The following is a 57355-nucleotide window of genomic DNA, read 5'->3' on the forward strand; positions in this document are numbered from 1 at the left end:
CGATCTTGTCGGGGTGACCCTCGGTCACGGACTCCGAGGTGAACAGACGACGGGACACAACGCTCCCTGGGTTTGCAGCGGCTGCTGGCTGATCATTTGCGGACCGGCAGGGGGCTGCGCCCCGCGTCGTTCCGAGGACAGTTTATCGGGCGCTCTCGGCCGTTGGACCAGGTGTCTCGCACGTTGGGAGCCGGATCGGCCACATCTGCCGTATCGGCGGTAGGACGATCGGCTCTCACCGCAGACCGGAACGCCGGTTTTCTTGGGGTTTCATCCACCCAACGGGCGACATGAGAGATTCATCCAGATTTATCCGAGTCGGTGGTGTCCGAGGCCCGGAGCCGGGGCGCGACGAGATCCCACACGGTCTCCGCGAGGGCCTCCTTGGGCCCGTACGGTACGGGGGTTTCCGCGCCGTCGGCGGCCAGCACCACGGCCTCGTTCTCCTCCGAGCCGAAGGTCTTGCGCTCCCCCACCTCGTTCACCACGAGCAGGTCACACCCCTTGCGGCGGAGCTTGTCCCGACCATTGGCCAAAACATCATCGGTCTCGGCGGCGAAGCCGACGATCACCTGCTCCGGACGGGCGCGTTCGGCGGAGATCTCGGCCAGGACGTCCGGGTTGCGGACCAGCACGATGGGCGCCGGCTCCTGGCCGTCCTTCTTCTTGATCTTTCCTTCGGCGTACGTGGCGGGGCGGAAGTCCGCGACGGCCGCGGCCATCACCACGGCGTCCGCGTCGGCCGCCGCCTTGAGCACCGCCTCGCGCAGCTGGACGGCGGTGCCCACGTGGACCACGTCGACGCCCGCCGGGTCCGGCATGCCGGTGTTGGCCTCGATCAGCGTCACCCGGGCACCCCGGGCGGCGGCGGTCCTGGCCAGGGCGTACCCCTGCTTGCCGGAGGAACGGTTCCCCAGGTACCGCACCGGGTCCAGCGGCTCGCGCGTACCGCCCGCGCTGACCACGACGTGGCGGCCCGCGAGGTCGGGCTCGGCGGCGGTGCCGCGCGCGAGGACCCGGCGGCAGATCTCGAATATCTCGTCCGGGTCGGGCAGCCGGCCCTTGCCGGTGTCGACGCCGGTGAGGCGGCCGATCGCCGGCTCGATCACCACGGCGCCCCGGCGCCGCAGCGTGGCGACGTTCTCCTGGGTGGCGGGGTGCTCCCACATCTCGGTATGCATCGCGGGTGCGAAGACGACCGGGCATCGGGCGGTCAGGAGCGTGTTGGTGAGCAGGTCGTCGGCGAGGCCGTGGGCGGCTTTGGCGAGCATGTCGGCGGTGGCGGGGGCGACGACCACGAGGTCGGCGTGCTGCCCGATGCGTACGTGCGGGACCTCGTGGACGTCCGACCAGACCTCGGTCGAGACCGGGTTCCCGGAAAGCGCGGACCAGGTGGCGGCGCCCACGAAGTGCAGGGCGGCGTCGGTCGGGACGACCCGTACGTCATGGCCGGACTCGGTCAGCCGTCGCAGCAGCTCGCACGCCTTGTAGGCGGCGATGCCACCGCTGACCCCGAGGACCACCTTCGGCTTGTCCACTCAACGCCTCCCGGCTCCGGCTCGCTGCTCTCGTTACTACGGTCTCCATGACACACCACAGGCCCGGCGGAGTGTCCACCGGGCCTGTCATGACTCGTGCAGTGGGGCGCCTACTGGGCCGGGCCCTCGATGGCCTCGGAGGTCAGCAGACCCGCGTTGATCTCACGCAGGGCGATCGAGAGCGGCTTCTCGTGGACGTGGGTGTCCACCAGCGGACCGACGTACTCCAGCAGGCCCTCACCGAGCTGCGAGTAGTACGCGTTGATCTGACGCGCACGCTTGGCCGCGTAGATCACGAGGCTGTACTTCGAGTCAGTGGCCTCGAGCAGCTCGTCGATCGGCGGGTTGATGATGCCCTCGGGCGCGGTGATGGAAGAGGACACGCTCTACCTTCCGAAAAACTTCTGGAAAATGGGACAAAGATCAAACAACTTGCATCAAGGCTAGCAGCTCACGGGCTACGTCCTCGACGGAGGTGTTGACGAGGGTGGTGTCGAACTCGGATTCCGCCGCGAGTTCGATCTTGGCTGTTTCGAGGCGCCGCTCGATGACCTCCGGCGGCTCCGTGCCGCGGCCGGTCAGCCGGCGGACCAGCTCGTCCCAGCTGGGCGGGGCCAGGAAGACCAGCTGGGCCTCCGGCATCGACTCGCGGACCAGCCGCGCGCCCTGGAGGTCGATCTCCAGCAGCACGGGCTCGCCCGTCTCGAGCCGCTCCAGCACCGCACGGCGCGGGGTGCCGTAGCGGTTGCCGGCGAACTCGGCCCACTCCAGCAGCTCGCCGTTGGCGATCAGCTTGTCGAACTCGTCGTCGCCGACGAAGTAGTACTGCACACCGTCCCGCTCGCCGGGTCGCGGCTTGCGGGTCGTGGCGGACACCGACAGCCAGACCTCGGGGTGGACCTTGCGCATATGAGCGACGACCGTGCTCTTGCCGACCCCGGAGGGGCCGGAGAGCACGGTCAGTCGCGGACGTACGTCCGGGGGCTCGGGGGCGGTCCCCCGGGATGTTGCAGCCATGGGGCGATTATTCCAGGTTTACTCCCGTGCCCCGGACGTCAGGCCCCGGTGCTGCCGAACTCGCGCTCCAGGGACGCGATCTGGTTGGAGCCGAGACCCCGCACACGACGGCTCTCGGAGATGCCGAGCCGCTCCATGATCTGCTTGGCGCGGACCTTGCCCACGCCGGGCAGGGACTCCAGGAGGGCGGAGACCTTCATCTTGCCGATGACCTCGTTCTCCTGGCCCTGCTTGATGACCTCTTGGAGCGAGGCGCCGGAGTGCTTGAGTCGATTCTTGACCTCGGCCCGCTCCCGGCGAGCCGCGGCGGCCTTTTCGAGCGCGGCTGCGCGCTGTTCAGGGGTAAGGGGCGGAAGAGCCACGCCTACGTCACCTCGGATGTCGAACTGTCGGATACGGACCGGTGAGGAACCTAGTCGGCCCACACCAGGGGAGCAACGAGCAACGCAGTGCACGTTGGCTCTGCGACGGAGACTAGCGGCCATGGCCGCCAGAGTCAGCGAGAACGAAGGAAAAGTCCTGGTCAGCATCGACCTACCCAGACATTTAAGACATAACGACTCCGTTTTGCGCGCAGATTCCGACGGCGGCGAGCACAGGCCGGTCGAACGTGAGCCGCATCACACCTCGAAGCCGCCCCGAACGCGGGAACCCACGGTCACGTCGCGGTGACCGTGGGCTCCGACCGTACGGGTGGCGTGCGGCGTCAGGCGCCGACCGCCGCCCGCACCTCGTCCGCGTACCGCTGCGCCGCCTCGCGCAGCGTCGCCGCGTCCGGACCGTGGCGCAGTACGCCCCGGCTGACGCTGGGCACGACATTGCGCACGGCCGCGCCGAAGACGCCCGGCAGATCGGCCGGGGTCGCGCCCTGGGCGCCGATGCCGGGGGCGAGCAGCGGGCCGTTGATGTCCAGGTCGTACGAGGAGAGGTCGCCGAGCGTGGCGCCGACGACCGCGCCGAAGGAGCCCAGGGGCGTCTCCCCCGCGTTGTCCTCGGCGAGGTGGGCGAGCATGGTCGCGGCGATGGTGCGCCCGGCCGGGTCCTCGGTGCGGACCGCGCGCTGCACCTCGGCGCCCTCCGGGTTGGAGGTGAGGGCGAGGACGAAGAGGCCGCATCCGCTTTCGCGGGCCAGGTCGACGGCCGGCTTGAGCGAGCCGTAACCGAGGTACGGGGAGACCGTCAGCGCGTCGGAGAAGAGCGGGGAGTCCTTGCGCAGGTACGTCTCGGCGTAGGCGGCCATGGTGGAGCCGATGTCGCCGCGCTTGGCGTCCATCACGACCAGCGCGCCCGCGTCCCGCAGGTCGGCGACGGCCTTCTCCAGCACCGCGATGCCGCGCGAGCCGAACCGCTCGAAGAAGGCGCTCTGCGGCTTGAAGACGGCGACCCGGTCGGCCAGCGCGTCCACGACCGTGCGGGTGAAGCGCTCCAGGCCCGCCACGTCGTCGTTCAGCCCCCAGGCGGACAGCAGGGAGCCGTGCGGGTCGATACCGACGCACAGCGGGCCACGGGCGTCCATGGCGTGCCTCAGACGGGCGCCGAAGGGTTCGAGCGGGCTCATACGGCGGCCTTTCGGGTGTCGGCGCCGACGGCCTCGGCGAGGGTGGCGTACGGGGAGGCGTTCAGCCGGGCGGCGAGGCCCTTGTGGATGGCGCGGGCGTAGAAGGGACCCTCGTAGATGAAGGCGCTGTAGCCCTGGACCAGGGTGGCGCCGGCGAGGATGCGCTGCCAGGCGTCCTCGGCGTTCTCGATGCCGCCGACGCCGACGAGCGTGATGCGGTCGCCCACGCGCGCGTAGAGGCGGCGCAGCACCTCCAGGGAGCGCTCCTTGAGCGGCGCCCCGGACAGGCCGCCGGTCTCGGCCACGAGAGCGGGGGCGGACTTCAGGCCCTCGCGGGCGATGGTGGTGTTGGTGGCGATGATGCCGTCCAGGCCCAGCTCGACGGCCAGATCGGCGACCGCGTCGACGTCCTCGTCGGCCAGGTCGGGCGCGATCTTGACGAGGAGCGGGACGCGGCGGTCGGTGACCGTGCGGTCGGCGGCCTCGCGTACGGCCGTCAGGAGGGGCCTGAGGGACTCGGTGGCCTGGAGGTTGCGCAGCCCCGGGGTGTTCGGCGAGGAGACGTTGACGACCAGGTAGTCGGCGTGACGGGCGAGCCGCTCGGTCGACTTCACGTAGTCGGCGGCGGCCTCGGCCTCCGGGACGACCTTCGTCTTGCCGATGTTGACGCCGACGACCGTCCTGAAGACCGGCACGCGCGCGTGGAGGCGGGCGGCGACGGCGGCCGAGCCGTCGTTGTTGAAGCCCATGCGGTTGATCAGGGCGCGGTCCGCGACGAGGCGGAAGAGGCGCTTCTTGGGGTTGCCGGGCTGCGGCTCGCCCGTGACCGTACCGATCTCGACGTGGTCGAAGCCGAGCATGGCCATGCCGTCGATGGCGACGGCGTTCTTGTCGAAGCCGGCGGCGAGCCCGAAGGGGCCGTGCATGCGCAGGCCGAACGCCTCGGTGCGCAGCTCCTTGTGGCGGGGCGCCAGGACGGCGGCGACGAAGGTGCGAAGGACGGGGATGCGGGCGGCGAGCCGGATCCAGCGGAAGGCCAGGTAGTGGGCCTGCTCCGGGTCCATGCGGGTGAAGAGCAGCCGGAAGAAGAGCTTGTACATGGTGGTGGTGTCCTCATGAGGAGGGGGACACCGTTTCCGGTGTCCCCCTCGTGGGCTGCTAGTCGCGGGCCGCGGTCAGGTGTTCCGCGTGTTCCTGGAGGGAACGTACGCCCACGCCGCCGTGGTTGAGCGCGTCGATGCCCTGGACGGCCGCGGCGAGCGCCTGGACCGTCGTCAGGCACGGGACGCCGCGGGAGACCGCCGCGGTGCGGATCTCGTAGCCGTCGAGGCGGCCGCCGGTGCCGTACGGGGTGTTGACGATGAGGTCGACCTCGCCGTCGTGGATGAGCCGGACGATGGTCTTCTCGCCGCCCGGGCCCTCGCCCTCGGACTGCTTGCGCACCACGGTGGCGTTGATGCCGTTGCGCTTGAGGACCTCGGCGGTGCCGGAGGTGGCCAGCAGCTCGAAGCCGTGGGCGACCAGCTCGCGCGCCGGGAAGATCATCGAGCGCTTGTCGCGGTTGGCGACCGAGATGAACGCGCGGCCCTTGGTGGGCAGCGGGCCGTAGGCGCCGGCCTGCGACTTGGCGTACGCCGTGCCGAAGACCGCGTCGATGCCCATGACCTCGCCGGTGGAGCGCATCTCCGGGCCGAGGACGGTGTCCACGCCACGGCCGTGCACGTCGCGGAAGCGCGACCACGGCATGACGGCCTCCTTGACGGAGATCGGCGCGTCCAGCGGCAGGGTGCCGCCGTCGCCGTTCTTCGGCAGCAGGCCCTCCTCGCGCAGCTCGGCGATGGTGGCGCCCAGCGAGATGCGGGCGGCGGCCTTCGCCAGCGGCACGGCGGTCGCCTTGGAGGTGAAGGGGACCGTACGGGAGGCGCGCGGGTTGGCTTCCAGGACGTACAGGATGTCGCCGGCCATCGCGAACTGGATGTTGATCAGGCCGCGGACGCCCACGCCGCGCGCGATCGCCTCGGTCGAGGCGCGCAGCCGCTTGATGTCGAAGCCGCCGAGGGTGATCGGGGGCAGGGCGCACGCCGAGTCGCCGGAGTGGATACCGGCCTCCTCGATGTGCTCCATGACGCCGCCGAGGTACAGCTCGGTGCCGTCGTACAGGGCGTCGACGTCGATCTCGATGGCGTCGTCGAGGAACCGGTCGACGAGGACCGGGCGGGTCGGGGAGATCTCGGTGGACTCGGCGATGTACGCCTCCAGGCGCGCCTCGTCGTACACGATCTCCATGCCCCGGCCGCCGAGCACGTACGACGGGCGTACGAGGACGGGGTAGCCGATCTCGTCGGCGATGGCCTTGGCGCCGGCGAAGGTGGTCGCGGTGCCGTGCTTGGGGGCGGGCAGCCCGGCCTCGGCGAGGACCTGGCCGAAGGCGCCGCGGTCCTCGGCGGCGCGGATGGCCTCCGGCGGAGTGCCGACGACCGTCACGCCGTTGTCCTTGAGCGCCTGGGCGAGGCCCAGCGGGGTCTGGCCGCCGAGCTGGACGACGACGCCCGCGATGGGGCCGGCGAGGGACTCGGCGTGGACGATCTCCAGCACGTCCTCGAGCGTCAGCGGCTCGAAGTACAGGCGGTCGGAGGTGTCGTAGTCGGTCGAGACGGTCTCGGGGTTGCAATTGACCATCACGGTCTCGTAGCCGGCCTCGCTGAGCGCGAAGGAGGCGTGGACGCACGAGTAGTCGAACTCGATGCCCTGGCCGATGCGGTTCGGACCGGACCCCAGGATGATCACGGCGGGCTTCTCGCGCGGCGCGACCTCGCTCTCCTCGTCGTACGAGGAGTAGAAGTACGGGGTCTTCGCGGCGAACTCGGCGGCGCAGGTGTCGACCGTCTTGTAGACCGGGCGGACACCGAGGGCGTGCCGGACCTCGCGGACGACGTCCTCGCGCAGGCCGCGGATCTCGGCGATCTGGACGTCGGAGAAGCCGTGGCGCTTGGCCTCGGCGAGCAGCTCGGGCTCGAGCTTCTCGGCGGCGGCCAGCTCGTCGGCGATCTCCTTGATCAGGAAGAGCTGGTCGACGAACCAGGGGTCGATCTTCGTCGCGTCGAAGACCTCCTGGGGCGTCGCGCCGGCGCGGATGGCCTGCATGACGGTGTTGATGCGGCCGTCGGTGGGGCGCACGGCCTCGCGCAGCAGCTCGTCCTTGTCGCCGGGCTCGCCGGTGAAGGTGAACTGGCTGCCCTTCTTCTCCAGGGAGCGCAGCGCCTTCTGGAGGGCCTCGGTGAAGTTCCGGCCGATGGCCATCGCCTCGCCGACCGACTTCATGGTGGTGGTCAGCGTGGAGTCGGCGGACGGGAACTTCTCGAAGGCGAAGCGCGGCGCCTTGACGACGACGTAGTCGAGGGTCGGCTCGAAGGACGCCGGGGTCTTCTCGGTGATGTCGTTGGGGATCTCGTCGAGCGTGTAGCCGACGGCGAGGCGGGCCGCGATCTTCGCGATCGGGAAGCCGGTGGCCTTGGACGCCAGCGCGGACGAGCGGGAGACGCGGGGGTTCATCTCGATGACGATGACCCGGCCGTCCTCGGGGTTGACCGCGAACTGGATGTTGCAGCCGCCGGTGTCGACGCCGACCTCGCGGATGATCGCGATGCCGACATCACGGAGGGTCTGGTACTCACGGTCGGTGAGCGTCATCGCCGGGGCGACGGTGATCGAGTCACCGGTGTGCACACCCATCGGGTCGAAGTTCTCGATGGAGCAGACGACCACGACGTTGTCGTGCTTGTCGCGCATCAGCTCCAGCTCGTACTCCTTCCAGCCGAGGATGGACTCCTCCAGGAGCACCTCGGTGGTGGGAGACAGCGTCAGGCCCTGGCCGGCGATGCGGCGCAGCTCCTCCTCGTCGTGGGCGAAGCCGGAGCCGGCGCCGCCCATGGTGAAGGAGGGGCGCACGACGACGGGGTAGCCGCCGAGCGTCTCGACGCCCTTGAGGACGTCGTCCATGGAGTGGCAGATCACCGAACGGGCGGACTCGCCGTGCCCGATCTTCTTGCGGACCTCCTCCACAACACCCTTGAACAGGTCGCGGTCCTCGCCCTTGTGGATGGCCTCGACGTTGGCGCCGATCAGCTCCACGCCGTACTTCTCCAGCACACCCTGCTCGTGCATGGAGATGGCGGTGTTGAGCGCGGTCTGGCCGCCGAGGGTGGGCAGGAGCGCGTCGGGGCGCTCCTTGGCGATGATCTTCTCGACGAACTCGGGGGTGATCGGCTCGACGTACGTGGCGTCGGCGATCTCCGGGTCGGTCATGATCGTCGCCGGGTTGGAGTTCACCAGGATGACGCGCAGGCCCTCGGACTTGAGGACGCGGCACGCCTGGGTTCCGGAGTAGTCGAACTCGGCGGCCTGGCCGATGACGATCGGGCCGGAGCCGATGACCAGGACGGACTGGATATCGGTGCGCTTAGGCACGCTCGGCCTCCATCAGGGATACGAAGCGGTCGAAGAGGTAGGCGGCGTCGTGCGGGCCGGCGGCCGCTTCGGGGTGGTACTGGACGCTGAAGGCCGGCTGGTCGAGCAGCTGGAGGCCCTCCACCACGTTGTCGTTGAGGCAGACGTGGGAGACCTCGGCGCGGCCGTAGGGGGTGTCGGACACCTTGTCGAGGGGGGCGTCCACGGCGAAGCCGTGGTTGTGCGCGGTGACCTCGACCTTGCCGGTCGTACGGTCCTGCACGGGCTGGTTGATGCCGCGGTGGCCGTACTTCAGCTTGTAGGTGCCGAAGCCCAGCGCGCGGCCCAGGATCTGGTTGCCGAAGCAGATGCCGAACAGGGGCGTCCTGCGCTCCAGGACGGCCCGCATGACGGAGACGGGGCCGTCGGCGGTGGCGGGGTCGCCGGGGCCGTTGGAGAAGAACACACCGTCGGGGTTGACGGCGTACACGTCCTCGGCGGTGGCCGTGGCGGGCAGCACGTGCACCTCGATGCCGCGCTCGGCCATCCGGTGCGGGGTCATGCCTTTGATGCCGAGGTCGACGGCGGCGACGGTGAACTTCTTCTCACCGATCGCGGGGACGACGTACGGCTCGGTGGTGGCGACCTCGGCGGCGAGGTTCGCGCCCTTCATCTGCGGGGCGGCCTGCACCTTGGCGAGCATCTCCGCGTCGCCGGCGACCGCGGCGCCGGAGAAGATGCCGACGCGCATGGCGCCGCGCTCGCGGAGGTGGCGGGTGAGGGCGCGGGTGTCGATGCCGCTGATGCCGACGACGCCCTGGGCGGCCAGCTCGTCGTCGAGGGTGCGGCGGGAGCGCCAGTTGGACGGGATGCGGGCGGGGTCGCGGACCACGTACCCGGAGACCCAGATCTTCTTGGACTCGGGGTCCTCGTCGTTGACACCGGTGTTGCCGACGTGCGGCGCGGTCATCACGACGACCTGGCGGTGGTACGACGGGTCGGTCAGGGTCTCCTGGTAGCCGGTCATGCCGGTGGAGAACACGGCCTCGCCGAAGGTCTCCCCCACGGCCCCGTAGGCACGGCCGCGGAAGGTGCGGCCGTCCTCCAGGACGAGTACGGCGGGAGTCTTGGCGGCTCCCCTGGTGGAGGTCGTCATCGTGCGGCGCCTTCCGTCGTAGTGATCATGGTGTTCAGATTGTCGACCCAGGCGGGGTGCTCCGCCGCCCGGTCGGAGCGGAAGCCGGAGTCGATCAGGGTGTCGCCGTGCTCCCAGGTGACGACCAGCAGGCCGCCCTCGGTGAGGACCTTGCCCGCGATGCCCTTGTCGAGCCGGGCGCCGCGCAGCTGCCCGGCCGGGACGAAGAAGTCGGTGGCCCCGGGGCGTACGACTTCCAGGCCCGCGTCGGTGAGCGTCAGCTCGGCGCGGCTGCGGGTGCCCAGGCCGTGGGCGACGATCCGGTCGAGCCACTGCCCGGCGGTGGTGGAGCCGTGGTAGCGGCCGGCCATCGTCAGTTTCGCCGTGCCGGGGGTTTCCGGCATTCCCGGCAGCTCGGGCAGGTCCGACTGGAGGCTGCCGCGCCACTTCCATCCCTGGCGCATCAGCCAGTAGACGAGCGCGACGAAGAGCAGCAGCCCGGCGACCCAGCCGAGCCGGGCGGCCCAGTCGGTCACCTCCGCCGACTTCTGTTCCGCGGCCAGTTCGAAGAGTGTCACGCCAGCTTCCCGTCCATGAGCGTCGCCCGGCCCCGCAGGAAGGTGTGGGTGACGCGCCCCGGCAGCTCACGGCCCTCGTAGGGGGTGTTGCGGCTGCGGGAGGCGAAGCCCGCGGGGTCCACGGAACCACGGTATGCCGGATCGACCAGGGTGAGGTTGGCGGGCTCACCAGCCGAGACGGGGCGGCCGTGGCCGGTGGCGCGGCCGATCTGCGCGGGCTTGAACGACATGCGGTCGGCGACGCCCGCCCAGTCCAGCAGCCCGGTCTCGACCATCGTGTGCTGGACGACGGACAGCGCCGTCTCCAGGCCCACCATGCCCATGGCGGCCGCGGCCCACTCGCAGTCCTTGTCCTCGTGCGGGTGCGGGGCGTGGTCGGTGGCGACGATGTCGATCGTGCCGTCCGCCAGGGCCTCGCGCAGCGCCATCACGTCGCGCTCGGTGCGCAGCGGCGGGTTGACCTTGTAGACCGGGTTGTACGAGCGGACCAGCTCGTCCGTCAGGAGAAGGTGGTGCGGGGTGACCTCGGCGGTGACGTCGATGCCGCGCGACTTGGCCCAGCGGACGATCTCGACGGACCCGGCGGTCGACAGGTGGCAGATGTGGACGCGGGAGCCGACGTGCTCGGCGAGCAGCACGTCGCGGGCGATGATCGACTCCTCGGCGACGGCCGGCCAGCCGCCCAGGCCCAGCTCGGCCGAGACGACGCCCTCGTTCATCTGGGCGCCCTCGGTGAGGCGGGGCTCCTGGGCGTGCTGGGCGACGACGCCGCCGAAGGCCTTCACGTACTCCAGGGCGCGGCGCATCATCACGGCGTCGTCGACGCACTTGCCGTCGTCGGAGAAGACGGTGACGCCGGCGGCGGACTCGTGCATGGCGCCCAGCTCGGCGAGCTTCTTGCCCTCCAGGCCGACGGTGACGGCGCCGATGGGCTGGACGTCGCAGTAGCCGTGCTCCTGGCCGAGCCGGTAGACCTGCTCGACGACACCGGCGGTGTCGGCGACCGGGAAGGTGTTGGCCATGGCGAACACGGACGTGTAGCCGCCGGAGGCGGCCGCGCGGGTGCCGGTGAGGACCGTCTCGGAGTCCTCACGGCCCGGCTCGCGCAGGTGGGTGTGCAGGTCGACCAGGCCGGGCAGCAGGATCTGCCCCTCGGCCTCGACGACGGTCGCGCCGTCGGCGCTCAGGCCGGTGCCGACGGCCTCGATGGTCTCGCCGTCGATCAGGACGTCCTGGGCCTCGCCGCCGAGTACCTTCGCACCACGGATCAGGATCTTGCTCATGCTTACTTGCTCTCCTCGGTACGGGTCTGGCTGACGGCGGATTCGTTGCCGCCCAGGAGCAGGTACAGGACGGCCATGCGGATGGAGACACCGTTGGCGACCTGCTCGACGACCGTGCAGCGGCCGGAGTCGGCGACCTCGGCGGTGATCTCCATGCCACGCACCATCGGGCCGGGGTGCATCACAATGGCGTGCTCGGGCATCTTCGCCATGCGCTCGCCGTCCAGGCCGTAGCGGCGCGAGTACTCCCGCTCGGTCGGGAAGAACGCGGCGTTCATGCGCTCGCGCTGGACGCGCAGCATCATCACGGCGTCGGACTTCGGCAGGGTGCTGTCGAGGTCGTACGACACCTCGCAGGGCCAGGTCTCGACGCCGACGGGGACGAGGGTGGGCGGGGCGACGAGGGTGACCTCGGCGCCGAGGGTGTGCAGCAGGTCGACGTTGGAGCGGGCGACCCGGCTGTGCAGGACGTCCCCGACGATCGTGATGCGCTTGCCGGCGAGGTCCTGGCCGAGGCCGGCGTCCCGGCCGACCAGGCGGCGGCGCATGGTGAAGGCGTCCAGCAGCGCCTGCGTGGGGTGCTGGTGGGTGCCGTCACCGGCGTTGATGACGGCCGCGTCGATCCACCCGGAGGTGGCCAGGCGGTACGGGGCGCCCGAGGCGCCGTGCCGGATGACGACGGCGTCGACGCCCATCGCCTCCAGGGTCTGCGCGGTGTCCTTGAGCGACTCGCCTTTGGAGACCGAGGAGCCCTTGGCACTGAAGTTGATGACGTCGGCGGAGAGGCGCTTCTCGGCGGCCTCGAAGGAGATGCGGGTACGGGTCGAGTCCTCGAAGAAGAGGTTGACGACGGTGCGGCCGCGGAGGGTGGGCAGCTTCTTGATCGGCCGGTCGGCGACCCTGGCCATCTCCTCGGCGGTGTCGAGGATGAGGACGGCGTCGTCGCGGGTGAGGTCGGCGGCCGAGATGAGGTGGCGCATCATCGGGGGGTGTTTCTCCGGTTTTGTGGAGGTGAGGGCCGGGAGGTGACCTGTTCGCGGACAGGCCCAGCGGGCGTGGGGGCGTGCGGCGGCGGCACTCCGTACGAAGGGGTCGTACGGAGGTGCTACTGCCCGCCCGCCGGGGCGGTGGGGGCGGTCTCCCGGACACCGAGCAGCACGGTGTCGCGACCGTCCTCCTCGGCGAGCTGGACCTTGACCGTCTCCCGCAGCGACGTGGGGAGGTTCTTGCCGACGTAGTCGGCGCGGATGGGGAGTTCGCGGTGGCCGCGGTCGACGAGGACCGCGAGCTGGACGGCGCGCGGGCGGCCGATGTCGCCGAGCGCGTCGAGGGCGGCGCGGATGGTGCGGCCGGAGAAGAGCACGTCGTCGACGAGGACGACGAGCCGGCCGTCGATGCCGTCGCCGGGGATCTCGGTGCGGGCGAGCGCGCGGGCGGGCCGCATCCGGAGATCGTCGCGGTACATGGTGATGTCGAGCGAGCCGACCGGCATCTTGCGGCCGGTGATCTGCTCGAGCTTGTCGGCGAGGCGGCGGGCGAGGAACACGCCACGCGTGGGAATGCCGAGGAGGACCACGTCGTCGGCGCCCTTGGCACGCTCGACGATCTCATGGGCGATACGGGTCAGAACCCGTGCGATGTCGGGGCCCTCGAGGACGGGGCGCGCGGCATCGGACTGCTGAATGGCGTCCATACGAAACGGACCTCCTTCTCCGCCTCACGGGACGGACCTTAAAGGACGTCGGAATTGCGCCACCCACGGTACCAGGACCCGGCGGCTGCTCCGGCCCCGGAGGTGGAAGACCGTCGGTACGGACCATTCGGCTTGACGCAGCCAAGTAACGCTGCGTAACCTCACAGTGAGTTACCAGCCTTCGTCCCGGGAGCTATATGTCCAGCGAATACGCAAAACAGCTCGGGGCCAAGCTCCGTGCCATCCGCACCCAGCAGGGCCTCTCCCTCCACGGTGTGGAGGAGAAGTCCCAGGGCCGCTGGAAGGCCGTGGTGGTCGGTTCGTACGAGCGCGGCGACCGTGCCGTGACCGTACAGCGCCTCGCCGAGCTGGCCGACTTCTACGGCGTCCCGGTGCAGGAGCTGCTGCCGGGCACCACGCCGGGCGGGGCCGCCGAGCCGCCGCCGAAGCTCGTCCTGGACCTGGAGCGCCTGGCTCACGTCCCCGCGGAGAAGGCGGGCCCGCTGCAGCGGTACGCCGCGACGATCCAGTCGCAGCGCGGCGACTACAACGGCAAGGTGCTGTCGATCCGACAGGACGACCTGCGCACACTGGCGGTCATCTACGACCAGTCCCCCTCGGTGCTGACCGAGCAGCTGATCAGCTGGGGCGTGCTGGACGCGGACGCGCGCCGCGCGGTGGCGCACGAAGAGGCCTGATCTCCGGGCCTGCCACAGCAGAAACGTTGCCGCCGCCGGGTGCGGGGGCGCCCCCGGGCGCCCCACCGCACCCGGCGGTTTGCGTACCGGGCGGTTCGCCTACCGCGAGGCTGCCTGCCCAGGCGGGCCTCGCCTCCCCGGGGCGGGTTCCGCAGCCGGGGGCGGGCTTGCCTGCCGGGCGGGTCCCGCAGCCGGACAGGCCTCCCTACCGGGCGGGTTCCGCAGTCCGGGGCGGGCTTGCCTGCCCGGCTGGGCTTGCTTCCCGGGCGGGACATGCAGCCCGGCGGGGCTTTGCTACCGGGGCTGGACTGCCTCGCCTTCGGCTTCGCTACCCGGGCGGGACATTCCTGCCCCGCGGGCTTGCCTGCCCCCGCGGGGCATACAGCCCGTCCGGCTCGGCTTCCCCGGGCGGGACACGCCCGCCCGGCGGGTTCGCATGCCGGGTCGGGCATTACCGCCCCGGGGGCTTGCAGCCCGTTCGGGCTCTGACGCTCCCGGTGAGGGCTCCGCGGCCGGTCGGCTCGGCTCGGCTCCGTTCGGGAGCATGCCGAAGGGCCCGCCGCGCGGGTGCGCTGCGGGCCCTTCGTACAGGCTCGGGTCAGTCCCGGTCAGTCGCGGCGGAGCTTCGGCTTGAGGTCCTTGAAGCGGGCCAGCATGCCGTTCACGAACGACGGGGACTCGTCGGTGGAGAACTCCTTGGCGAGCTGTACCGCCTCGTCGATCGCCACCGCGTCCGGGGTGCCGTCCACCCACACCAGCTCGTACGTACCCAGGCGCAGGATGTTCCGGTCGACGACCGGCATCCGGTCCAGCGCCCAGCCCTCCGCGTAGGTGGCGAGGAGCTCGTCGATCCGGCCGGCGTACTGCGCGTACCCCTCGACGAGCTCCATCGTGTACTCGCTGACCGGCGGCTGCCGGTCGTCGGACCGGGCGTGCCGGACCCAGTCCGCGAGGACCTCCTGCACGGACGCACCGCGCTGGTCGGCCTCGAAGAGGATCTGGAAGGCGCGCTTACGGGCCTTGTTCCGGGCAGCCACGGTTAGCTGTTCACCCGGCCGAGGTAGTCGCTCGTACGGGTGTCGACCTTGATCTTCTCACCGGTGGTGATGAAGAGCGGGACCTGGATCTGGTGGCCGGTCTCCAGGATGGCCGGCTTGGTGCCGCCGGTGGAGCGGTCGCCCTGGACGCCCGGCTCGGTCTCCTGGATGGTCAGCTCGACGGCGGCCGGGAGCTCGACGTAGAGCACCTCGCCCTGGTGCGTGGCGACGGTGGCGATGAAGCCCTCGACCAGGAAGTTCGCGGCGTCGCCGACGGCGGCGCGCGAGACGTGCAGCTGGTCGTAGGTCTTCGTGTCCATGAAGACGAAGTACTCGCCGTCCATGTACGAGAACTGCATGTCGCGGCGGTCGACGGTGGCCGTCTCGACCTTCACACCGGCGTTGAACGTCTTGTCGACGATCTTGCCGGAGAGCACGTTCTTGAGCTTGGTGCGCACGAAGGCCGGGCCCTTGCCGGGCTTGACGTGCTGGAACTCGACCACGGACCAGAGCTGGTCGTTGTCGAGCTTGAGCACCATGCCGTTCTTGAGGTCGTTCGTGGAAGCCACGGTTGCGGAATCTCCTGGACTGACGCTGGTGGACGACCGAGGCGTGGTGCGTCACGCGCTACAGCGCGAGCAGCTCCTTGGTCGTGATGGTGAGTAGCTCGGGTCCGCCGTCCGCCTCCTGGCGTACGACGAGCGTGTCATCGATCCGGACGCCGCCCCGGCCCGGGAGGTGGACCCCCGGTTCGACGGTGACCGGCACACAAGCGTCCAGTTTACCCATGGCGCCGGGTGCCAACTGCGGGTCCTCCTCGATTTCGAGCCCGACGCCGTGTCCGAGGAAGGGCGCGACGCACTCGCCGTACCCCGCCGCGTCGAGGATCTGGCGCGCCGCGCGGTCCACGTCGCGGTACGCGGTGCCGGGGGCCAAGGACTCGCGGGCGGCACGCTGAGCGGCGAAGACGAGGTCGTACAGCTCGATCTGCCAGTCGGCGGGCGAGGTGCCGATGACGAAGGTGCGGCCGATCTCGCAACGGTAGCCGCGGTAGTTGGCGCCCAGGCAGACGGAGAGGAAATCGCCCTCCTCCACCCGGCGGTCGGACGGCCGGTGGCCGCCGCGGCCCGCGTTCGGGCCGGTGGCGACGGAGGTGGTGAACGCCGGGCCGTCGGCGCCGTGGTCGACCAGGCGGCGTTCCAGTTCGAGGGCGAGGTGGCGTTCGGTACGGCCGACGAGGATCGATTCGAGGAGCTCGCCGAGCGCCTGGTCGGTGATCTCCGCCGCGATCCGGAGGCAGGTGATCTCGTCCTCGTCCTTGACGATCCGCTCCTGCTCGATGGCGGTGCCCAGGTCCGCCAGGCGTACGTGTGGGGCGACCGAGCCCATGGCGCGGTGGCGGGTGACGGTGAGGTGGTGCTCCTCCACCGCGAGGGTGTCCGCCCCCGCCTTGCCCGCGATGTCGACGGCCGCGACCGCCGGGTCGCCGCCCGACGCGGGCAGGACCACTTGGCGCAGCTGCTCGTCGAGGCGGCCCTCGACCGGGTCGCCGGAGGGCGGACGGGGGCAGAGCAGGACGTCGTCGCCCGCGCCCAGCAGCAGGACGGAGCCCGGGGGCGCGCCGCCCGCGAGATAGCGGACGTTGGCGGGGCGGGAGACCAGGGCCGCCGCAGAGCCGGACGCCGCGCACCGGTCGCGCAGCCGCCCTCGGCGGTCCGCAAACACCTCTGACATGCCCCGAGCCTACGAGCGTGCGCCCGCCTCGGCAGGTCGGGCAGGTCCGGACGGGGCCCGCTCGGACCGCCCTCGACCTGCTCGGCGCGCTCACCGCCACCGGCGGCCTCGGCCTCGTCGCGTACGCGCTCGTCGGGCGCAGTCCCGTAGCGGGCCCAACCTCTGCGGGGACGACCCTGCACGGCCCCACCCCGGCCGTACGCCGACTGCGGCTAGAACGCCGGGGGGCTCGCGATGGCGCGGGCCAGGACGTCGTCCAGGGCGCGGGCGGTGGTTTCCACGTCGTACGTCGAGTTGTCGATGATCGGCAGGCCGGAGCCGTACCAGCCGGCCATCCGGCCGTGGATGCCGGCGACCTCCTCGTCGGAGAGGCGGCGGTTGCCGGAGCGTTCGGCGTTGCGCTCCAGGACGATCTCGAGTCCGGGGAGCAGCACGACGGGGAGGAGGCCGGGGCCTACGTGGCGTTTCCAGCCGCCGAGGCCGACGACGGGGCGGTCGGGGAAGACGGCGTCGTCGAGGATGCAGGAGATGCCGTTGGCGAGGAAGTTCCGCGCGGCGAAGCCGCAGGTGCGGCGGGCCAGGCGGTACTGCGCCTCGGACTGGTCGTTCCAGCCGGACTGGGGGTCGGCGAAGCCGGCGCAGACCCATTCGCGTACGTCGTCGAGGCTGATGTGCGCGGTGGGTACACGGCGGTTCTGGGCCCAGTGCCGGGCGACCGTGGTCTTGCCGGCGCCCGCCGGGCCGATGAGGAGGACGGCGAGCGTCGCGGTCCCGGTGCCCTGTTCGGCGGGCGGCGGCGGGGCCGGGGCGGCGACCGGGCCGCCGGGCGGGAGGTGGATGTGGCCGGTGGTGTCGCGTGGGGGCGGGGCGGCGGACGGGTGGTGCGGACCGGGCGCGGCCCAGCCGGGCGCGGGCGGGGGGCCCTGCGGCGGCGGGCCCGGGTGGTGGGCGGCCTGGTTCATCCATCCGGTGGCTGCGTGCCCCGGCTGGTGGGGCGGCGGCAGCGGAGCCCCCACTGCGTGCTGCATCCGGTGCCACTCCGTCTCGTGCGACTGTCACTGGTCGGGCGCCCGTTCGGGTCGCCCGTTACCGAACCGTACCCTCCCCGGCCGGCTGTATGGGAACGGCCGGGGACGGTACGGAGTGCCCGTCAGCCGAGTTCGTCGGCGAGGGCGCGCAGGGCGAGCCGGTAGGAGCCGATGCCGAAGCCCGCGATGGTGCCGCTGGCGACCGCCGCGACGACGGAGGTGTGGCGGAACTCCTCACGCGTGTACGGGTTCGAGATGTGCACCTCGATGAGCGGTGCGGTGCGCTGGGCGGCGGCGTCGCGCATCCCGTACGAGTAGTGGGTGAACGCGCCCGGGTTGAGGACGACCGGCAGCTGTCCGTCGGCTGCCTCGTGGAGCCAGCGGATCATCTCGCCCTCGTCGTTCGTCTCGCGTACGTCGACGTCGAAGCCGAGCTCCTTGCCGAGGGACTGGCAGGCGGAGACGAGTCCGGCGTAGGAGGTCGCGCCGTAGACGTCCGGTTCGCGCGAGCCGAGGCGGCCGAGGTTGGGGCCGTTGAGGACCAGGACCTTGCGGGTCACGCGGAGACCTCCCCGTACGCGGCGACGAGGACGGCCGGGTCGGGGCCCTCGAGGACGGTCGGCTTGGCGAGGCCGTCGAGGACGATGAAGCGCAGCAGGTCGCCGCGGGACTTCTTGTCGACCTTCATGGTCTCCAGCAGCTTGGGCCACTGGTCGCCGCGGTAGGTCAGGGGCAGGCCGACGGACTCCAGGACGGTGCGGTGCCGGTCCGCGGTGGCGTCGTCCAGGCGGCCCGCGAGGCGGCCGAGTTCGGCCGCGAAGACCATGCCGACCGAGACGGCGGCGCCGTGGCGCCACTTGTAGCGCTCGTTCTTCTCGATGGCGTGGGCGAGGGTGTGGCCGTAGTTGAGGATCTCCCGGAGGCCGGACTCCTTGAGGTCGGACGAGACGACGTCGGCCTTGACGCGGATCGCCCGTTCGATCAGCTCCTGGGTGTGGGGGCCGGTCGGGGTGCGGGCGGCCTGCGGGTCCTGCTCGATCAGGTCGAGGATGGCGGGGTCGGAGATGAAGCCCGCCTTGATGACCTCGGCCAGCCCGCTGACGTAGTCGTGGACCGGGAGCGAGTCGAGGGCGGCGAGGTCGCACAGGACACCGGCCGGAGGGTGGAAGGCACCGACGAGGTTCTTGCCCTCGGCGGTGTTGATGCCGGTCTTGCCGCCGACGGCCGCGTCCACCATGGCCAGGACCGTGGTGGGCACCGCGATCCAGCGCACGCCGCGCAGCCAGGTGGCCGCGACGAAGCCGGCCAGGTCGGTGGTGGCGCCGCCGCCGACGCCGACGATGACGTCGGTGCGGGTGAAGCCGGACTGGCCGAGCGCCTTCCAGCAGTAGGCGGCGACCTCTGCGGTCTTGGCCTCCTCCGCGTTGGGCACCTGGATCGCGACGGCCTCGTACCCCTGCTCGGCGAGGTCGGCGCGCAGCGCCTCGCCGGTCTCGGCGAGCGCCTCGGGGTGGATGACGGCCACGCGCTTGGCCCGGTCGCCGACGAGGCCGGGCAGCTCGGCGAGCAGCTGCCGGCCGACCAGCACCTCGTACGGGTCGGTGCCGGCCGAGCCGCCCACCTGGATACGGGTCACTGCCTGGTCAGTCACTTCTTCAGCTCCAGTGCGTCGAGGACCGCCTCGGCGACCTCTTCGGGGGTCTTGTCGTCGGTGGCCACGACCACCCGGGCGACTTCGGTGTACAGGTGGCGCCGGGCCTCCATCAGCTCGCGCCACTGGCGGCGCGGGTTGACGGCGAGGAGGGGGCGGGCGGTGTTGAGGCCGACGCGGCGGACCGCTTCCTCGACGTCCATCGAGAGGTAGGCGACCGGGAGCCCCGAGAGGCGTTCCCGGGTGCCGGCGTCGAGGACGGCGCCGCCGCCGAGGGCGAGGACGCCCGTGTGCTCGGCGACGGCGGCCCGTACGGCCTCGCGCTCAAGGGCACGGAAGTGCTCTTCGCCGTCCTCGATGAAGATGTCGGAGATCTCGCGCCCCTCGGCGGCCACGATGTCGGCGTCGGTGTCCCGGTAGGGCACGCCGAGTCGCTCGGCGAGCAGCGCGCCCACGGTGGACTTGCCGGAGCCCATCGGCCCGACCAGGACGATCAGCGGGCCGGTGCTCACCGGATGTGGAGGTTGTCGAGGTACGAGCGGACGTTGCGGCGGGTCTCGGTGACGCTGTCGCCGCCGAACTTCTCCGCGACCGCGTCCGCGAGGACGAGGGCCACCATGGCCTCGGCGACGATGCCGGCGGCCGGGACCGCGCACACGTCGGAGCGCTGGTGGTGCGCGGCGGCGGGCTCGCCGGTGACGACGTCGACGGTCTTGAGCGCCCGGGGAACGGTCGCGATGGGCTTCATCGCGGCGCGCACGCGTAGCAGCTCGCCCGTGGTCAGGCCGCCCTCGGTGCCGCCGGAGCGGCCGGAGGTGCGCCTGATGCCCTCGTCGGTGGAGACGATCTCGTCGTGGGCCTTGGAGCCGGGTACGCGGGCCAGGTCGAAGCCGTCGCCGACCTCGACACCCTTAATGGCCTGGATGCCCATGAGGGCGGCCGCCAGGCGGGCGTCCAGGCGCCGGTCCCAGTGGACGTGGGAGCCGAGGCCGACGGGCACGCCGTAGGCGAGGACCTCGACGACGCCGCCGAGGGTGTCGCCGTCCTTGTGGGCCTGGTCGATCTCGGCGACCATCGCCTTCGACGCGTCCGCGTCCAGGCAGCGCACGGGGTCGGCGTCCAGCTTCTCGACGTCGGCCGGGGTCGGGTAGACGCCGTACGGGGCCTTGGCGCTCGCCAGCTCGGTCACATGGCTGACGATCTCGATGCCGGCCGTCTCCTTCAGGTACGAGCGGGCGACGGCACCGAGCGCGACGCGCGCGGCGGTCTCGCGGGCGCTGGCGCGCTCCAGGATCGGCCGGGCCTCGTCGAACCCGTACTTCTGCATGCCGGCCAGGTCCGCGTGGCCGGGGCGGGGCCGGGTCAGCGGGGCGTTACGGGCCAGTTCGGCGAGCTCGTCCGGGTCGACCGGGTCGGCCGCCATGACCTTCTCCCACTTGGGCCACTCGGTGTTGCCGACCATCACGGCGACGGGCGATCCCATGGTCAGGCCGTGGCGTACGCCACCGAGGAAGGTCACCTCGTCGCGCTCGAACTTCATGCGGGCGCCGCGCCCATAGCCGAGGCGCCGACGGGCCAGGTGGTCCGCCACCATCTCCGTGGTGATCGGCACACCGGCGGGAAGACCCTCCAGCGTCGCCACCAGTGCGGGGCCGTGCGACTCCCCGGCGGTCAGCCAGCGCAACCTGCTCAACGGTGCTCCTCATGCTCGCGCCTCGACTGCGACGGCGCGACCGGGTGCGCGGCCCTGGCCCGCCTCATCACGATCCTCCCATGACCTGCTACTGGACCGGTCGACCGGTCCAGTAGTCGGACTCGCGAGGTGTCAGGTCCGGTGCGCGCCGCACCTTCCCGGCGAAGCGGTTCTATCCGGCGGCGAGGGCCCGCTCCCCGGCGGCCCGCATCACGGCCAGCGGTGCCGGCGTCCGGCCGGTCATCTGTTCCACCTGGAGGACGGCCTGGTGGACGAGCAGGTCGAGCCCGCCCACGACCGCCCCGCCGCGCGCCGACCAGGCGGCCGCCAGGGCGGTCGGCCACGGGTCGTACAGCACGTCGAAGAGGGTGCCCGGCCGGTCGGGGGCCGCGCCGGCGAGCGCGTCGGTCGTCCCGGCGGGCGTCGTGGCGACGACCAGCGGCGCCCGCAGCCCCTCGGCCGCGTCCGCCCAGTCGGCGGTGCGCACCTGGACGCCGAGCCGCTCGCCCCAGCCGCGCATCTCGGCGGCGCGGGCCTCGCTGCGTACGTACGCGGTGACGGGCCCCGCGCAGATGTGGGACAGCGCGGCGAGCGCGGAGGAGGCGGTGGCGCCCGCGCCCAGGACGGCGGCGGTCTCGACCTTCTCCACGCCCCGCTCCCGCAGCGCGGCAATCATGCCGGGGATGTCGGTGTTGTCGCCGACGCGGCGGCCGTCCTCGGTGAAGACGACCGTGTTGACGGCCTCGACGGAGGCGGCCGTGTCGGTGATCTCGTCGAGCAGCGGGATGACGGCCCGCTTGAGCGGCATGGTCAGCGACAGTCCGGCCCAGGACGCGTCGAGCCTCTCCAGGAACCCCGGCAGCCGGGCCTCGTCCACCTCGTACCGGTCGTACGACCAGTCGGTGAGGCCGAGCTCCGCGTAGGCGGCCCGGTGCAGCACCGGGGAGAGGGAGTGGGCGATCGGCGACCCGAGCACGGCGGCCTTGCGGGCGCCGGACCCGGGGGCGTCAGTCGCTGCCCTGGTTGTCATTGAACTTGTCCTTCAGTTTCAGGAATTCGTCGTGGGTCTTGGCGAATTCCGTCTTGTTCATTCCGTCGGTCGCGACGAAGTACATCCAGCCGTCGCTCGTCGGTTTCAGGGCCGCTTCCAGGGCCACATGGCCCGGGTTGCCGATCGGTCCCGGCGGGAGGCCCTTCTGGGTGTACGTGTTGTACGGGTCCTGGTTGCTGTTGATCTCGGATTCGCTGATGTCGATGTTGCTCTGGCCCTTGAGGTAATTGAAGGCCGAGTCGAACTGGAGCAGCTGGTTGGTCTCCGTGTTGGTGGGCTTGAGGCGGTTGTAGACGACCTCGCCCATCTTGCGGAAGTCGTCGGGGGTCTTGCCCTCGGCGTTCACCAGGCTCGCGACGGTGAGCAGCTCCCAAGGACCCTTCAGGTCCAGGGACTTGGCCTTGCCTTCGAGGTCGAGCTTCTCGTACTCCGCGTTGGCCCGGGTGACCATGTCCTTCAGGATGTCTTCGGGCTTCGCGTTCTTGGAGAGCGGATAGGTCGCCGGGTAGAGGAAACCTTCGAGCGGGTCCTTGAGATCGGGGTGACCGGTCGCCCAGGCGGGCAGACCGAGATTCTTCGCATTGGCCTTGGCCACCGCCTCGGTGGCGCCCGGCTTCAGTTTGAGTTTCTTGTCGATCTGCTCGTAGACGTACGCGTTCCGCTTGCCCTCGGGAATAGTGAGGTTGTTGCGGCTGGCCGGGCTGAGCATGGCCTTGATGGCATTGGCCGCCGACATCTGCTTCTTGAGGACGTAGACGCCGTCCTGAATGGCTTTGCCGTCGGGGTTGTCCTGGAGGGCCGAGACGAAGGCCTCGGCGCTCTTCACCACGCCGGCCTGGGCAAGGATGGAGCCGATCTCGCCGCCGCCGGCGCCCTTGGGGATCGTGACCTCTGTCGTCTCGGCGATGCCCGCGCCCTCGAAGTCGGGGGCGGGGCCGAACTGCCCCTGCCAGAACTGATAGCCGAAGTAGCCGACGCCTCCGGCGCCGCCCGCAAGGACGAGGGCGACGACCAGGCAGGCGAGGCCGTTGCGGCTCTTTTTCTTCTTCTGTTTGCCGCCCCGGCGGCTGCGGCCCCCGCCGCGCCTGGAGCCGGCCGCCTCGTCGTCGCAGCCGTCGTCCCCGTCGTCGTCCGTGGCGCCCCCCGCGCCGCCCGCGCCGTCCGCGCCGTCCGAGAAGAACGGGTGGCTCTCCTGCTCCGGCTCCCGCTCCTGACGCGCCGGCTCCGGCTGGGGCTCGGGCCGCCGCTGGCCCGGGGGCTGCGGCGGCGGGTACGCCTCGGGGGTGCCGTACAGGTCGGGGGCCTGGTTGCCGTACGGGTCGGCCGGGGCCGGCGCCCCGTAGGGCATCGCCGCTTGCTGACCGGTGTCCCAGCCGCCCGTGTCGTACGGCTGCCCCGCATAGGTCTGCTGGGCGTAGTGCTGCTGGACGTGGTAGTCCTGCGCGGCCTGGTACTGCTCGTCGCCATACCCCTGCTGCGGCTGCTGCTGGTACGGGTCCTGCTGGTTCCCGTACTGCGTCTGCTGGTAGTAGGCCTGCTGACCTTCCCACCCCTGGTCCCGGTGCGCCGGGTCCTCGGGGTGCCACGGTTCGGAGCCGGGGCTCCGGCCATACTCAGTCATCGATCCCCAAACAGCCGCGAGGCGTCCGGACGATCCGCCTCTACGTAGCGCGACGCCTGTTCGAACACCGCCGCGTAGCGGGGAACGTTACCGTATCGCGATCAGATGACCACTTCGACGCTCTCTCCGGGCGGATTACCCGATACCCGTTCGGACTCAAGAGCGTTCTGAAGGATGATCGCAGCGGCTGCCTGATCGATGACAGACCGGCCCTTTCTGGACTTCACGCCCGAGGCGCGCAGCCCCTGACTGGCCGTCACTGTGGTCATCCTCTCGTCCACGAGCCGTACGGGGACGGGGGCGACGCCCCGGGCGAGCTCCTGGGCGAAGGCGCGGACCTTGACCGCGGCCGGGCCCTCGCCCCCGCTGAGGGAGCGAGGGAGCCCGACCACGATCTCGATCGGTTCGTACTCCTCGGCGATCTGCTTCAACCGCCGGTGGGCGGCCGGGACATCACGTCCCGGCACGGTCTCCACCGGTGTGGCGAGGACCCCGTCGGGGTCGCACGAGGCGACCCCGATCCGGGCGTCCCCGACGTCGATCGCGAGCCGGCGGCCCCGTCTCATCAGACGGTGTCCGCGACGAGCCGCTCGACGGCGGCGATGGCCTCACCGATGGCCTCGGGGTTCTGGCCGCCGCCCTGGGCGACGTCCGGCTTGCCGCCACCGCCGCCGCCGAGGGTCTTGGCGGCCGTACGGACCAGCTCGCCGGCCTTCAGGCCCCGCTCGCGGGCGGCCTCGTTGGTGGCGATCACCGTCAGCGGACGGCCGTTGGCCGTGGTGAACAGGGCGACGACGGCCGGGCGGTCACCCGGGATGCGGCCGCGCACGTCGAGGACCAGCTTGCGCAGGTCGTCGGCGGAGGTGCCGTCGGGGACCTGGCCGGTCACCAGGGCCACACCGCGTACGTCCTGGGCGCCCTGGGCCAGACCGGCGGCGGCCTGGAGCACCTTCTCGGCGCGGAACTTCTCGATCTCCTTCTCGGCGTCCTTCAGCTTGCCGAGCATGGCGGAGATCTTGTCCGGCAGCTCCTCGCTGCGGCCCTTGACCAGCTCCTGGAGCTGGGCGACGACCGTGTGCTCCTTGGCCAGGAAGTTGTACGCGTCGACGCCGACGAGGGCCTCGATACGGCGCACACCGGAGCCGATCGACGACTCGCCGAGCAGCTTCACCAGGCCCAGCTGGGCGGTGTTGTGGACGTGCGTACCGCCGCACAGCTCCTTGGAGAAGTCGCCGATGGTGACGACACGGACCTTCTCGCCGTACTTCTCGCCGAACTCGGCGATGGCGCCCTGCCGCTTGGCCTCGTCGATCGGCATCACCTCGGCGTGCACGTCCAGTTCGCGGGCGAGCACCTCGTTGATCTTCTGCTCGACGTCGGTGAGGACCGTGCCGGGTACGGCGGCCGGCGAGCCGAAGTCGAAGCGGAAGCGGCCCGGGGCGTTCTCCGAACCGGCCTGGGCGGCCGTCGGGCCGAGCGCGTCGCGCAGCGCCTGGTGGGTGAGGTGCGTGGCGCTGTGGGCGCGGGCGATGGCGCGGCGGCGCTTGACGTCGATCGTGGCGTACGCCGTGGAGCCGACCGTCACCTCGCCGACCTGGACCGAGCCCTTGTGCACGGAGACGCCGGGCACCGGCTGCTGGACGTCGCGGACCTGGATGACGGCACCGCTGTGCAGCCGGATGCGGCCGCTGTCGGCCTGCTGGCCACCGCCCTCGGCGTAGAACGGCGTGCGGTCGAGGACGACCTCGACGTCGTCGCCCTCGGTGGCGGCGGGCGAGGGGACACCGTTGACGATCAGGCCGACGACGGTCGTCTCGCCCTCGGTGTTGGTGTAGCCGGTGAACTCGGTGGAACCGGAGGTGTCGGCGATCTCGCGGTAGGCGGAGACGTCGGCGTGGCCGGTCTTCTTGGCCCGGGCGTCGGCCTTGGCGCGGTCCCGCTGCTCCTTCATCAGGCGGCGGAAGCCGTCCTCGTCCACGGACAGGCCCTGCTCGGCGGCCATCTCCAGGGTGAGGTCGATCGGGAAGCCCCAGGTGTCGTGGAGCAGGAACGCCTTGTCGCCGGAGAGCACCGTGCCGCCGGCGGCCTTGGTCTCGGTGACGGCCGTGTCGAGGATGTTGGTGCCGCCCTTGAGGGCCTTGAGGAAGGCGGCCTCCTCGGCGAGGGCGACCGTCTCGATGCGCTTGCGGTCGGTCTCCAGCTCCGGGTACTGCTCGCCCATCGTCTTGATGACCGTGTCGACGAGCTCGCCGACGACCGGGCCCGAGGCGCCCAGCATGCGCATGTTGCGGATGGCGCGGCGCATGATGCGGCGCAGCACATAGCCGCGGCCCTCGTTGCCGGGGGTGACGCCGTCGCCGATGAGCATCACGGACGTACGCATGTGGTCGGCGACCACACGGAGGGAGACGTCGCTCGCGTGGGCCTGGCCGTAGCGCACACCGGTCAGCTCGGTGGCCTTGTCGATGACGACCTTCAGGGTGTCGGTCTCGTACATGTTCTGTACGCCCTGGAGGATCATCGCCAGGCGTTCCAGACCGAGGCCCGTGTCGATGTTCTTGCTCGGCAGGTCACCGAGGATCTCGAAGTCCTCCTTGCCGGTGCCCTGGCCGCGCTCGTACTGCATGAAGACCAGGTTCCAGATCTCCACGTACCGCTCGTCGTTGACGGCCGGGCCGCCCTCGACGCCGAACTCGGGGCCGCGGTCGTAGTTGATCTCCGAGCAGGGTCCGCAGGGGCCGGGGACGCCCATGGACCAGAAGTTGTCCTTCTTGCCCAGGCGCTGAATGCGCTCGGCCGGGACGCCGACCACGTCGCGCCAGATCTGCTCGGCCTCGTCGTCGTCCTGGTAGACCGTGATCCAGAGCTTCTCGGGCTCCAGGCCGTAGCCGCCGTGCTCGACGGAGCCGGTCAGCAGCTCCCAGGCGAGCTTGATGGCGCCTTCCTTGAAGTAGTCGCCGAAGGAGAAGTTGCCGCACATCTGGAAGAACGTGCCGTGGCGGGTGGTCTTGCCGACCTCTTCGATGTCCGGCGTGCGCACGCACTTCTGGACGCTGGAGGCGCGCTTGTACGGCGGCTTCTCCTCGCCGAGGAAGTAGGGCTTGAACGGCACCATGCCGGCGTTGACCAGCAGCAGAGTCGGGTCGTCCGCGATGAGCGACGCCGAAGGGACGACGGTGTGCCCGCGCTCCTCGAAGAAGCTCAGCCAGCGGCGGCGGATTTCAGCCGACTCCATCAGTGGTCCTCATTCCGGTTGTACGAGTGGTTGTTGGGGTGCGGGGGGCGGGGCGCCCCGCCGTCCAGGGCGGCCGCCCGGCGCGGCGCCGGGAGCGCGGGGTCGTCGACCGGTGCCTCCAGGCCCAGGGCCTCGCCCAGTTCGGCCTCGCGCTGGAGCATGCCCGCCCGGACGTCGAGCGCGAACTCCTTGAGCCGGTGGCCGGTCTCGACCGCCTTGTCGGCGGCCTGGGCGGCGAGGCTCTCGGGGGTCAGCTGCTTGAGCTTGCGGTTGACCTTGGTGGTGGCCCACACGCCGGCTGCGGCGCCCGCGGTGAACCAGAAAGCACGGCGGAACATCCCTTGCGTCAGCCCTTCCGCTTCCGGCCCCTGGCTCCCGGCACCGTACGGCCGACGATCACCGTACGCCGGGGCTGCTCGGCCGGCCTGTCGTTCTTGTTCCGGCTCATCGCCCGGCGTACGCCGTAGCCGAACGCCGCGACCTTGACGAGCGGGCCGCCGAAGGTGGAGGCGACCGTCGTGGAGAGCGCGGAGGCGTTGGACGTGACTTCCTGGACGTCCGACGCGATGGCGTCGACCCGGTCGAGCTGTGTCTGCGCGGAGCGCACGGTCGCGGACGCGTCGGCCAGCAGCGGGACCGCCTGCTCGGTCACCTCGGCCACGAGCCGGGTGGTCGCCCTGAGCGTCTGGGCCAGCCTCACCAGCACCACGGCCAGGAAGGAGACCAGGATCGCCCAGAAGACGGCGACCAGAATCCCGGCAACCTCTCCACCGGTCACTGCGCACCGCTCTCTGCTCGTCGGTCGTGTGTCGTCGTATGTCGAACGCCTTGAAAAATCGTCCTCCGAGCCTATCGCGCCGACGCTCGCTCCCCGTACCGCATTACGCCCTCGCCCACCGGAGCTTGAACACCGCCCTGACGGCCGCCCGGTGCGGGTCGGTGGCGCGGTGCGGCTCGGTGCCCTGCCGGGGGGATGGGGCCCCTCCGGGCTCGCCTCCTCGAGGCCGGCGGCCTTGGGTACGTCGGAAGGGAAGCCGTTGCGGAGCCGCCAACCTCTGCGGGGGCGACCCTGCACGGCCCCACCCCGGTCGTACGCCGGGTGCGGGCCGGTTCGCCGACCGGGGCCCGGGGCGGTGCCCCGATAACGCGGAAGCCCGCCGGCTCCCTGCCCGGGAGGGCGGGGAACGGCGGGCTGGAAGCCGCGTGAGGGCTACGCCAGGGTCAGCGGGCGTAGTACTCGACGACCAGCTGCTCGTCGCAGATGACCGGGATTTCCTTGCGGTTCGGCTCGCGGTCGAGGCGGAAGGCCAGGGCCTTCAGGTTGACCTGCAGGTAGCGGGGGGTCTCGCCGTCGGGGGCGAAGCCGCCCTCACGCGCGACCTGGAACAGGGTCTTGGCGCGGCTGCGCTCGCGGACCATCACGACGTCGTCGGGACGGACGCGGAACGACGGCTTGTCGACCTTGCCACCGTTGACCTCGATGTGGCCGTGGACGACCATCTGGCGGGCCTGGTAGATGGTGCGGGCGATGCCCGAACGCAGGACCAGGGCGTCGAGGCGGCGCTCGAGCTCGACGACCAGCGCCTCGCCCGTCTTGCCCTCGGCCTTCTTGGCGCGGTCGTAGGCACGCGCCATCTGGCGCTCGCTGATGTCGTACTGCGCACGCAGACGCTGCTTCTCGAGCAGACGGACCTTGTAGTCCGAGTTCTGCTTGCGGCCACGGCCGTGCTCGCCCGGCGGGTAGGGGCGGGCCTCGAAGTACTTGACGGCCTTCGGCGTCAGCGCGATACCGAGCGCGCGAGACTTCTTGACCTTGGGACGCGACTGGTTAGGCACGTTCTCCAGACCTCCGATATAGGTTAGGTTAGGCTTACCTTAATCAAGGAGATCGCATGTCGAGCCCTGGGAACACCACGCGCATCACAGACAGCAGCACAAAGAGCGACGCTCCGGCTTCGCAGAGCATCGATGTGACGGAGGTCCGATCAGCTCATGGTCAGCCGCGTCCCAGCGGGCTTGAAACCGCCCGGATGCCGTCAGCAGCCGAGCGCACACGAACTCTCGTACAGAGTACATGCTCCGCGGTCCTCATCATCCCGGGGGCGGACGAGGCCCGTCCGGACGAGCTGATGCCGGAGGCCCGGACCGTGGGAACGGACGGCGCGGTGTTCCTGCTGTTCCCGGCCGACGCCCCGCCCGTGCGGGCCGCCACGCACGCCCAGGACGACGAGCTGCCCGTGGTGCTTGAGCTCACCGATGTGGCCCCTGTTGCCGTGCCGCACCGCATCCGCGGGCGGGCGTGGGTCTCCGGGTGGCTGACGTGCGCTCCTGGTGTCGCCGAGCCCGGGTCCATGATGCTGCGGCTGGAGGTCGGCGAGGCGTACCTCGACGACCTGTGGGGTGATGCCACGGTCGGCCCCGAGGACTTCGCCGAGGCCGTGCCGGACCCTCTCACTGCGTACGAGACCGAACTGCTGCAGCACCTCGCCGCCGTGCACGACGACCATGTGCAGGGGCTGAGCGGCCTGCTCGGGCACCGCGCCGACGTACGGCGTGTGGTGCCGCTGGCGCTGGACCGGTTCGGGCTGCGGGTGCGCTGCCGGGACGCGGCGGGGTGTTCGTTCGACGCGCGCTTCGACTTCCCGGAGCCGGTGGGGGACATCCACGGGCTGCGGCGCGCGATGCGCGCGCTCTTCGAGGCGGCCGGCGGCTGACTAGCCGGCCTCGCCGCCGCGCAGCCGCTCGCGCACCTTCTCGACCACGTCCGCGTACCGCGCCTCCGCGCCGTAGCGCGTGGGCTCGTAGTAGCGCCTGCCGTGGATCTCGTCCGGGGCGTACTGCTGGGCGGCGATACCGCCCGGGACGTCGTGCGGGTACACATATCCCTGGGCGTGGCCCAGCTTGGCCGCGCCCTTGTAGTGCCCGTCGCGGAGATGGGGAGGAACAGGGCCTGCGAGGCCGTTCCGTATGTCCGCCTGGGCGGCTGCGATCGCCGTGGTCGCGGCGTTGGACTTGGGCGCCAGTGCGAGCGCGATGGTGGCGTGGCTGAGGGTGAGGGCCGCCTCCGGGAAGCCGATCATGGCCACTGCCTGGGCGGCCGCGACGGCGAGGGGCAGTGCCGTCGGGTCCGCGAGGCCGATGTCCTCGCTGGCAGAGATCATCAGGCGGCGGGCGATGAAGCGGGGGTCCTCGCCGGCCTCGATCATCCGGGCCAGGTAGTGCAGGGCGGCGTCGACGTCGGAGCCGCGGATCGACTTGATCAGCGCGCTGGCGACGTCGTAGTGCTGGTCGCCGTCCCGGTCGTACTTCACGGCCGCCCGGTCGACCGTCTCCTCCAGTGTGGCGAGGGTGATCTCCGGCTCGTTCTTGGCGAGGGCCGCGCCGGCCGCCGCCTCCAGGGCGGTGAGCGCCCGGCGGGCGTCGCCGCCGGCGATCCGGAGGAGGTGGGCTTCGGCGTCGTCCGGGAGGGTGACCGCGCCGTTCAGACCGCGCTCGTCGACCAGCGCCCGCTTCAGCAGCCCGCGGATGTCGTCGTCGGTGAGCGGCTCCAGGGTGAGCAGGAGCGAGCGGGAGAGCAGGGGGGAGATCACCGAGAAGTAGGGGTTCTCGGTGGTGGCGGCGATGAGGGTGACCCAGCGGTTCTCCACGGCGGGCAGGAGGGAGTCCTGCTGGGCCTTGCTGAAGCGGTGGATCTCGTCGAGGAAGAGGACCGTCTCCTTGCCGAAGCCACCGGCCGCGCGGCGCGCGCCGTCGATGACCGCGCGGACCTCCTTGACGCCCGCGGTGATCGCGGACAGCTCCACGAAGCGCTTGTTGGTCGCCTTGGAGACGACGTACGCCAGTGTCGTCTTGCCCGTGCCGGGCGGGCCCCACAGGATCACGGACGAGGCGCCGGCCGGGCCGCCCGCGCCTTCACCGACCAGTCGGCGCAGCGGTGAGCCGGGCTTGAGCAGGTGCTGCTGGCCGACGACTTCGTCCAGGGTGCGCGGACGCATCCGTACCGCCAGGGGACTGCTGGACGGGTCCTTTTCCTGGCGTTCTTCGGCTGCGGCGGTAAAGAGGTCGGGCTCCACATCGTGAAGCCTATGTCAGCCCACTGACAGTCCCGGCGGTGCCGGTCAGCCGGTCCAGAAATCCCACCAGCGGGTCAGGATGAGCATCCCGATGATCCCGATGTGCAGGACGGGGAGTACCCAGGTGAACTCGTCGAGGAAGCCGCGGACCGGGCGGGGGGCGGGCAGCAGGCCGTTGCGTACGTTGTGCGAGGTGACGTACCAGAACATGACGATCGTCGCGACCCAGGCCAGGGAGCACCACAGGCAGAGTGCGTTGATCGTGTAGAGCGACTGGTACATGAGCCACATGCAGAAGCCCACGCCGAAGAGCGTGCCCGCGTTCAGCCCCAGCCAGTACCAGCGGCGGTAGCGCGCGCCCGCGAGGAGGGCCACGCCGATGGCGATCACCATGCCGTACGTGACCAGGCCGAGCATCGGGTTGGGGAACCCGAGGGCGGAGGCCTGTTCGCTCTTCATGATGTTGCCGCACGAGACGATGGGGTTCAGGCTGCAGCCCGGCGTGAAGTTCGGGTCCTCCAGCAGCTTGAACTTGTCGAGCGTGATCACCCACGCCGCGAGCAGCCCTGCCGCGCCGGTGACCACCAGCATCCACGCGAACGCCCGGCTGCTGCCGACCGTCGTCGCGCCATGGTCGGAGGACACGTCGTCAACCGCTGCAGTCGTCATGTGGGCCGTTCCATCACTCGGTCGGTGCGTGAGGCAGTGGTCATTCTGCCGCATGGGGGCCGCTGTCCGCCGTTCGGTGGACATAAGGACACCCCGGCCGGGGCCGGGGTGTCCGGAGGGTCACGCGAGGCGCGAGCTCAGCTTCTCAACGATCCCGTCGAGCGCGACCGGCTCCTGCTCACCGGACTCCATGTCCTTGAGCTGGGCCACGCCCTCGGCCAGGTCCCGCTCGCCCAGGACGAGCGCGTACCGCGCTCCGCTGCGGTTGGCGGCCTTCATGGAGGCCTTCAGGCCCTTGCCCCCGTACGCGAAGTCCGTCGCGACGCCCGCCTTGCGCAGCTCGGTGACCACGCCGAACAGGCGGCGCCGGGCCTCCTCGCCGATCGGTACCGCGAAGACGCTGGTGGTGGCCGGCAGGTCGAGCGTGACGCCCTCGGCCTCCAGGGCCAGGACCGTGCGGTCCACGCCCAGCGCCCAGCCCACCGACGGCAGGGCGGGGCCGCCGATCATCTCGGACAGGCCGTCGTAGCGGCCGCCGCCGCCCACCGCGGACTGCGAGCCGAGGCCGTCGTGGACGAACTCGAAGGTGGTGCGGGTGTAGTAGTCCAGGCCGCGCACCAGCTTCTCGTCGTCCTCGAAGACCACCCCGGCCGCGGTCAGCAGCTCGCGCACCTCGGAGTGGTACGCCTTGCAGGCGTCGCACAGGTGGTCGCGCAGCAGCGGTGCGCCGACCAGCTGCTTCTGGACGTCGGCGCGCTTGTCGTCAAGGACCCGCAGCGGGTTGATGTCGACGCGGCGGCGGGTGTCCTCGTCCAGGTCGAGGCCGCGCAGGAAGCCCTGGAGGGCCTCGCGGTAGAGGGGGCGGCACTCCTTGTCGCCCAGCGAGTTCAGCAGGATGCGGAAGTCGCGCAGGCCGAGGGAGCGGTAGGCCTGGTCGGCCAGGATGATCAGCTCGGCATCCAGCGCGGGGTCCTCGGCGCCGATCGCCTCGGCGCCGACCTGCGAGAAGTGGCGGTAGCGGCCCTTCTGCGGGCGCTCGTAGCGGTAGTACGAGCCCGAGTACCAGAGCTTGACGGGGAGGTTGCCCGCCTTGTGGAGGTTGGCCTCCAGCGCCGCGCGCAGCACGGACGCGGTGCCCTCGGGGCGCAGGGCGAGCCTGTCGCCGCCCTTGGTCTCGAAGGCGTACATCTCCTTGGTGACGATGTCGGTGGACTCGCCGACACCGCGGGCGAACAGCTCGACGTTCTCGAAGCCGGGGGTCTCGACGTAGCCGTAGCCGGAGTTCTTCAGCGGCGCGGAGATCGCCTCGCGGACGGCGAGGTACGTCGCGGAACTCGGCGGAAGCAGGTCGTACGTGCCCTTGGGGGCCTGGAAGGTACTCACGGGACTTCTCTCGTCACATTCCTCGTCGGGGGGCGGGAGCCGCTCCCTGGCCGCTCGCCACCTCGCGGAGGTACGGGTTGGTGGCGCGCTCGCGGCCGATGGTCGTCTGGGGGCCGTGGCCGGACAGGACCACGGTCGAGTCGTCGAGCGGCAGGCACACGCGGGCCAGCGATTCGAGCATCTCGGCCATGTCACCGCCCGGCAGGTCGGTGCGTCCGATGGAGCCGGCGAAGAGCAGGTCGCCCGAGAAGAACACCGGCGGGATGTCCGCGGCCTCGGGCATGCTGAAGGTCACCGACCCCTTGGTATGGCCGGGCGCGTGCGACACGGTCAGCTCCAGGCCCGCGAGGCTCAGCTTCGCCCCGTCGGTCAGCTCGTGGACGTCGTCCGGCTCGCCCACGGTCAGCTCGCCCATGAGCGGCATGCCGATGGAGCGGCCGAGGGCCTTCTCCGGGTCGCTCATCATGTACCGGTCGGCGGGGTGGATCCACGCCGGTACGTCATGGGCACCACAGACCGGGACGACGGAGGCGACGTGGTCGAGGTGGCCATGGGTCAGGACGACGGCCACGGGCTTGAGCCGATGCTTCTTGAGCGTCTCCTCGACACCCTGGGTGGCCTGGTGGCCCGGGTCGATGATCACGCACTCCTCGCCTGCGGCGGGGGCGACCAGGTAGCAGTTGGTCCCCCAGGCCCCGGCGGGGAACCCGGCAATGAGCACGATCGTCCTTAAAGAGTCGTCCGGCACGCGTCGTCCGGCGGAGGAATGCAGCAGATCAGAGCCTACCGGCGCTGCTCATTCCACAGCCAACCCGTATACGGTACGGGCACACTCGGCCAGGACAGGAACAGACGACCGACAAGGAGAAGACCCGGTGGTCACCAGCGATCAGCGGCGGCGCCAGCTCGCCCGGGAGAAGTTCGAGCGACAGCAGAGGCGTCGTGAGGAGGCCCGTAAGAAGGCCAAGCGCCGCAACACGATCATCATCGCCTCGGTGGCCGTGGCGCTGGTGCTGGGAGCCGGGGCGTACACGAACTTCCGCACCGAGTCCGCCGCGGACGCGAAGAAGCCCATCGAGTTCCCCTCGGCGTCGCCGGGCGCCGACTCCTCGCCGGAGCCGAAGGCGGACGAGCCGAAGATGGCCATCGACGCCAAGGCGAAGTACACGATGGCACTGACCACCAACCACGGGGCCGTCTCGATCGCGATGGACGCCGCGAAGACGCCCCGTACGGTGAACTCGTTCAAGCACCTCGCCGACAAGAAGTACTTCGACAACACCAAGTGCCACCGCCTCACCACACAGGGCATCTTCGTGCTGCAGTGCGGCGACCCGAAGGGCGACGGCACCGGCGGCCCGGGCTACACCATCCCTGACGAGAACCTGGGAGCGCTGGGCAAGGCGGGTGCGGACGGTGCGGTGACGTATCCGGCCGGGACGGTGGCGATGGCGAACACCGGGCAGCCCGGCACCGGCGGCAGCCAGTTCTTCCTCGTCTACAAGGACACCAAGCTGCCCCCGCAGTACACGCCCTTCGGCACGATGGACGCGGCCGGTCTGAAGGTCGTCCAGGACGTGGCCAAGGGCGGGGTCGCGGGCGGTACCCAGGACGGTGCGCCCAAGAAGGCCGTCACCATGGAGAAGGCCACCGTCAGCAAGGCGTGAACCGCGGAATTCGGTCGCGCTGAGTGCGGACAGCCGGGCGGCCGGTCGCCTAGATTGGCGTTGTGCAGCGCGAACTCGACTGTCGCGTTGTGGAGGGCGGGCGAGGCCCGTCAGGGAACTGTGGACGATGCCCGGGGGCCGACCGCCCTCGTCGGCATCATGTGGAGGAGGCGCTGTGAGCAGCGACCCGTGGGGCCGCGTCGACGAGACGGGCACCGTGTACGTGCGTACAGCCGACGGCGAGAAGGTCGTCGGATCGTGGCAGGCCGGATCTCCCGAGGAGGCACTGGCCTACTTCGAGCGCAAGTACGAGGGCTTGGTTGTCGAGATCGGCCTCCTCGAGAAGCGGGTGAAGACCACCGACCTGTCGGCCAAGGACGCCATGGCCGCGATCGACCACATCCGTCATCAGGTGGACGAGCACCACGCCGTGGGCGACCTCGACGCGCTGCGCAAGCGGCTCGACAAGCTGGTCGAGACGGTGGAGGCGCGGCGCGAGGAGCGCAAGGCCCAGAAGGCCAAGCAGACCGACGAGGCGCGGCACGCCAAGGAGGCGCTGGTCAAGGAAGCCGAGGAGCTGGCCCAGAGCGAGCAGTGGCGGGCCGCGGGCGAGCGGCTGCGGGCGCTGGTGGACACCTGGAAGGGCCTGCCGCGGCTCGACCGGAAGTCCGACGACGAGCTGTGGCACCGCTTCTCGCACGCCCGGTCGGCGTTCTCCAAGCGTCGCAAGGCGCACTTCGCGTCGCTGGACGCGCAGCGCGAGGAGGCCCGCAAGGTCAAGGAGAAGCTGGTCGCGGAGGCCGAGGCGCTGTCCGGCTCCACGGACTGGGGCGCGACGGCGGCCCGGTACCGCGAGCTGATGGCGGAGTGGAAGGCGGCGGGCCGGGCCCAGCGCGAGCACGAGGACGACCTGTGGAACCGTTTCCGTGGCGCCCAGGACGTCTTCTTCGCGGCGCGCAGCGAGGTCTTCGCGGAGCGTGACGCCGAGCAGGCGGAGAACCTCAAGCTGAAGGAGGAGCTCGCCGGCGAGGCCGAGAAGCTGCTCCCGGTGAAGGACCTCAAGGCGGCCCGCGCGGCCTTCCGGACCATCAACGAGCGGTGGGAGGCGATCGGGCACGTACCGCGCGACGCCCGTCCCAAGGTCGAGGGCCGGATGCACACCGTGGAGCGGGCGATCCAGGAGGCCGAGGAGGCCGAGTGGCGTCGTACGAACCCGGAGGCACGCGCGCGTGCGGCGGGTCTGACGGGCCAGCTCCAGGACGCGGTCGACAAGCTGCAGAAGCAGATCGACGCGGCCCGTGCGGCGGGCAACGACGCCAAGGCGGACAAGCTGGCGCGTGAGCTGGAGGGCCGGCAGGCGCTGCTGGACCAGGCGCTGAAGGGCCTGCAGGAGTTCGGCGGCTGATGCGCACGACATGAGAAGGGCCTCCCCCCGCGGGGAGGCCCTTCTCGCTGTCGTCCGGTTACGGCCTGCGCGCCGAGGTCACGCGGTACACGTCGTACACGCCCTCCACGCCCCGTACCGCCTTCAGGACGTGCCCCAGGTGCTTGGGGTCGCCCATCTCGAAGGTGAAGCGGGAGGTGGCCACCCGGTCGCGGGAGGTCTGGACGGCCGCCGACAGGATGTTGACGTGCTGGTCGGACAGGACGCGGGTGACGTCCGACAGGAGCCGGGAGCGGTCCAGGGCCTCGACCTGGATGGCGACCAGGAAGACCGAGGACTGGGTGGGCGCCCATTCGACGTCGAGGATCCGCTCGGGCTGCTGCGAGAGCGAGTCGACGTTGACGCAGTCGGCGCGGTGAACCGATACGCCGCTGCCGCGGGTGACGAAGCCGATGATCGGGTCGCCCGGCACCGGCGTACAGCAGCGGGCGAGCTTGACCCAGACGTCCTCGACGCCCTTGACGACCACGCCCGGGTCGGCCTTGGTGCGGCGCTTGCCGCGGCCGCGCGACGGCGGGGCCGACTCGGCGATGTCCTCGCTGGCGGCCTCCTCGCCACCGAGGGCCTGCACCAGCTTCTGGACGACGCCCTGGGCGGCGACATGGCCCTCGCCGATCGCCGCGTACAGCGACGAGATGTCGGGGTAGCGCATCTCGTGCGCGAGCGTGACCAGGGAGTCGCCGGTGAGGATGCGCTGGATCGGCAGGTTCTGCTTGCGCATGGCGCGCGCGATGGAGTCCTTGCCCTGCTCGATCGCCTCGTCGCGGCGCTCCTTGGAGAACCAGGCGCGGATCTTGTTCCGGGCGCGCGGCGACTTGACGAAGCCGAGCCAGTCGCGGGACGGGCCCGCGCCTGCGGCCTTGGAGGTGAAGACCTCCACCAGGTCGCCGTTGTCGAGGGTCGACTCGAGCGGTACGAGCCGCCCGTTGACCCGCGCTCCTATGGTGCGGTGGCCGACCTCGGTGTGGACGGCGTACGCGAAGTCCACCGGGGTGGCGCCCGCGGGCAGCGCTATGACGTCACCCTTCGGGGTGAAGACGAAGACCTCGTTGCGGGACAGGTCGAAGCGCAGCGACTCCAGGAACTCGCTGGGGTCCTCGGTCTCCTTCTGCCAGTCCAGCAGCTGGCGCAGCCACGCCATGTCGTTGATGTGGTCGTCCTTGCCGGCCTTCTTCGGTACGTCGGTGCGCACCTTGGAGGCGCCGGCGACGGCCTCCTGCTTGTACTTCCAGTGCGCGGCGATGCCGTACTCGGCGCGGCGGTGCATGTCGAAGGTGCGGATCTGCAGCTCGACGGGCTTGCCGTTGGGTCCGATGACCGTCGTGTGGAGCGACTGGTACATGTTGAACTTCGGCATCGCGATGTAGTCCTTGAACCGGCCGGGGACCGGGTTCCATCGCGCGTGGACGGTGCCGAGGGCGGCGTAGCAGTCGCGGACCGTGTCGACGAGGACACGGATGCCGACCAGGTCGTAGATCTCCGCGAAGTCACGGCCGCGGACGATCATCTTCTGGTAGACGCTGTAGTAGTGCTTGGGCCGGCCGGTGACGGTGGCCTTGATGCGGGCGGCCCGCAGGTCGGCCTGGACCTCGTCGGTCACTATGGCGAGGTACTCGTCCCGCTTGGGGGCGCGCTCGGCGACGAGGCGGACGATCTCGTCGTACATCTTGGGGTAGAGGATCGCGAAGGCGAGGTCCTCCAGCTCCCACTTGATGGTGTTCATGCCCAGGCGGTGGGCGAGCGGCGCGTAGATCTCGAGGGTCTCGCGGGCCTTCTTCTCCTGCTTCTCCCGCTTGAGGTAGCGCATGGTGCGCATGTTGTGCAGGCGGTCGGCGAGCTTGATGACCAGGACGCGGGGGTCCTTGGCCATGGCGACGACCATCTTGCGGACGGTCTCGGCCTGCGCCGCCTCGCCGAACTTGACCTTGTCGAGCTTGGTGACGCCGTCGACGAGGAGCGCGACCTGGTCACCGAAGTCCTTGCGCAGCTGCTCCAGGCCGTACTCGGTGTCCTCCACGGTGTCGTGGAGGAGGCCCGCCATCAGCGTCGCCGGGTCCATGCCCAGCTCGGCGAGGATGGTGGTGACGGCGAGCGGGTGCGTGATGTACGGGTCGCCGCTCTTGCGCTTCTGGCCGCGGTGCCAGCGCTCGGCGACCTGGTAGGCCTGCTCGATCTGGCGGAGCGTCGACGTCTCGATCTTCGGGTCGTTGCCGCGGACTATGCGCAGCAGGGGCTCCAGGACCGGGTTGTACGGCGACGAGCGCTGCACGCCGAGGCGCGCGAGGCGGGCGCGCACGCGGTTGGAGGAGCCGCCGGAGCGGGCGACGGCGGGCGGCGTGGGCTTCGGGGCCGAGACGGGGGCGGCGCCCTGTGCGCGTTGGGGCGCCGTGGGGCCGGATGTGTTCCGCGCGGCCTTGTCGGGGGGCGTGGCTGTGGGCGCCGCGGCCTTGTCGGCCTGCTGGTCGGGCTTCGCGGCGGAGAGTGGCTGGGCCTCGTCTGGCAAGAGCGCTCCTCGTGCGGGTCCGGGTCCCCCGGTCAGGCCCGGAATCCCATGGTACTGACCTCGCGCCGACCGCTCGCCCCCGGACGGGCACGTGACGCCGCGGAGCCGGACACCGGAACCGGACACCGGACACCGGACACCGGACACCGGACAACGCGAAACGGGCACCCGGTGTTCCGGGTACCCGTTCCTGTGCCGTATGCACGCTGGTCAGAGCGTGATCAGCGCCTCCAGCGGAGCGCCGGCCAGGTTCGGCTCCAGGCGGGCGCGGCCGCCCAGGAAGCCGAGCTCCATGAGCACGGCGACGCCCGCGACCTCGGCGCCGGCCCGCCGGATCAGCTCCAGCGAGGCCTCGGCGGTGCCACCGGTGGCGAGGACGTCGTCGATGACCATGACGCGGTCGCCGGGGAGCAGGTCCTCGGCGTGCACCTCGATCTCGGCGGTGCCGTACTCCAGCTCGTACGCCTGCGACAGTGTCGCGCCGGGCAGCTTGCCCGCCTTGCGGACGGGGATGAAGCCCAGCTTCGCGGTGACGGCGACCGGGGCGGCGAGGATGAACCCGCGCGCCTCCAGGCCGACGATCTTCGTCGCCCCGTGCCGTACGCACATCTCGGCCAGCGCCTCGGTCAGGGCGGCGAACGCCTCCGGGTCCGCGAGCAGCGGCGTGATGTCCTTGAACGTCACCCCGGGGATGGGGTGGTCCGCGACGTCCCGGATGCGGCTGAGCAGCAGCTCCTGCGTGGTGACGGTCATCGGCGCTTGCCCCGCCCGCGCGTGGGCTGGCGCCGCTGGCCGACCACCGCACCGGCGGGTGCGGCGTCCTGCGGCTCGTCGTCCTGAGGCTCGGCGGCCTCGGGGGCCGCGGCGTCCGCGGACTCGCCCTTCTGGGCGGCCTGGGCGCGCTTGGCCAGGACGCGCTTCTTCAGCGCCTTCATCTGCGGGTCGCGTTCCTTGAGGTCGGCGACGAGCGGCGTGGCGATGAAGATCGACGAGTACGCACCGGCCGCGAGGCCCACGAACAGCGACAGCGAGATGTCGTTGAGCATGCCCGCGCCGAGGACACCGCCACCGATGAACAGCAGGCCGGCCACCGGCAGCAGCGCCACGACCGTGGTGTTGATGGAGCGGACCAGGGTGCTGTTGAGGCTCCGGTTGGCGATCTCGCTGTACGTCCAGCGGGTCTGCTTGGTGATGTCCCGCGACGCCTCCTTAAGACCGTCGAAGACGACGACGGTGTCGTAGAGGGAGTAACCGAGGATGGTCAGCAGACCGATCACCGTGCCCGGGGTGACCTCGAAGCCCACCAGGGCGTAGATGCCGACGGTGATGGTGAGGTCGTGGATCAGGGCGATCAGTGCGGCGACGGCCATGCGCCACTCGAAGGCGATCGCCAGGTACACCACGACGAGGACCATGAAGACGCCGAGGCCCATCCAGGCCTTGTTGGCGATCTGCTCGCCCCAGCTGGGGCCGACGACATCGACGTTCAGGTCGTTCTTGGCGACCCCGAGCTCGGAGGACAGCTCCGACTTGATCTTGGCGGACTCAGCGGTGGTGACATCGCTGATCTGGATGCGGAGGCCACCGCTGCCGAGTTCCTGGACGATCGGGATGTGGCCGGAGATCTCCTCGGCGGTGCCCCGTGCCTCCTCGGTGGACACCGAGAGCTTGGGCGTGGTGACGACGACGCCGCCCTTGAACTCGATGCCCATGTTGAGGCCCTGCACCATCAGTCCGGCGATGGCCGTGATGGTGATCAGGATGGAGACGCCGTACCAGAGCATCCGCTTGCCGACGAAGTCGTACCCGACCTCACCGCGGTACAGGCGAGCGCCCATGCTGCCGAGTCGTGACATCTCACGCCTCCTTCGGTTCGGTGGTGGCGGAGACGCGCCGCGAGCGGCGCAGCGGGGGCTTGGCTCCGAGCCGCTTGGGGTCGAGGCCCGACCACGGGTGTCCACTGCTGAAGAACTTGGTGCGGGCCATCAGCGTCATCAACGGCTTGGTGAAGAAGAACACCACGACGACGTCCAGGAGGGTCGTCAGACCCAGCGTGAAAGCGAAGCCCTGCACCTTGCCGACGGTCACGATGAACAGCACGGCCGCGGCGAGGAACGACACGAAGTCGGACACCAGGATCGTGCGCCGGGCGCGCGGCCAGCCGCGTTCCACGGCGGGACGCAGCGTGCGGCCCTCGCGGATCTCGTCCCGGACCCGTTCGAAGTACACGATGAACGAGTCCGCGGTGATACCGATGGCCACGATGGCGCCGCAGACGGCCGGCAGGTTCAGCGCGAAGCCGATGGCCGGGCCGAGCAGCGACATCAGCGCGTAGGTGAGGGCCGCCGAGACCAGGAGGCTGAGGAGCGCGATGATCGACAGGCCCCGGTAGTAGACCACCAGGTAGATCACGACCAGGGCGAGACCGATGGCGCCCGCGATCAGACCGGCCTGCAGCTGCTCGCCGCCGAGCGCGGCGGTGACCGTGGTGACGCTCTCCTTCTCGAACGAGAGCGGCAGCGCGCCGTACGACAGGACGTTGGCCAGCTCGGTCGCCGACTGCTGGTCGAAGCTGCCGGAGATCTCGGCGCTTCCGCCACCGATGGCGCTGCTGACGGACGGAGCGGAGACGACCTGCCCGTCCAGCGAGATCGCGAACTGGTTCTGCGGCTGGACCTGGCTCGCCAGCTTGCCCGTGGTCGCCGCGAACTTCTTGGTGCCCGCGTCGGTGAAGCCGAGCTGGACGATCCACCGGCCGCGCTGCGGGTCGAAGACGCCCTGGGCCTCGTCGACGTCCGTTCCGGCGACCTCGGCCGGGCCGAGGATGTACTTGGCGTCGCCCTCGCTGCCGCAGGCGACGGTGGGCTTGGCCGGGTCGGAGTTGCGGGCCGGGTTGGGCACCTGCTTGGTCTTCTTGTCCGGCGTGCAGTCCAGGGCGGTGAACTGCTTCTCGAGCGCGGCGACGGCGGCCGTACCGGAGGCGGAGGGCTGCGGGGCCGGCGTGGTGGCCGGCTTGTCGGTCGCGGTCGGCTTCGGGGTCGGGGCCTTCTTCAGGGAGTCCGTGACGGCACGGCCCTGGGTGGTGGCGCTCGCCTTGGGGCTGGGCGGTGTCGAGGCCTTGCCGCTGGGCGTGGCGCTCGGCGAGCCGCTGGCGGAGGGCTCGGGCAGCGGAGCGCTGCCGGCGACAGCCAGGACGGGGCGGAAGTACAGCTCGGCGGTGGTGCCGACCTGGTTCTCGGCCGCTTCGGAATCAGTCGCCCGGGGGATGTTGACGATGATGTGCCGGTTGCCCTGCTGCTGGACCTCGGACTCCGAGACACCCAGACCATTGACACGGCGCTCGATGATGCCGATCGCGGTCTGCATGTTGGTGTTGTTGATGGAGTCCGGCTTGCCGGGCTGGTTCTCGGCCCTGAGCGTGATGCTCGTACCGCCGGCGAGGTCGATGCCCAGGCGCGGGGTGGTGTCGCCGGACCAGAACATCCCGCCGACCAGGGCACCGATGGCGATCAGGATCACTGCCAGGGCGCGCCCCGGCTTGCCCTGCCCCCCCGTCGCCGGCCCTCGGCCCTTCTTGGGTGCTGCCACCTTCTCGTTTCTCCCTGTCCAACCGCCGCTACGCCGGGTGAGCGTCGGGGCGGCCACGAAGTGGTGTGGGGAATCCCCCGCGTGTGTCGGCACGGAACGGACCGCGTACGCCGGTCGGCGACGCGGTCCGTCTGCACGCCTTACTTCGCGTCGGTGTCGCCGTCGCTCTTCTCGTCGGCCTTGGCGTCCTTGGCCTCGGGAGCGGTGTCGCCCTCGTCGGCCGCGTCCTTCTTGCCCAGGTCGATCTTCGCGTCGCCGTCGGCCACGACGTCCGTCTCGGCCTCGGTGAGCGAGGAGGCGTCGTCCGGCACGACGGGGGTGTCGGTCTTCAGGTCACCGTCACCGTGGACGATGCGGTTGTACTCGTCGTCGTCGAGGACGGCGCCGACGGCGTTCTTGGCGTACACGGCGTGGACGCCCGGAGCGACCTCCAGGAGGACCGTGTCCTCGCCGACCTCCTTGACGGTGGCGTACATCCCCCCGATCGTCCGTACGCCGGTTCCGGGCTGCATCTGGTTGCGCATTTCCACCGCCTGCTGCTGCTTCTTCTTGGCAGAGCGGGTCATCAGGAACATGGCCCCGATGAGGACGATGAACGGCAGGAGAGTCACGATACTCACGGGACGACAAATCCTTCGCACGGTCGCGGGGAGTGCCGCGGCCTGATCTTCGGGGGTGGGTACGCCGACCTGAAGGGTCGGCATCGGCGGAGTCTAGGCGAGTCCGCATCAATGGAACAACGCCCAGCATGGCACCGCGGTTCCTGGCCCGGCGAGTCTCCTCGCCGTCACGCCCCGAAGAGCCCCTGTTGTCCCCTTCCCGGGCCGCCTGCCTGCGGCGGTACGAGGCCGAGATGCGCCCATGCGGCGGGCGTGGCGACCCGCCCGCGCGGCGTGCGGGCCAGCAGGCCCTCCCGTACGAGGAAGGGTTCGGCCACCTCCTCGACCGTCTCGCGCTCCTCCCCCACGGCCACGGCGAGGGTGGACAGGCCGACCGGTCCGCCGCCGAACAGCTTCAGCAGGGCCTCCAGTACCGCCCGGTCCAGCCGGTCCAGGCCTCGGCCGTCCACCTCGTACACCTTGAGCGCGGTGGCGGCGATGTCGCGGGTGATCAGGCCGTCCGCCTTGACCTGGGCGTAGTCGCGGACGCGGCGCAGCAGGCGGTTGGCGATACGGGGTGTGCCGCGGGAACGGCCGGCGATCTCGGCGGCGCCGTCGGCCTCGATCTCGACGTCCAGCAGCTGGGCGGAGCGGTGGATGACGCGCTCCAGCTCGGCCGGGGCGTAGAACTCCATGTGGGCGGTGAAGCCGAACCGGTCGCGCAGCGGAGGCGGCAGGAGGCCGGCGCGGGTGGTGGCGCCGACGAGGGTGAAGGGCGGCAGCTCCAGGGGAATCGCGGTCGCGCCCGGTCCCTTTCCGACGATGACGTCGACCCGGAAGTCCTCCATCGCCATGTAGAGCATCTCCTCGGCGGGCCGGGACATCCGGTGGATCTCGTCGAGGAAGAGGACCTCTCCCTCCTGGAGGGAGGAGAGGATCGCGGCGAGGTCGCCGGCGTGCTGGATGGCGGGGCCGGAGGTGATGCGGATGGGGGCGCCCATCTCCGCGGCGATGATCATGGAGAGGGTGGTCTTGCCGAGGCCCGGGGCGCCGGACAGCAGGACGTGGTCGGCGGTGGCGCCACGGGCCAGGGCGGCCTTGAGCACCAGGTCCAGCTGCTCCCGGACCCTTTCCTGGCCGACGAACTCGTCCAGGGACTTGGGGCGCAGGGCCGCCTCGACAGCCTGGTCCTCACCGTCGGCGGACGCCCCGACGAGCCGGTCGGCGGCGGCGTCGGCGGCGGCCGGCGTGCTGCTGGTGTCGTCGTACCGGTTCACTGCGGATTGCCTCGCGTGGTCATGGCGGCGGAGCCGCGCGGATGGTGGTCTGCCGGCCGGTCCAGCACACCCGGCCGGCGGGCGGACCCCCGGCGCGGGGCACTGGGCGGGGTGGCGGCGTCCACCCGGACGGGCACGGGCTCGTGTGCGGCGGGGCCGCTGCGGGCGTGGACCGACCGGCCCCGCCGGGCGGCCACCCCTCCGCCGACCGTGCCGCCGGTGCCGCCGGTGCGGCAGCGTACGGGCGCGCGGGCCGCGCCCGTACGGGGGCACGGGGCGGGGCGGGGGCACGGGGCGGTGCCGTGCACTGCGGGCGGGTGGGCCACGCCGGGGCGGTGCCCTGCCGCCGGGTCGGCCGGGCCGGGGCGGGGGCACGGGGCGGTGCCGTGCCCTGCCGCCGGGTGGGTCTGGCCGGGGCGGTGCCCTCCAGCCAGGTGCGCCGGGCCGGTGCGGGGGCGCGCGGACGGGGGCGGGGCGCCGTCTCCGAGGCCGGCGCTCCCCCGGACGGGCATGGTCGGCCAGGCCGGATGGGCCTTGCTGGCGGCCGGGGCGCCGGTGCGGTGGCTTACGGGCGGGTTCCCGGAGCCGGTGCGGGGGGCCGGGACGGTGGCGGGGGTGGCGGACTTGGGGGTCATCGGGTGCGGTTCAGGGTCTGGAGGGCGGCCTTGAGGAGCTGCCCGATCTGGGGAGCGGCGCCCGACGCCTCCGCCTGGGGGGTGACGGCGGCCACCGCCTCGTCGGCCTCACGGGTGGCGTACCCCAGGCCGATCAGCGCGGCGTGCAGCTGGTCACGCCAGGAGGCGGTGACCGCCGTACCGACGCCCTGGCGGCCGATGTGGGCGGCGCCCACCGGTTCGCCGAGCCGGTCCTTCAGCTCCAGCAGCAGCTTCTGCGCGCCCTTCTTGCCGATGCCCGGCACCGCCGTCAGCGCCTTCTCGTCGCCGGACGCCACCGCGACGCGCAGCGCGTCCGGGCTGTGCACGGCGAGCATGGCCTGGGCCAGGCGTGGGCCGACGCCGCTGGCGGTCTGGAGCAGCTCGAAGACCTGCCGCTCGTCGTCGTCGGCGAAGCCGTACAGGGTCAGGGAGTCCTCCCGTACGACCAACGACGTGGCCAGCTTGGCTTCCTGACCCACCCTCAGCTCAGAGAGGGTGTTCGGCGTGCACTGGACGGCCATGCCGATGCCGCCGACCTCGATCACGGCGGTGGTCGGGGCGAGCGCGGTGACCGGGCCGGAGACAAAGGCGATCATGCGAGGTGGCCTTTCCTTGCGTGGTGTGCGGCGACCGCCTGCTGGAGGCGGTTCTGGGCGGGGGCCCGCCAGATGTGGCAGATGGCGAGGGCCAGCGCGTCGGCGGCGTCGGCGGGCTTGGGAGGGGCGTCGAGCCGGAGCAGCCGGGTGACCATGGCGCCCACCTGGGCCTTGTCGGCGCGGCCGCTGCCGGTGACGGCGGCCTTCACCTCACTGGGGGTGTGCAGCGCGACGGGGATGCCGCGGCGGGACGCGCAGAGCATGGCGACGGCGCTGGCCTGGGCGGTGCCCATCACCGTACGCACATTGTGCTGGCTGAACACCCGCTCCACCGCCACCCGTTCGGGACGGTGCGCATCCAGCCATTCCTCGATGCCGCGCTCTATCGCCACGAGGCGGTGGCCGATGTCCGCGTCCGCGGGGGTGCGGACGACGCCGACGCCGAGCATCGTCAGCGGTCGTCCGGCGACGCCTTCGACGACGCCGATCCCGCACCGGGTCAGCCCTGGGTCCACCCCGAGAACGCGCACGCCGCCACCCCTCCTTCGCTCATCAGTTTGTGCAGGCTATCGGGTGGCACTGACAACACCGCGGGCCGGCAAGGGGTGTGTCCCCTGCCGGCCCGTCGCGTGTGCGTGGATCAGGCGTCGACCTTCGCCATGACGTCGTCGGAGACGTCGAAGTTGGCGAAGACGTTCTGCACGTCGTCGCTGTCCTCCAGCGCGTCGATCAGCTTGAAGATCTTGCGCGCGCCCTCCTCGTCCAGCTCGACCTGCATGGTCGGGACGAAGTTGGCGTCGGCCGAGTCGTAGTCGATACCGGCCTCCTGGAGGGCGGTGCGGACCGCGACCAGGTCGGTGGCCTCGCTGATGACCTCGAAGTTCTCACCGAGGTCGTTGACCTCCTCGGCGCCCGCGTCCAGGACCGCGCCGAGCACGTCGTCCTCGGTCAGCTCGCCCTTGGGCACGATCACGACACCCTTGCGGTTGAACAGGTACGACACCGAACCCGGGTCGGCCATGGAGCCGCCGTTGCGGGTCATGGCGACGCGTACGTCGGAGGCGGCGCGGTTGCGGTTGTCGGTGAGGCACTCGATGAGCACCGCGACACCGTTCGGGCCGTAACCCTCGTACATGATCGTCTCGTAGTCGGCGCCACCGGCCTCCAGGCCGGCACCGCGCTTGACCGCGGAGTCGATGTTCTTGTTGGGAACCGAGCTCTTCTTGGCCTTCTGGATGGCGTCGTAGAGGGTGGGGTTACCGTCCGGGTCGCCGCCACCGGTGCGGGCCGCGACCTCGATGTTCTTGATCAGCTTCGCGAAGAGCTTGCCGCGCTTGGCATCGATCACGGCCTTCTTGTGCTTCGTCGTAGCCCATTTAGAGTGGCCGGACATCTGCCTGTCTCCTTCGCGTAACCAATTTCTGAACGAACCCCAGAGATCCTACCGGGATCGGGTCAGGCCGCCGTGCGCACCATGTCGACGAACAGGGCGTGCACCCGGTGGTCGCCCGTCAGTTCCGGGTGGAACGACGTGGCAAGGGCGTTGCCCTGCCGTACGGCGACGATGTGGCCGTCGTGCTCGGCGACGACCTCGGCCTGGGCACCGACCGACTCGACCCACGGGGCGCGGATGAAGACGCCCTCGACGGGGCCGCCGTCGATGCCGGCGACCTCGACGGCCGCCTCGAAGGACTCGTTCTGGCGCCCGAAGGCGTTGCGGCGGACGATCATGTCGATGCCGCCGAGCGTCTCCTGGCCCGAGCGCGGGTCGAGGATCTTGTCGGCGAGCATGATCATGCCGGCGCACGTGCCGTAGACGGGCATGCCCGCCTTGATGCGCTCGCGCAGCGGGTCCATGAGGCCGAACAGCTCGGCCAGCTTGGAGATGGTGGTGGACTCGCCACCGGGGATGACCAGGCCGTCGACCTCGGCGAGCTCCTCGGGGCGCCGGACCGGCCTGGCCACGGCGTCCGCCGCGGCCAGGGCGATCAGGTGCTCACGTACATCGCCCTGGAGAGCCAGGACACCGATGAGCGGAGTGGTCATTACCAGCCCCGGTTCGCGTAGCGCTCGGCCTCGGGGAGGGTGTCGCAGTTGATGCCGACCATGGCCTCGCCCAGGTTGCGGGACGCGTCCGCGATGATCTTCGGGTCGTCGTAGAAGGTGGTGGCCTTCACGATGGCGGCGGCACGCTTGGCCGGGTCGCCGGACTTGAAGATGCCGGAGCCGACGAAGACGCCCTCGGCGCCGAGCTGGCGCATCAGCGCGGCGTCGGCCGGGGTGGCCACGCCACCGGCGGAGAACAGCACGACCGGCAGCTTGCCGAGCTCGCTGACCTCCTTGACGAGCTCGTAGGGGGCGCGCAGCTCCTTGGCGGCGGCGTACAGCTCGTTGTTGTCGAAGCCGCGCAGCTTGGCGATCTCGTTCTTGATCTGGCGCAGGTGGCGGACGGCCTCGACGACGTTGCCGGTGCCGGCCTCGCCCTTGGAGCGGATCATGGCCGCGCCCTCGGCTATGCGGCGCAGGGCCTCGCCCAGGTTGGTGGCGCCACACACGAACGGCGTGGTGAAGGCCCACTTGTCGGAGTGGTTGACCTCGTCGGCCGGGGTGAGGACCTCGGACTCGTCGATGTAGTCGACACCGAGGGACTGCAGGACCTGGGCCTCGACGAAGTGACCGATGCGGGACTTGGCCATGACCGGGATGGAGACCGCGTCGATGATCTCCTCGATCATGTTCGGGTCGGACATCCGGGCCACGCCGCCGTCCTTGCGGATGTCGGCCGGGACCCGCTCGAGAGCCATGACGGCGACGGCGCCGGCGTCCTCGGCGATCTTGGCCTGCTCGGCGTTGACCACGTCCATGATCACGCCGCCCTTGAGCTGCTCGGCCATGCCACGCTTGACGCGCGCGGTGCCGGTCTCGGGGGACTGCGGGGTGGTGGTGCTGGACACGGATGGACCTCACTCAAGAAACGGGGCGGTTTCAACTACACCGAGGAAACCCGGGCCACCCAGTCCACATCAAGGGCCAATAGTCACCTGGTGGCTCGTTTTCCCGAGGTCAGCTGCTGCCCGGCCGGTCCGCCAGGGCCGTCGGCGGCTCGTCGTCCATCTCGAACGCCAGCGGGAACGGGGCGTGCCCCGCCAGCCGGAACCAGCGCACCGTACGGTGCCTGCGCAGCGCCCTGGCCGCCCGTACGGCGTCGTTGTGGAACCGGCGGGCCATCGGCACCCTGCGCACCGCCGCCGCGAGCTCTCCGGCCGCCTGCTCGCCGCCCGGGGCCTCCCGTACCGCCTCCACCTGCTCCGGCTCGCCGAACACCGCCCGCAGCGCCTGGCTGAGCTCGCTCTCGGCGACCTCCCGCTGCTCCTCCTCCGCCTGCCGGGCCGCGTGCGCGGCCTCGTACAGCACGATCGACGCCGCCGGGTCGAGCACGCCCGAGGTGGCCAGCTCCTGGGCGACCGAGGCACGGCGCAGCAACTGCGCGTCGAGCGCGGCGCGGGCGGCGTCGATCCGGGCGTGCAGCCGGTCGAGCCGCCCGGCGGTCCAGCTCAGGTACAGCCCGATGGCGACCAGGGCGACGACGATCCAGATGAGGGTTTCGATCACGGGCGCAAAGGCTACCGGGGAGCCGGCGGGTCCCCTTCCCACACCGACCGGTCGTGCGCGAACAGGACGCGTCGCGGCCGGAACTCGGCGATCCGTTCCAGCCAGGGCGGCCACGGCCCGCCCGACCCGGTGCCGCGGGCCATCTCGTCCGAGGCGTACTGCGACGCGAAGTCGTACGCCTGCCCCGCGAGCACGACCGTGCCGCCGTCCCCGGACACGACCAGCGACTGGTGCCCGGCCGTGTGCCCCGGCGTCGGTACGACGTGGATCCCCGGCCACACCTCGGCCTCGCCGTCCAGCTCCTCGTAGCGGGCCCCGGGGAAGTCCACCAGGGCGTCGATCGTGTAGTCGCCCGCGCGGGCGGTGGCCAGTTCCGTGCGCTGTACGAGGACGGGGCGGCCGGCCAGGAGCGGGTTGCCGCCGCAGTGGTCGAAGTGGAGGTGGCAGTTCACCACGAGGTCGATGTCGCCCAGCGCGACGCCCTCGGCGGCCAGCGCCGCCACGAGGCTCTTCCGGTGCGGCCGGTAATGCGCCTCCGCATCCGGATCCCCCTCCCCCACCCCGGTGTCGAAGAGCAGCAGCCCCTCCTCGTGCCGTACGAGATACGCGAGCACCGGCTCCACGCGCGGGTGCTCGGTGCCGGCCTCGGCGGCGGGGCGGACGAAGTGGCCCAGGTCCAATCGGCGAATATCCATGCGGGCCATGCTGACGGTCCGCACCCGGCGTCCGGCAAGGGGCGGGGCCGTGCAGGGTCGTCCCCGCAGAGGATGGCGGCGCCGTAACCGCTCCCGATCCGACGTACCCGAGGCCGCCGGCCTCGTGGGGGTGCCCCCTCTGGGGGAGAGACGAGCCCGGAGGGGCCACGCCCCCCACGCACCGGGGGTAGCCGCCGATCCGGCACCGCCCCCGGCGAACCGGGAAAGGGACACCGCCCCGTTCCGTTGTGCCCACCCGTTCCTCCCCCTAGGACTTCGTCCTGGGGGGACCCCCAGCGGAACGACTGCCCACAACGGGGAGGGGCGGCGGGACTCGGCGAGAACGACCGCCCACGACCGAGCCGGCACCGCCGCGCCTGCGGCCTGCCGGACTGCCCCTCGCACCGTCCCGCCTCAGTCCCGCGCCAGACCCCACCGCGCCCGGAGTCCGAGGCGCTCGTCGGTGGCGACCGACGCCGCGCCGTCCGTGACCGTCTCGTACACCGCCAGGATGTCCGCGCCGACCGTCGACCAGTCGAAGCGCCGCACATGGGCGCTGCCCCGCTCCCGCAGCTCCGCGCGCCGCGCGTCGTCGCCCAGCAGCCTGATCGCCGTCTTGGCGAGGGCGTCCGCGTCCTCGTTGGCGAACAGTTCGCCCGCCGCGCCCTGGTCCAGGACCTGCGCGAACGCGTCCAGGTCGCTGGCGAGCACCGGCGCGCCCGCCGACATGGCCTCGACCAGGATGATGCCGAAGCTCTCGCCGCCCGTGTTGGGCGCCACGTACACGTCGACGCTGCGCAGCAGCCGCGCCTTGTCCTCGTCGCTGACCATGCCGAGGAACTCCACGCGCCGCCGCATGTCGGCCGGCAGTGACGCGACGGCCTCCTCCTCGTCGCCCCGGCCCGCGACCAGCAGCCGGGTGTCCGGGCACGCGGCGAGGATCTTGGGGAGGGCCTTCATCAGCACCGGCAGGCCCTTGCGGGGCTCGTCGATCCGGCCGATGAAGCCCAGCGTGTCGCCCTGCCACTCCGCCTTCGGCTCGGCCTTGGCGAAGAAGTCGACGTCGACGCCGTTGGGGATGACGACCGCGTCGCCGCCCAGATGCTCGACCAGGGTCCGGCGCGCGTACTCGCTGACCGCGATCCGCGCGCTGATCTTCTCCAGCGCGGGCTGGAGGATCGGGTACGCGGCGATCATCGCCCGCGAGCGCGGGTTGGACGTGTGGAAGGTGGCCACGATCGGGCCCTGCGCCGCCCAGCAGGACAGCAGCCCCAGCGACGGCGAGGCCGGCTCGTGGATGTGGATCACGTCGAACGTGCCGTCGTGCAGCCAGCGCCGCACCCGCGCCGCCGACAGGAACCCGAAGTTCAGCCGGGCCACCGAGCCGTTGTACGGCACAGGGACGGCACGCCCCGCCGAGACGACGTACGGCGGCAGCGGCGTCTCGTCGTCGGCCGGGGCCAGCACGGACACCTCGTGGCCCAGCCGGATCAGGTGCTCGGCCAGGTCCCGGATGTGGAACTGGACGCCGCCCGGGACGTCCCAGGAGTACGGGCATACGATGCCGATCCTCACGCCGCCGGCCCCTTCTCGGGATCCAGGTCCGCCAGCCACAGCCGCTGCAGCATGTGCCAGTCCTCCGGGTGCTCGGCGATTCCGGTGGCGAAGGCATCGGCCAGCGCCTGCGTCATGGAGGACGTCTTCTCGTCCCGCGTACCTGTCTCGGGTACGTCGACGGGCGGATGGACCCGCCCCGTCATCGTCGACGCGTCGTCGTACCACAGCGTCACCGGCAGCAGCAGCGCGCCCGTCTGCTGTGCCAGCATCGCCGGCCCGGCCGGCATCCGTGCCGTCTCGCCGAAGAACGTCACCTCGACGCCCGACGCCGACAGGTCCCGGTCGGCGACCAGGCACACCAGCCCGCCTCCGCGCAGCCGCCGCGCCAGCGTCCCGAACGCCGAGCCACCGGTGTGCGGCAGGACCTCCATGCCCAGCGACTCCCGGTACGCCACGAACCGGTCGTACAGCGTCTCCGGCTTCAGCCGCTCGGCGACCGTCGTGAACGGCACGCCCAGCGCCCGGGTGACCCACACGCCCGCCAGGTCCCAGTTGGCCAGGTGCGGCAGCGCCAGGACGACGCCCTTGCCGGCGGCCAGGCCCTCGGTCAGGTAGTGCACGTCCTTGATGTCGACTGCGGCCTTGACGCGCTCCGCGCTCCACGTCGGCAGCCGGAACGACTCCATCCAGTAGCGCATGTACGAGCGCATCCCGGCCCTCGACAGCTCGGCCAGCCGCTCCGGGGAGGCATCCGGCAGCACGCGCGCGAGGTTGGACTCCAGGCGCAGTACGCCCTTGCCGCGCCGCTTCCACGCCGTGTCCGCGATACGGCGGCCGAGCCCGGCCGCCACCGGCTCCGGCAGCTTCTTCACGGCCGTCCAGCCGAGCCCGTACAGCGCGTCGGTCAGCCGCTCACCCACCGCGTTCATGTCGCCTCACTCCCCCTGGTACCGGAACCGCCCACCTCGGGGGGACCCGACGCCGCGTCCGCCTCCGCCGACTCGCGCCGTACCGTCACCACCCGCTGTCCCAGCGTCACCGCACTGCCCACGGCCACCGCCCACAGCGCGATCGGCAGCAGCACCTGGATGCCCGGCACACCGAACCCGTGCAACCCGGCCAGCCCCGCCGCCACCAGCGAGACGACGAGCCGCTCCGCGCGCTCGACGAGCCCGTTCACCGCCACCGGCAGGCCGATCGACTCGCCGCGCGCCTTGGTGTACGACACGACCTGGCCGCTCGCCAGGCAGAAGATGGACACGGCACACAGCACATTGTCGTCGCCCTGGCCCGCGTACCACAGCGCGAAGCCACCGAAGACGGCCCCGTCGGCGACCCGGTCCAGGGTCGAGTCCAGGAAGGCGCCCCAGCGGCTGGAGATGCCGGCCTGACGGGCCATGTTCCCGTCCACCAGGTCGGAGAACACGAACAGCGTGATGACGATCGTGCCCCAGAAGAACTCCCCCCTCGGGAAGAAGACCAGCGCGCCCGCCACCACGCCGGCCGTGCCGATGAGCGTCACGGCGTCGGGGCTGACCCCGCGGCGGAGCAGAAACGCGGCGAACGGTGTGAGAACACGCGTGAAAAACGCACGCGCGTACTTGTTCAGCATGGCCTTCCCGAGGGTCGGTGGGCCGCGCGGCCCCTACGGCCACCGGCTGGCCCATCGTAGCCAGGCAGGGGCACCCCCACCGCCGGGCACCCTGCTCCCGTCGCGGTGTCGGACGTATGGACGCAACCTGGCCTGAGTGGAAAGCTCGAAAGACGACCGCGGGCACCGCCGGAGCTGCCCAAGGAGGCTCCCCCGCGCCCGCGCCCCCCACCTCCACCGTGCACGCACCCCGCGCACTCGCGATCAGGAGGAAGAATCATGGGCGACAAGGCGAACGCACACCCCGGAGCCGCCGGCAGGGCAGTAACGGCCGACCAGCCCTCATCGGTACGGAATGTGGTGCTGGTCGGCCACAGCGGATCCGGCAAGACGACCCTGGTCGAGGCCCTCGCACTGACCGCCGGAGCGGTCAACCGGGCCGGCCGGGTCGAGGAAGGCGGCACGATCTCCGACTACGACGAGATCGAACACCGCCAGCAACGCTCCGTACAGCTCTCCCTCGTCCCGCTCGAATGGGGCGGGTGCAAGATCAACGTCCTCGACACCCCCGGATACGCCGACTTCGTCGGAGAACTGAGGGCCGGTCTGCGCGCCGCGGACGCGGCCCTCTTCGTCGTCTCGGCGGCGCAGGAGGCCGACGCGATCGCCGGGTCCTGCCGCATGGTGTGGGAGGAGTGCGCGGCGGTCGGCATGCCCCGCGCCATCGTCGTCACCCACCTCGACACCGCGCGCGTCGACTTCGACGAGCTGACCCGGGTCCTCGCGCGGATCTTCGGCGGTGACGACCCGGACGCCATCCTGCCGCTCTACGTGCCCGTGCTGGGCCCGCAGGCGCCCGACGGACACGCCCCCGCGACCGGGCTCGTCGGCCTGCTCACGCAGAAGATCTTCGACTACGCGTCCGGTGAACGGAAGGAGAACCCGCCCGACGACGCCCAGCTCCCGCTCATCGAGGAGGCCCGCAACCGCCTCATCGAAGGGATCATCGCGGAGAGCGAGGACGAATCCCTCATGGACCGCTACCTCGGCGGTGAGGAGATCGACCTCAAGACCCTCATCGACGACCTGGAGAAGGCCGTCGCACGCGGCACCTTCCACCCCGTCCTCGCCGCCGCCCCCGCCGCACCCGGTGCGAAGCAGGGCCTGGGCACCGTCGAACTGCTGGAGCTGATCACCCGCGGCTTCCCCACGCCCCTGGAGCGCGAGGCGCCCGCCGTCACCACCCCCGACGGCAAGCCGCGCCCCCGGATCACCTGCGACCCGGACGGGCCGCTGGTCGCCGAGGTCGTCAAGACCTCCTCCGACCCGTACGTCGGCCGGATCTCCCTGGTACGGGTCTTCTCCGGCACGCTGCGCCCCGACGAGACCGTCCACGTCTCCGGCCACGGCCTCGCCGACCGGGGCCACGAGGACCACGACGTCGACGAGCGGATCGGCGCCCTGTCCGCGCCCTTCGGCAAACAGCAGCGGCAGCTGAACCACTGCATCGCCGGCGACCTGGCCTGCGTGGCCAAGCTGTCCCGCGCCGAGACCGGCGACACGCTCTCCGCCAAGGACGACCCGCTCCTGATGGAGCCCTGGGCCATGCCCGACCCCCTCCTGCCGCTCGCCATCCAGGCGCACAGCAAGGCGGACGAGGACAAACTGTCCCAGGGGCTGGCCCGGCTCGTCGCCGAGGACCCCACCATGCGCCTGGAACAGAACCAGGACACCCACCAGGTCGTGCTGTGGTGCCTGGGCGAGGCGCACAAGGACGTCGCCCTGGAGCGGCTGCGCAACCGCTACGGCGTCCAGGTCGACGTCGTCCCGCACAAGGTGTCGCTGCGCGAGACCTTCGGCAGCAGGGCCGCCGGGCGCGGACGGCACGTCAAACAGTCCGGCGGGCACGGGCAGTACGCCATCTGCGAGATCGAGGTGGAGCCGCTGCCGCCCGGCTCCGGCATCGAGTTCGTCGACAAGGTCGTCGGCGGTGCCGTGCCGCGCCAGTTCATCCCGTCCGTCGAGAAGGGCGTACGCGCCCAGGCCGCCAGGGGCGTCGCCGCCGGCCACCCCCTCGTCGACGTACGCGTCACCCTCCTCGACGGCAAGGCCCACTCGGTCGACTCCTCCGACGCGGCCTTCCAGACGGCCGGTGCCCTGGCGCTGCGCGAGGCGGCGGGGGACGCCCGTATCGACCTCCTGGAACCGGTCGCCGAAGTCCAGGTCCTCGTCCCCGACGAGTACGTGGGGCCCGTGATGAGCGACCTGTCCGGCCGGCGCGGACGGGTCGTCGGCACCGAACAGGCGGGCCCGGGACGGACCCTCGTACGGGCCGACGTCCCCGAGATCGAGATCGGACGGTACGCCGTCGACCTCCGCTCCATCTCCCACGGCACGGGCCGGTTCGACCGCTCCTACGCCCGCCACGAGGCGATGCCTCCGCAGGTTGCCGAGAAGATCCGCGAACGCACCGAAAGCTGAGAACCATTGGCCGTGCCGTCCGCCCAACTCGGTTGCGGCGGGCGGCATTCCGCCGTCCCCTGACGCACGGCCGGTGACCCCGATAGGCTGGAGAGCCCTGCTCAGCAGGTGTGCGGGGCAGGGAGGTTGGGAAGGCCGCAGTGCGGGAGACACGCGGCACACGGGGACAGTCGGCACAGGTGGGGGCGGCGAAGTGACGATGGACAGTTTCAGCCCCGGGGCACAGGTCCCGCTCCAGGGCTCGGCCGGACAGACCGTGGCGACGCACGCGCTGGCCTCCGCCGCCTACCGGGAGAACGTCCCGGTGGACGAGATCCTCAAGGCCAACAACGAATGGCACGAGTCGACCGTCACCCCGGGCAAGTTCTCGCTCTTCAAACCCAACCTGGGCGAGGCGTTCTCCCGCGCCGTGCAGGTCCGGATGCTCGGCGGCGCCCGTAAACCGCTCATCCAGTCCTTCGGCACCGAACCCCAGCCGATCGTCGAGCACTGCCTGGCCGCCACCCGCATCCGCAAGCAGCGCGACAAGCTGCTGACCCTGATCACCGTCGTCTTCGGCGTGCTGTTCCTGCCCGGCCTGCTGGTGTGGCTGACCGTCTTCCAGCTGCGCCGCATGCTGGCCGGTGCCTCCGGCAGGCGTTCCGGCGCCCTGGGCACCCTGCTGCTCGTCGGGGTCGGCATCCTCGCCGTGCTGTTCCTCTTCCGGCTGCCGTTCACCGGCCTCCCGGCGCTCTACCTCCGCGCCATGTTCATCGCCCCGGTCATCGGCTGGTTCCTGGCCAAGCGGATCTGCGAATCCACCGCCAAGGACCTGCGCGCCCGCTGGGAGTCCCTCCTCAGCGGCGGTGGCGGCATGGGCCCCAAGATCCCCGAGGCCGTCCCGCACGACCCCAACGAGACCGCCGCCGAGGAGCTGCGCCAGCAGCTGGAGAAGCTCACCCTCGAGCAGCGCTCCAACGTCGTCTTCTACGCCGGCCCCAAGGGCATCCTCGGCATGGGCACCCGCTGGGGCAGCTGGCACCTCGCCGAGGAGCTGATCCCCAAGGACGGCAAGGAGATCCACGCCTTCCGCACCTGGGACGTCATCCGCCCCATCCACGACGAACTCAAGCTGCTGGAACGCGGCACGCTCAAGACCGGCTTCCCCACCCCCTCCGTCACCCACTGGATCGTCACCCCCGTGGCGGAAGGGGCCACGGAGGTCGCCCGTCCCGAGGGCGAGGACATCGTCGCGTACCAGGTCAAGCCGCACGAGATACAGCGCATCTGCAACGAGAACCAGTTCGGCAAGGGCAACCGGCACTACCTGGGCGTGCAGTTCGTCCTCTGGGACGGCCAGCTGGTGCTCACCATGATGGTCACCGTCACGGCCCTCCTGCACACGCTCCGTATCGAGGTCACCGGCCACGCGCTGGGCCCCGTGCACGGCCTCTTCACGACGAAGCCGGAGCCGAAGAAGAAGACCGTCTCCAAGACCGTCCGGTTCTGGGAGACCAAGGAGGTCCTGCTGCCGCTGATAGACAACGACGAGGTGGTACGCCTCGCCGTCCGGGCCCCGCTGACCTGGTTCCCGCCGGTCCTGGACTTCCTCGGCGGCAAACTCGTCCTGCCCGAGCCCTTCGGGCTGCGCCACGCCTGGGCCTCCCAGCCCTGGCGCCACCGCTTCATGGCCGACGACGCCATCCGCGCGGCCACACCCGTCATGCGGGCCGTGCACACCGCGACCATCAAGATGCTCGAAGAGCACGGCGTGGACACGGAGCGCTTCACCAACCGCTCGATGGTCCTCAGCGGCTTCGTCCAGGACCCGATGCCGAAGAAGGCGGACTCGTACGACGCGTGACTAAGCGGCGTGACTAAGCGGTGGGCCACGCCTCGGCCAGCATCCGGCGCGTGTCACCGAGGAGCTGCGGCAGCACCTTGGTGTGGCCGACGACCGGCATGAAGTTGGTGTCGCCGCCCCAGCGC

General features: G+C 71.1%; 55 protein-coding genes (1 of these 55 cut by a window edge). 6 read left to right on the forward strand and 49 right to left on the reverse strand.

All coding sequences use genetic code 11. The annotated features are described in order from the left end of the window. Positions 1-299: 299 nt before the first annotated feature. The 12 genes from coaBC to pyrR form a co-directional block, all read right to left on the reverse strand. Positions 300-1538: a bifunctional phosphopantothenoylcysteine decarboxylase/phosphopantothenate--cysteine ligase CoaBC gene (coaBC, locus tag BKD26_RS09490; RefSeq protein WP_084897409.1), complete on the reverse strand. Its 1239-nt coding sequence runs from the start codon at positions 1536-1538 to the stop codon at positions 300-302. A gap of 110 nt (positions 1539-1648) precedes the next feature. Continuing rightward, positions 1649-1921, reverse strand: coding sequence for a DNA-directed RNA polymerase subunit omega (rpoZ, locus tag BKD26_RS09495; protein ID WP_005319902.1), 273 nt, complete (start codon positions 1919-1921; stop codon positions 1649-1651). Between the two features lie 40 nt (positions 1922-1961). Next, entirely contained in the window at positions 1962-2555 is a 594-nt protein-coding gene (gene gmk, locus BKD26_RS09500; protein WP_084897410.1) for a guanylate kinase, read from the reverse strand. 38 nt (positions 2556-2593) lie between these two features. After that, positions 2594-2917 carry an integration host factor gene (locus BKD26_RS09505; RefSeq protein WP_064068014.1) on the reverse strand — a complete coding sequence of 108 codons (324 nt, stop codon included), beginning with the start codon at positions 2915-2917 and terminating at the stop codon, positions 2594-2596. Between the two features lie 344 nt (positions 2918-3261). Continuing rightward, the gene (gene pyrF / locus BKD26_RS09510; protein ID WP_084897411.1) at positions 3262-4113 is read right to left on the reverse strand and encodes an orotidine-5'-phosphate decarboxylase; all 852 of its coding nucleotides are present in this window, start codon (positions 4111-4113) and stop codon (positions 3262-3264) included. Next, the gene (locus BKD26_RS09515; protein WP_084897412.1) at positions 4110-5213 is read right to left on the reverse strand and encodes a quinone-dependent dihydroorotate dehydrogenase; all 1104 of its coding nucleotides are present in this window, start codon (positions 5211-5213) and stop codon (positions 4110-4112) included. The genes pyrF and BKD26_RS09515 overlap by 4 nt, the downstream gene beginning before the upstream one ends. Positions 5214-5271: 58 nt before the next feature. Continuing rightward, positions 5272-8580, reverse strand: coding sequence for a carbamoyl-phosphate synthase large subunit (carB, locus tag BKD26_RS09520; protein ID WP_084897413.1), 3309 nt, complete (start codon positions 8578-8580; stop codon positions 5272-5274). After that, positions 8573-9715: a glutamine-hydrolyzing carbamoyl-phosphate synthase small subunit gene (carA, locus tag BKD26_RS09525; RefSeq protein ID WP_084897414.1), complete on the reverse strand. Its 1143-nt coding sequence runs from the start codon at positions 9713-9715 to the stop codon at positions 8573-8575. Before carA ends, carB begins: the two co-directional genes overlap by 8 nt. After that, entirely contained in the window at positions 9712-10272 is a 561-nt protein-coding gene (locus BKD26_RS09530; protein WP_084897415.1) for a hypothetical protein, read from the reverse strand. The genes carA and BKD26_RS09530 overlap by 4 nt, the downstream gene beginning before the upstream one ends. Then, on the reverse strand, positions 10269-11555 hold the full coding sequence (locus BKD26_RS09535; RefSeq protein ID WP_084897416.1) for a dihydroorotase: 1287 nt from the start codon (positions 11553-11555) through the stop codon (positions 10269-10271). The genes BKD26_RS09530 and BKD26_RS09535 overlap by 4 nt, the downstream gene beginning before the upstream one ends. Positions 11556-11557: 2 nt before the next feature. Beyond that, positions 11558-12538, reverse strand: a complete 981-nt coding sequence (locus BKD26_RS09540) for an aspartate carbamoyltransferase catalytic subunit (RefSeq protein WP_084897417.1) — start codon at positions 12536-12538, stop codon at positions 11558-11560. A 122-nt stretch (positions 12539-12660) separates the two neighbouring features. Beyond that, entirely contained in the window at positions 12661-13248 is a 588-nt protein-coding gene (pyrR, locus tag BKD26_RS09545; protein ID WP_084897418.1) for a bifunctional pyr operon transcriptional regulator/uracil phosphoribosyltransferase PyrR, read from the reverse strand. Between the two features lie 197 nt (positions 13249-13445). Here pyrR and bldD point away from each other — a divergent pair, with 197 nt between their 5' ends. Further along, positions 13446-13946 carry a transcriptional regulator BldD gene (bldD, locus tag BKD26_RS09550; protein ID WP_064068023.1) on the forward strand — a complete coding sequence of 167 codons (501 nt, stop codon included), beginning with the start codon at positions 13446-13448 and terminating at the stop codon, positions 13944-13946. Between the two features lie 608 nt (positions 13947-14554). Here the strand turns inward: bldD and nusB are convergent. From nusB to rpsD, 15 genes are all read right to left on the reverse strand, one after another. Beyond that, on the reverse strand, positions 14555-14983 hold the full coding sequence (gene nusB / locus BKD26_RS09555) for a transcription antitermination factor NusB (protein ID WP_084897419.1): 429 nt from the start codon (positions 14981-14983) through the stop codon (positions 14555-14557). A 2-nt stretch (positions 14984-14985) separates the two neighbouring features. After that, complete coding sequence (gene efp, locus BKD26_RS09560) at positions 14986-15552, reverse strand: elongation factor P (protein ID WP_084897420.1); 567 nt, start codon at positions 15550-15552, stop codon at positions 14986-14988. 58 nt (positions 15553-15610) lie between these two features. Further along, the gene (locus tag BKD26_RS09565) at positions 15611-16717 is read right to left on the reverse strand and encodes an aminopeptidase P family protein (protein WP_084897421.1); all 1107 of its coding nucleotides are present in this window, start codon (positions 16715-16717) and stop codon (positions 15611-15613) included. A 212-nt stretch (positions 16718-16929) separates the two neighbouring features. Next, positions 16930-17745: a Pro-rich N-terminal domain-containing protein gene (locus tag BKD26_RS09570; RefSeq protein WP_084897422.1), complete on the reverse strand. Its 816-nt coding sequence runs from the start codon at positions 17743-17745 to the stop codon at positions 16930-16932. Between the two features lie 122 nt (positions 17746-17867). Further along, the gene (gene aroQ, locus BKD26_RS09575) at positions 17868-18305 is read right to left on the reverse strand and encodes a type II 3-dehydroquinate dehydratase (RefSeq protein ID WP_084897423.1); all 438 of its coding nucleotides are present in this window, start codon (positions 18303-18305) and stop codon (positions 17868-17870) included. Then, complete coding sequence (gene aroB, locus BKD26_RS09580; RefSeq protein ID WP_084897424.1) at positions 18302-19396, reverse strand: 3-dehydroquinate synthase; 1095 nt, start codon at positions 19394-19396, stop codon at positions 18302-18304. The genes aroQ and aroB overlap by 4 nt, the downstream gene beginning before the upstream one ends. Continuing rightward, a complete protein-coding gene (locus BKD26_RS09585; RefSeq protein WP_084897425.1) occupies positions 19393-19908 on the reverse strand; it encodes a shikimate kinase in 516 nt (171 codons plus the stop codon). The genes aroB and BKD26_RS09585 overlap by 4 nt, the downstream gene beginning before the upstream one ends. Beyond that, the gene (gene aroC / locus BKD26_RS09590; RefSeq protein WP_084897426.1) at positions 19905-21089 is read right to left on the reverse strand and encodes a chorismate synthase; all 1185 of its coding nucleotides are present in this window, start codon (positions 21087-21089) and stop codon (positions 19905-19907) included. Before aroC ends, BKD26_RS09585 begins: the two co-directional genes overlap by 4 nt. Before the next feature lie 172 nt (positions 21090-21261). Then, positions 21262-22119 carry a shikimate dehydrogenase gene (locus tag BKD26_RS09595; protein WP_084897427.1) on the reverse strand — a complete coding sequence of 286 codons (858 nt, stop codon included), beginning with the start codon at positions 22117-22119 and terminating at the stop codon, positions 21262-21264. After that, entirely contained in the window at positions 22097-23761 is a 1665-nt protein-coding gene (mltG, locus tag BKD26_RS09600; protein WP_084897428.1) for an endolytic transglycosylase MltG, read from the reverse strand. Before mltG ends, BKD26_RS09595 begins: the two co-directional genes overlap by 23 nt. A gap of 101 nt (positions 23762-23862) precedes the next feature. Further along, positions 23863-24327 carry a Holliday junction resolvase RuvX gene (ruvX, locus tag BKD26_RS09605; RefSeq protein ID WP_084897429.1) on the reverse strand — a complete coding sequence of 155 codons (465 nt, stop codon included), beginning with the start codon at positions 24325-24327 and terminating at the stop codon, positions 23863-23865. Further along, a complete protein-coding gene (alaS, locus tag BKD26_RS09610) occupies positions 24327-26996 on the reverse strand; it encodes an alanine--tRNA ligase (RefSeq protein WP_084897430.1) in 2670 nt (889 codons plus the stop codon). The genes ruvX and alaS overlap by 1 nt, the downstream gene beginning before the upstream one ends. Continuing rightward, positions 26996-27334: a DUF6167 family protein gene (locus tag BKD26_RS09615; RefSeq protein WP_073758086.1), complete on the reverse strand. Its 339-nt coding sequence runs from the start codon at positions 27332-27334 to the stop codon at positions 26996-26998. The genes alaS and BKD26_RS09615 overlap by 1 nt, the downstream gene beginning before the upstream one ends. Positions 27335-27342: 8 nt before the next feature. After that, positions 27343-27774, reverse strand: a complete 432-nt coding sequence (locus BKD26_RS09620; RefSeq protein ID WP_064068038.1) for a DUF948 domain-containing protein — start codon at positions 27772-27774, stop codon at positions 27343-27345. 443 nt (positions 27775-28217) lie between these two features. Beyond that, positions 28218-28832 carry a 30S ribosomal protein S4 gene (gene rpsD / locus BKD26_RS09625; protein ID WP_084897431.1) on the reverse strand — a complete coding sequence of 205 codons (615 nt, stop codon included), beginning with the start codon at positions 28830-28832 and terminating at the stop codon, positions 28218-28220. Between the two features lie 194 nt (positions 28833-29026). Here rpsD and BKD26_RS09630 point away from each other — a divergent pair, with 194 nt between their 5' ends. Beyond that, positions 29027-29710 carry a DUF2470 domain-containing protein gene (locus BKD26_RS09630; RefSeq protein WP_084897432.1) on the forward strand — a complete coding sequence of 228 codons (684 nt, stop codon included), beginning with the start codon at positions 29027-29029 and terminating at the stop codon, positions 29708-29710. Here the strand turns inward: BKD26_RS09630 and BKD26_RS09635 are convergent, their stop codons facing one another. The 4 genes from BKD26_RS09635 to BKD26_RS09650 form a co-directional block, all read right to left on the reverse strand. Continuing rightward, entirely contained in the window at positions 29711-31069 is a 1359-nt protein-coding gene (locus tag BKD26_RS09635; RefSeq protein ID WP_084897433.1) for a replication-associated recombination protein A, read from the reverse strand. Positions 31070-31114: 45 nt separating this feature from the next. Then, a complete protein-coding gene (locus BKD26_RS09640) occupies positions 31115-31738 on the reverse strand; it encodes a vitamin K epoxide reductase family protein (RefSeq protein ID WP_084897434.1) in 624 nt (207 codons plus the stop codon). Between the two features lie 120 nt (positions 31739-31858). Next, positions 31859-33121, reverse strand: coding sequence for a histidine--tRNA ligase (hisS, locus tag BKD26_RS09645; RefSeq protein WP_084897435.1), 1263 nt, complete (start codon positions 33119-33121; stop codon positions 31859-31861). A gap of 13 nt (positions 33122-33134) precedes the next feature. Next, a complete protein-coding gene (locus BKD26_RS09650; protein WP_084897436.1) occupies positions 33135-33842 on the reverse strand; it encodes an MBL fold metallo-hydrolase in 708 nt (235 codons plus the stop codon). A gap of 154 nt (positions 33843-33996) precedes the next feature. On the opposite strand from BKD26_RS09650, the gene BKD26_RS09655 reads away from it, so the two are divergent. Both BKD26_RS09655 and BKD26_RS09660 read left to right on the forward strand, forming a co-directional pair. After that, positions 33997-34788 (forward strand): peptidylprolyl isomerase, encoded by a 792-nt coding sequence (locus tag BKD26_RS09655; protein WP_084897437.1) that lies wholly within the window; start codon positions 33997-33999, stop codon positions 34786-34788. 175 nt (positions 34789-34963) lie between these two features. Further along, positions 34964-36193, forward strand: coding sequence for a DUF349 domain-containing protein (locus BKD26_RS09660; protein ID WP_084897438.1), 1230 nt, complete (start codon positions 34964-34966; stop codon positions 36191-36193). A gap of 58 nt (positions 36194-36251) precedes the next feature. Here BKD26_RS09660 and BKD26_RS09665 read toward each other — a convergent pair whose 3' ends face one another. The 17 genes from BKD26_RS09665 to pgsA all read right to left on the reverse strand — a co-directional run bounded on the left by BKD26_RS09665 (position 36252) and on the right by pgsA (position 52927). Further along, the gene (locus BKD26_RS09665; RefSeq protein WP_084897439.1) at positions 36252-38735 is read right to left on the reverse strand and encodes a bifunctional (p)ppGpp synthetase/guanosine-3',5'-bis(diphosphate) 3'-pyrophosphohydrolase; all 2484 of its coding nucleotides are present in this window, start codon (positions 38733-38735) and stop codon (positions 36252-36254) included. A 210-nt stretch (positions 38736-38945) separates the two neighbouring features. After that, complete coding sequence (locus BKD26_RS09670) at positions 38946-39488, reverse strand: adenine phosphoribosyltransferase (protein WP_084897440.1); 543 nt, start codon at positions 39486-39488, stop codon at positions 38946-38948. Then, a complete protein-coding gene (gene secF / locus BKD26_RS09675; RefSeq protein ID WP_084897441.1) occupies positions 39485-40591 on the reverse strand; it encodes a protein translocase subunit SecF in 1107 nt (368 codons plus the stop codon). Before secF ends, BKD26_RS09670 begins: the two co-directional genes overlap by 4 nt. Before the next feature lies 1 nt (position 40592). After that, the gene (secD, locus tag BKD26_RS09680; protein ID WP_179166488.1) at positions 40593-42323 is read right to left on the reverse strand and encodes a protein translocase subunit SecD; all 1731 of its coding nucleotides are present in this window, start codon (positions 42321-42323) and stop codon (positions 40593-40595) included. Positions 42324-42463: 140 nt separating this feature from the next. After that, the gene (gene yajC / locus BKD26_RS09685; RefSeq protein WP_084897442.1) at positions 42464-42943 is read right to left on the reverse strand and encodes a preprotein translocase subunit YajC; all 480 of its coding nucleotides are present in this window, start codon (positions 42941-42943) and stop codon (positions 42464-42466) included. A gap of 167 nt (positions 42944-43110) precedes the next feature. Then, positions 43111-44199 (reverse strand): Holliday junction branch migration DNA helicase RuvB, encoded by a 1089-nt coding sequence (ruvB, locus tag BKD26_RS09690; protein WP_084897443.1) that lies wholly within the window; start codon positions 44197-44199, stop codon positions 43111-43113. Continuing rightward, positions 44196-44834 (reverse strand): hypothetical protein, encoded by a 639-nt coding sequence (locus tag BKD26_RS09695; protein WP_084897444.1) that lies wholly within the window; start codon positions 44832-44834, stop codon positions 44196-44198. Before BKD26_RS09695 ends, ruvB begins: the two co-directional genes overlap by 4 nt. Then, a complete protein-coding gene (ruvA, locus tag BKD26_RS09700) occupies positions 44831-45451 on the reverse strand; it encodes a Holliday junction branch migration protein RuvA (protein WP_084897445.1) in 621 nt (206 codons plus the stop codon). Before ruvA ends, BKD26_RS09695 begins: the two co-directional genes overlap by 4 nt. Continuing rightward, positions 45448-45981, reverse strand: a complete 534-nt coding sequence (gene ruvC / locus BKD26_RS09705; protein WP_084897446.1) for a crossover junction endodeoxyribonuclease RuvC — start codon at positions 45979-45981, stop codon at positions 45448-45450. Before ruvC ends, ruvA begins: the two co-directional genes overlap by 4 nt. 110 nt (positions 45982-46091) lie before the next feature. After that, complete coding sequence (locus tag BKD26_RS09710) at positions 46092-46844, reverse strand: YebC/PmpR family DNA-binding transcriptional regulator (protein ID WP_084897447.1); 753 nt, start codon at positions 46842-46844, stop codon at positions 46092-46094. A 62-nt stretch (positions 46845-46906) separates the two neighbouring features. Further along, on the reverse strand, positions 46907-47497 hold the full coding sequence (pdxT, locus tag BKD26_RS09715; protein ID WP_084897448.1) for a pyridoxal 5'-phosphate synthase glutaminase subunit PdxT: 591 nt from the start codon (positions 47495-47497) through the stop codon (positions 46907-46909). After that, positions 47497-48405 (reverse strand): pyridoxal 5'-phosphate synthase lyase subunit PdxS, encoded by a 909-nt coding sequence (gene pdxS, locus BKD26_RS09720; protein WP_073758122.1) that lies wholly within the window; start codon positions 48403-48405, stop codon positions 47497-47499. The genes pdxT and pdxS overlap by 1 nt, the downstream gene beginning before the upstream one ends. A gap of 109 nt (positions 48406-48514) precedes the next feature. After that, positions 48515-49063, reverse strand: coding sequence for a hypothetical protein (locus BKD26_RS09725; RefSeq protein WP_084897449.1), 549 nt, complete (start codon positions 49061-49063; stop codon positions 48515-48517). An 11-nt stretch (positions 49064-49074) separates the two neighbouring features. Further along, on the reverse strand, positions 49075-49767 hold the full coding sequence (locus tag BKD26_RS09730) for an N-acyl homoserine lactonase family protein (RefSeq protein ID WP_084897703.1): 693 nt from the start codon (positions 49765-49767) through the stop codon (positions 49075-49077). A 405-nt stretch (positions 49768-50172) separates the two neighbouring features. Further along, the gene (locus tag BKD26_RS09735; RefSeq protein WP_084897450.1) at positions 50173-51333 is read right to left on the reverse strand and encodes a glycosyltransferase family 4 protein; all 1161 of its coding nucleotides are present in this window, start codon (positions 51331-51333) and stop codon (positions 50173-50175) included. Next, positions 51330-52244: a phosphatidylinositol mannoside acyltransferase gene (locus BKD26_RS09740; RefSeq protein WP_084897451.1), complete on the reverse strand. Its 915-nt coding sequence runs from the start codon at positions 52242-52244 to the stop codon at positions 51330-51332. The genes BKD26_RS09735 and BKD26_RS09740 overlap by 4 nt, the downstream gene beginning before the upstream one ends. Next, entirely contained in the window at positions 52241-52927 is a 687-nt protein-coding gene (pgsA, locus tag BKD26_RS09745) for a phosphatidylinositol phosphate synthase (RefSeq protein WP_084897452.1), read from the reverse strand. Before pgsA ends, BKD26_RS09740 begins: the two co-directional genes overlap by 4 nt. A gap of 258 nt (positions 52928-53185) precedes the next feature. On the opposite strand from pgsA, the gene BKD26_RS09750 reads away from it, so the two are divergent. Together BKD26_RS09750 and BKD26_RS09755 are read left to right on the forward strand one after the other, a co-directional pair. After that, entirely contained in the window at positions 53186-55387 is a 2202-nt protein-coding gene (locus BKD26_RS09750) for an elongation factor G-like protein EF-G2 (protein WP_084897453.1), read from the forward strand. 199 nt (positions 55388-55586) lie between these two features. Next, entirely contained in the window at positions 55587-57230 is a 1644-nt protein-coding gene (locus BKD26_RS09755) for a hypothetical protein (RefSeq protein ID WP_084897704.1), read from the forward strand. Positions 57231-57243: 13 nt separating this feature from the next. Here BKD26_RS09755 and BKD26_RS09760 read toward each other — a convergent pair whose 3' ends face one another. Further along, on the reverse strand, positions 57244-57355 hold the final stretch of the coding sequence (locus BKD26_RS09760; RefSeq protein WP_084897454.1) for an HIT domain-containing protein. 449 nt of this gene lie beyond the right edge of the window; 112 of the gene's 561 nt are visible here — the last part of the coding sequence; its start codon lies off the right edge, out of view; its stop codon occupies positions 57244-57246.

The sequence above is a fragment of the Streptomyces sp. CB03238 genome (assembly GCF_002099185.1).
Lineage (GTDB): Bacteria > Actinomycetota > Actinomycetes > Streptomycetales > Streptomycetaceae > Streptomyces.

Excerpts from the sequence above, each read along its gene's own strand:
- BKD26_RS09570 (WP_084897422.1), bottom strand. The coding sequence starts at position 17,745 with ATGCAGCACGCAGTGGGGGCTCCGCTGCCGCCGCCCCACCAGCCGGGG.
- BKD26_RS09740 (WP_084897451.1), bottom strand. The coding sequence starts at position 52,244 with ATGAACGCGGTGGGTGAGCGGCTGACCGACGCGCTGTACGGGCTCGGC.
- BKD26_RS09595 (WP_084897427.1), bottom strand. The coding sequence starts at position 22,119 with ATGACAACCAGGGCAGCGACTGACGCCCCCGGGTCCGGCGCCCGCAAG.
- pdxT (WP_084897448.1), bottom strand. The coding sequence starts at position 47,497 with ATGACCACTCCGCTCATCGGTGTCCTGGCTCTCCAGGGCGATGTACGT.
- pyrF (WP_084897411.1), bottom strand. The coding sequence starts at position 4,113 with ATGAGCCCGCTCGAACCCTTCGGCGCCCGTCTGAGGCACGCCATGGAC.
- BKD26_RS09730 (WP_084897703.1), bottom strand. The coding sequence starts at position 49,767 with ATGGCCCGCATGGATATTCGCCGATTGGACCTGGGCCACTTCGTCCGC.
- secF (WP_084897441.1), bottom strand. The coding sequence starts at position 40,591 with ATGTCACGACTCGGCAGCATGGGCGCTCGCCTGTACCGCGGTGAGGTC.
- BKD26_RS09565 (WP_084897421.1), bottom strand. The coding sequence starts at position 16,717 with ATGTCAGAGGTGTTTGCGGACCGCCGAGGGCGGCTGCGCGACCGGTGC.
- BKD26_RS09540 (WP_084897417.1), bottom strand. The coding sequence starts at position 12,538 with ATGATGCGCCACCTCATCTCGGCCGCCGACCTCACCCGCGACGACGCC.
- ruvA (WP_084897445.1), bottom strand. The coding sequence starts at position 45,451 with ATGATCGCCTTTGTCTCCGGCCCGGTCACCGCGCTCGCCCCGACCACC.
- BKD26_RS09750 (WP_084897453.1), top strand. The coding sequence starts at position 53,186 with ATGGGCGACAAGGCGAACGCACACCCCGGAGCCGCCGGCAGGGCAGTA.
- BKD26_RS09710 (WP_084897447.1), bottom strand. The coding sequence starts at position 46,844 with ATGTCCGGCCACTCTAAATGGGCTACGACGAAGCACAAGAAGGCCGTG.
- BKD26_RS09640 (WP_084897434.1), bottom strand. The coding sequence starts at position 31,738 with ATGACGACTGCAGCGGTTGACGACGTGTCCTCCGACCATGGCGCGACG.
- pgsA (WP_084897452.1), bottom strand. The coding sequence starts at position 52,927 with ATGCTGAACAAGTACGCGCGTGCGTTTTTCACGCGTGTTCTCACACCG.
- gmk (WP_084897410.1), bottom strand. The coding sequence starts at position 2,555 with ATGGCTGCAACATCCCGGGGGACCGCCCCCGAGCCCCCGGACGTACGT.
- BKD26_RS09695 (WP_084897444.1), bottom strand. The coding sequence starts at position 44,834 with ATGACCCCCAAGTCCGCCACCCCCGCCACCGTCCCGGCCCCCCGCACC.
- BKD26_RS09535 (WP_084897416.1), bottom strand. The coding sequence starts at position 11,555 with ATGAGCAAGATCCTGATCCGTGGTGCGAAGGTACTCGGCGGCGAGGCC.
- ruvX (WP_084897429.1), bottom strand. The coding sequence starts at position 24,327 with ATGAGACGGGGCCGCCGGCTCGCGATCGACGTCGGGGACGCCCGGATC.
- carA (WP_084897414.1), bottom strand. The coding sequence starts at position 9,715 with ATGACGACCTCCACCAGGGGAGCCGCCAAGACTCCCGCCGTACTCGTC.
- alaS (WP_084897430.1), bottom strand. The coding sequence starts at position 26,996 with ATGGAGTCGGCTGAAATCCGCCGCCGCTGGCTGAGCTTCTTCGAGGAG.
- bldD (WP_064068023.1), top strand. The coding sequence starts at position 13,446 with ATGTCCAGCGAATACGCAAAACAGCTCGGGGCCAAGCTCCGTGCCATC.
- mltG (WP_084897428.1), bottom strand. The coding sequence starts at position 23,761 with ATGACTGAGTATGGCCGGAGCCCCGGCTCCGAACCGTGGCACCCCGAG.
- BKD26_RS09755 (WP_084897704.1), top strand. The coding sequence starts at position 55,587 with ATGGACAGTTTCAGCCCCGGGGCACAGGTCCCGCTCCAGGGCTCGGCC.
- BKD26_RS09670 (WP_084897440.1), bottom strand. The coding sequence starts at position 39,488 with ATGACCGTCACCACGCAGGAGCTGCTGCTCAGCCGCATCCGGGACGTC.
- pyrR (WP_084897418.1), bottom strand. The coding sequence starts at position 13,248 with ATGGACGCCATTCAGCAGTCCGATGCCGCGCGCCCCGTCCTCGAGGGC.
- BKD26_RS09615 (WP_073758086.1), bottom strand. The coding sequence starts at position 27,334 with ATGTTCCGCCGTGCTTTCTGGTTCACCGCGGGCGCCGCAGCCGGCGTG.
- BKD26_RS09630 (WP_084897432.1), top strand. The coding sequence starts at position 29,027 with ATGCCGTCAGCAGCCGAGCGCACACGAACTCTCGTACAGAGTACATGC.
- BKD26_RS09515 (WP_084897412.1), bottom strand. The coding sequence starts at position 5,213 with ATGTACAAGCTCTTCTTCCGGCTGCTCTTCACCCGCATGGACCCGGAG.